This is a genomic window from Pseudoalteromonas luteoviolacea NCIMB 1942 (genome assembly GCF_001625595.1).
GTDB lineage: Bacteria > Pseudomonadota > Gammaproteobacteria > Enterobacterales > Alteromonadaceae > Pseudoalteromonas > Pseudoalteromonas luteoviolacea_A.
In genome coordinates, this window is the sequence record NZ_AUXT01000163.1 from 1 (window position 1) to 55,553 (window position 55,553).

The 55,553-nt window shown below is 44.2% G+C and carries 29 protein-coding genes and 2 tRNA genes; 26 read left to right on the plus strand and 5 right to left on the minus strand.

Annotated features, from left to right (window positions below; all coding sequences use genetic code 11):
* Positions 1–132: 132 nt before the first annotated feature.
* The 16 genes from N482_RS12565 to alr all read left to right on the plus strand — a co-directional run bounded on the left by N482_RS12565 (position 133) and on the right by alr (position 11,040).
* Positions 133–208: transfer RNA gene (locus N482_RS12565), tRNA-Gly, on the plus strand.
* Positions 209–408: 200 nt separating this feature from the next.
* Positions 409–484 (plus strand) — tRNA-Gly (locus N482_RS12570).
* 197 nt (positions 485–681) lie between these two features.
* Entirely contained in the window at positions 682–1,023 is a 342-nt protein-coding gene (gene rpsF / locus N482_RS12575) for a 30S ribosomal protein S6 (protein ID WP_023400735.1), read from the plus strand.
* Between the two features lie 37 nt (positions 1,024–1,060).
* The gene (gene priB / locus N482_RS12580) at positions 1,061–1,390 is read left to right on the plus strand and encodes a primosomal replication protein N (protein WP_063377365.1); all 330 of its coding nucleotides are present in this window, start codon (positions 1,061–1,063) and stop codon (positions 1,388–1,390) included.
* Between the two features lie 11 nt (positions 1,391–1,401).
* Complete coding sequence (gene rpsR, locus N482_RS12585) at positions 1,402–1,629, plus strand: 30S ribosomal protein S18 (RefSeq protein WP_063377366.1); 228 nt, start codon at positions 1,402–1,404, stop codon at positions 1,627–1,629.
* A 36-nt stretch (positions 1,630–1,665) separates the two neighbouring features.
* Entirely contained in the window at positions 1,666–2,118 is a 453-nt protein-coding gene (gene rplI / locus N482_RS12590) for a 50S ribosomal protein L9 (RefSeq protein ID WP_063373391.1), read from the plus strand.
* 352 nt (positions 2,119–2,470) lie between these two features.
* The gene (locus N482_RS12595; RefSeq protein ID WP_063377367.1) at positions 2,471–2,890 is read left to right on the plus strand and encodes a type IV pilin protein; all 420 of its coding nucleotides are present in this window, start codon (positions 2,471–2,473) and stop codon (positions 2,888–2,890) included.
* A complete protein-coding gene (locus N482_RS12600) occupies positions 2,877–3,338 on the plus strand; it encodes a GspH/FimT family pseudopilin (protein ID WP_063377368.1) in 462 nt (153 codons plus the stop codon). Before N482_RS12595 ends, N482_RS12600 begins: the two co-directional genes overlap by 14 nt.
* Complete coding sequence (locus N482_RS12605; protein ID WP_231100861.1) at positions 3,338–3,802, plus strand: type IV pilus modification PilV family protein; 465 nt, start codon at positions 3,338–3,340, stop codon at positions 3,800–3,802. The genes N482_RS12600 and N482_RS12605 overlap by 1 nt, the downstream gene beginning before the upstream one ends.
* Positions 3,750–4,313: a PilW family protein gene (locus N482_RS12610; RefSeq protein WP_063377370.1), complete on the plus strand. Its 564-nt coding sequence runs from the start codon at positions 3,750–3,752 to the stop codon at positions 4,311–4,313. The genes N482_RS12605 and N482_RS12610 overlap by 53 nt, the downstream gene beginning before the upstream one ends.
* Before the next feature lie 12 nt (positions 4,314–4,325).
* On the plus strand, positions 4,326–6,140 hold the full coding sequence (locus tag N482_RS12615) for a DUF7305 domain-containing protein (protein WP_063377371.1): 1,815 nt from the start codon (positions 4,326–4,328) through the stop codon (positions 6,138–6,140).
* Between the two features lie 265 nt (positions 6,141–6,405).
* The gene (locus N482_RS12620; RefSeq protein ID WP_063377372.1) at positions 6,406–6,957 is read left to right on the plus strand and encodes an RNA polymerase sigma factor; all 552 of its coding nucleotides are present in this window, start codon (positions 6,406–6,408) and stop codon (positions 6,955–6,957) included.
* On the plus strand, positions 6,950–7,456 hold the full coding sequence (locus N482_RS12625) for a hypothetical protein (RefSeq protein WP_063377388.1): 507 nt from the start codon (positions 6,950–6,952) through the stop codon (positions 7,454–7,456). The genes N482_RS12620 and N482_RS12625 overlap by 8 nt, the downstream gene beginning before the upstream one ends.
* A 25-nt stretch (positions 7,457–7,481) precedes the next feature.
* Positions 7,482–8,423, plus strand: coding sequence for a DUF4097 family beta strand repeat-containing protein (locus N482_RS12630; RefSeq protein WP_155730587.1), 942 nt, complete (start codon positions 7,482–7,484; stop codon positions 8,421–8,423).
* Positions 8,424–8,551: 128 nt separating this feature from the next.
* Positions 8,552–9,931, plus strand: a complete 1,380-nt coding sequence (dnaB, locus tag N482_RS12635) for a replicative DNA helicase (protein ID WP_063377374.1) — start codon at positions 8,552–8,554, stop codon at positions 9,929–9,931.
* A gap of 26 nt (positions 9,932–9,957) precedes the next feature.
* Complete coding sequence (alr, locus tag N482_RS12640) at positions 9,958–11,040, plus strand: alanine racemase (RefSeq protein WP_063377375.1); 1,083 nt, start codon at positions 9,958–9,960, stop codon at positions 11,038–11,040.
* An 8-nt stretch (positions 11,041–11,048) separates the two neighbouring features.
* On the opposite strand, the gene N482_RS12645 is transcribed toward alr, so the two are convergent.
* From N482_RS12645 to N482_RS12660, 4 genes are all read right to left on the minus strand, one after another.
* Positions 11,049–11,480 carry a secondary thiamine-phosphate synthase enzyme YjbQ gene (locus N482_RS12645; RefSeq protein WP_063377376.1) on the minus strand — a complete coding sequence of 144 codons (432 nt, stop codon included), beginning with the start codon at positions 11,478–11,480 and terminating at the stop codon, positions 11,049–11,051.
* The gene (locus N482_RS12650) at positions 11,477–11,944 is read right to left on the minus strand and encodes a chemotaxis protein CheX (protein ID WP_063356314.1); all 468 of its coding nucleotides are present in this window, start codon (positions 11,942–11,944) and stop codon (positions 11,477–11,479) included. Before N482_RS12650 ends, N482_RS12645 begins: the two co-directional genes overlap by 4 nt.
* Before the next feature lie 70 nt (positions 11,945–12,014).
* Positions 12,015–12,449 (minus strand): zinc uptake transcriptional repressor Zur, encoded by a 435-nt coding sequence (gene zur / locus N482_RS12655; protein ID WP_063377377.1) that lies wholly within the window; start codon positions 12,447–12,449, stop codon positions 12,015–12,017.
* A gap of 43 nt (positions 12,450–12,492) precedes the next feature.
* Positions 12,493–14,982, minus strand: coding sequence for an EAL domain-containing protein (locus tag N482_RS12660; RefSeq protein ID WP_081227934.1), 2,490 nt, complete (start codon positions 14,980–14,982; stop codon positions 12,493–12,495).
* Between the two features lie 1,016 nt (positions 14,983–15,998).
* Between N482_RS12660 and N482_RS12665 the strand changes: the two genes are divergently transcribed.
* From N482_RS12665 to N482_RS12705, 10 genes are all read left to right on the plus strand, one after another.
* Positions 15,999–25,994: a hybrid non-ribosomal peptide synthetase/type I polyketide synthase gene (locus N482_RS12665; protein WP_063377379.1), complete on the plus strand. Its 9,996-nt coding sequence runs from the start codon at positions 15,999–16,001 to the stop codon at positions 25,992–25,994.
* Positions 25,995–25,996: 2 nt separating this feature from the next.
* Positions 25,997–35,932: a non-ribosomal peptide synthetase gene (locus N482_RS12670; protein ID WP_063377380.1), complete on the plus strand. Its 9,936-nt coding sequence runs from the start codon at positions 25,997–25,999 to the stop codon at positions 35,930–35,932.
* Positions 35,929–47,991, plus strand: coding sequence for a non-ribosomal peptide synthetase (locus N482_RS12675; RefSeq protein WP_063377381.1), 12,063 nt, complete (start codon positions 35,929–35,931; stop codon positions 47,989–47,991). The genes N482_RS12670 and N482_RS12675 overlap by 4 nt, the downstream gene beginning before the upstream one ends.
* 52 nt (positions 47,992–48,043) lie before the next feature.
* Complete coding sequence (locus N482_RS12680) at positions 48,044–49,009, plus strand: TauD/TfdA family dioxygenase (RefSeq protein WP_063377382.1); 966 nt, start codon at positions 48,044–48,046, stop codon at positions 49,007–49,009.
* 80 nt (positions 49,010–49,089) lie between these two features.
* Positions 49,090–50,460 carry a serine hydrolase domain-containing protein gene (locus N482_RS12685; RefSeq protein WP_063377383.1) on the plus strand — a complete coding sequence of 457 codons (1,371 nt, stop codon included), beginning with the start codon at positions 49,090–49,092 and terminating at the stop codon, positions 50,458–50,460.
* A gap of 207 nt (positions 50,461–50,667) precedes the next feature.
* The gene (locus N482_RS12690) at positions 50,668–51,252 is read left to right on the plus strand and encodes a YcjF family protein (protein ID WP_063377384.1); all 585 of its coding nucleotides are present in this window, start codon (positions 50,668–50,670) and stop codon (positions 51,250–51,252) included.
* A 78-nt stretch (positions 51,253–51,330) separates the two neighbouring features.
* Positions 51,331–51,507: a hypothetical protein gene (locus N482_RS25250; protein WP_196763594.1), complete on the plus strand. Its 177-nt coding sequence runs from the start codon at positions 51,331–51,333 to the stop codon at positions 51,505–51,507.
* Positions 51,508–51,646: 139 nt separating this feature from the next.
* A complete protein-coding gene (locus N482_RS12695) occupies positions 51,647–53,251 on the plus strand; it encodes a cyclic peptide export ABC transporter (protein WP_231100859.1) in 1,605 nt (534 codons plus the stop codon).
* Entirely contained in the window at positions 53,248–54,432 is a 1,185-nt protein-coding gene (locus N482_RS12700; protein WP_063377386.1) for a prohibitin family protein, read from the plus strand. Before N482_RS12695 ends, N482_RS12700 begins: the two co-directional genes overlap by 4 nt.
* 167 nt (positions 54,433–54,599) lie before the next feature.
* Positions 54,600–54,800: a hypothetical protein gene (locus tag N482_RS12705; protein WP_063377387.1), complete on the plus strand. Its 201-nt coding sequence runs from the start codon at positions 54,600–54,602 to the stop codon at positions 54,798–54,800.
* Between the two features lie 462 nt (positions 54,801–55,262).
* Here the strand turns inward: N482_RS12705 and N482_RS25655 are convergent.
* Positions 55,263–55,553, minus strand: a 291-nt coding sequence (locus N482_RS25655) for a hypothetical protein (protein WP_231100860.1), incomplete at its 5' end; no start/stop codon positions are given.

Sequence of the window (55,553 nt, forward strand, 5' to 3'; positions counted from 1 at the left end):
TGCCGCTCCAAATTTTCAGTTTTATTCAACTGATAAAATGTTGAATAAACCTATGAAGCGGCACTAGCTCAGCTGCTAAAACGTTAGACGCGACCCGTCGCGCTCCAGCGGAAAATTAGAGCAAACTATGAAGCGGCACTAGCTCAGCTGGTAGAGCGCGACCTTGCCAAGGTCGAGGTCACGAGTTCGAACCTCGTGTGCCGCTCCAAATTTTCAGTTTTATTCAACTGATAAAATGTTGAATAAACCTATAAAGCGGCCCTAGCTCAGCTGCTAAAACGTTAGACGCGACCTGTCGCGCTCCAGCGGAAAAATTAGAGCAAATTATGAAGCGGCCCTAGCTCAGCTGCTAAAACGTTAGACGCGACCCGTCGCGCTCCAGCGGAAAAATTAGAGCAAAACTATGAAGCGGCACTAGCTCAGCTGGTAGAGCGCGACCTTGCCAAGGTCGAGGTCACGAGTTCGAACCTCGTGTGCCGCTCCAATCTCTCTTTTCTAATATTTCTTTATATCAATCTTTTATAACTATTTTCTCTATTAATCCTGAATTATCGTATAAAAACATTGCTTATTTTTAGCTCTATGCGTAAAATACGCGCTCTTTCGGCCATATTAGTCGTTCCTTGCCTTAACCCGGCCGGCCGAAACGGGACAAGGCTATACTAACCGTAAGGAATATCCATGCGTCATTACGAAATCGTATTCATGGTTCACCCAGACCAAAGTGAGCAAGTTCCAGGTATGATCGAGCGTTATACTGGTTCTATCACTGAAGCTGGCGGTACTATCCACCGTTTAGAAGACTGGGGCCGTCGTCAACTGGCTTACCCAATCGAAAAGCTTCACAAAGCACACTATGTTCTTTTGAACGTTGAAGCGCCAACTGAAGTAATCAACGAGCTTGAAACTTCTTTCCGCTACAACGATGCAGTGCTACGTAACCTAGTTATGCGTACTAAGAACGCTGTAACTGAAGCTTCTCCTCTTGCAAAAGAAGAGAAAAAAGAAGCAGCATCTGCTTAATCGTTATTGATTCGGATTTGACTCACCTTTAGAGGTTATGGTGCAAACTCAAACAGACCTGTATACAAATCAATTTGTTTTGTCTGGGGTTGTTTGTAAAACACCGAAATATAGTCAAAGTCCAGCTGGGATCCCGCATTGTATTTTTGTTTTAGAGCACAAATCAATGCAAATAGAAGCCGACCTAAATCGTAACAGCTATGTTCGTATTCAGGTGGTTGCCAGCGGAGACAAATTCCGAACTCAACTAGAGCATTTATACGTTGGGCAAGGGCTACAAGTGCGCGGTTTTTTAAACCGTCACGAAAGCCGAAATGGTTTGAGTCAACTTGTACTTCACGCACAACATATTGAAAGAATTAATTGAGGAAATTACTCATGGCACGTTATTTCAGACGTCGTAAGTTCTGCCGTTTTAAAGCAGAAGGCGTACAACAAATCGATTACAAAGATCTAGCTACTCTTAAAAACTATGTAACTGAAAGTGGCAAAATCGTACCTAGCCGTATCACAGGTACAAGCGCTAAGTACCAGCGTCAGCTAGCAGCATCTATCAAGCGTGCTCGCTACCTAGCCCTTCTTCCGTACACTGACTTACATAAGTAAGCCGGCTGATTAATAGTTTTTAAAAGGTGTAGAGACATGCAAGTTATTCTACTAGACAAGATCGCTAACCTAGGTAACCTAGGTGACCAGGTTTCTGTAAAATCTGGCTTCGCACGTAACTTCTTATTCCCTAAGGGTAAAGCAGTACCTGCAAACAAAGCTAACATCGAAACTTTCGAAGCTCGCCGTGCTGAGCTTGAAGCAAAAATCGCAGAAGAGCTAGCTGCTTCTCAAGCGCGTGCTGAAAAACTTGAAGCACTAGCTGAAGTTACTCTAGTTTCTAAAGCGGGTGACGAAGGTAAGCTATTCGGCTCTATCGGTACTCGTGACATCGCTGACGCGATTTCTGCAGTTGGTGTTGAAGTAGCTAAAGCTGAAGTTCGCCTACCTCTAGGTACTATCCGTGAGACTGGTGAATTTGACGTAGCTATTCAAGTTCACTCTGACGTAACGGCAACTATCAAAGTTATCGTTATCGCAGAAGCTTAATTTATTAAGCGTAAACCGCACACTCAGTGTGCGGTTTTATCCCTCCCCTGAAAAATAACAACGACACAAACTTTCAGTGTAAAAAATCGGTTTTTAGCACGGTTGCTCACGGAAGATTCACCATACAAGTTGGAAAATTAATCTAAATCACAAAACTTGGCACTGAACCGTTTTATATTTTAGATGTATATATACTCTAGTAATCACTTGTAATAGCGTACCCATTTTATATAAGTTTTATTTGTGATAATTTAGTTAACTCTTTTGTACTAGGTACTTTTTTTTGCTGTCCAATTATCATACAGTGTTATTTGTAAGTGATGACAGCGTTATCATTTAGATTAGGAGAACAATGTTTAATAATCGTTTTGTGCGTGGATTCACATTGATTGAGGTTTTGATGGTTGTAGCTTTGGTTGCCATTCTCGCAAGTATTGCAATGCCAAATTATATGGAATATCTACGTAAGGGAAACCGAGCTGATGTTCAACAGCTGATGTATCAAGAGGCGGTTGTCCTTGAGCGTATCTACTCAAGAAATGGTGGCTACCCAGATACACATACTCTGGCGCAAAAATCGAGTTATTACACATTGGGATATAACCCGCGAAAAAAACCAGACGGTGCCGCGGGAGATTACAGAAATTTAGGATTTGAGATAACTGCCACACCAATAGCTAATTCAACCCAAGCTTCAGATGTATGTGGTGTATTAACGCTCGATGAGCAGAGTACAGAATCTTCACAGGGGCAACATAATGATTGTTGGTAAGTCTAAAGAGCAGGGCGTTACATTGATTGAATTGTTAATATGCGTTGCATTGGTTGCCGTATTAGCAAGTTTGGCAATGCCTTCTGTGATCACCTACGTTAAACAAGATAGGGTAGATTCTAACGTTCATCAGCTAAACAGTGTATATCAGTATGCGCGCAGCGAAGCGGTAAAAAGAGAGCAGACGGTTAAGTTAGTAAAAGATAACTCCAATTGGCATGTTACAACGGTCATTGCTGGGCAGGAAACCATTTTACGTACGTTTACAATTGAACACCAATCTGTCCATATCGATTTGGTCGATCGTGAGGTAAGATCTACCGGCGAGTTAAACTTAATGAGCAATATATTGGTGGGTGACAATGACAGCAGTACGCGAGACTATCGATTGTGCATTTTGCGCAGTGGACAAAGCTGGGTAAGTGAGGCAGCCGAAAATTGCGCATAGTGAAGGGGTTTTCACTGATTGAGGTGATGGTGTCTATTGTGATTGCCGGCGTTGCGTTATTGGGCTTGGCGGGTGCGCAATTGAAATCACTGCAATTTGCAAATAATAGTTTTTATTATACAGTCGCATTGGTTAATGGCCAAAATGCGATTGAGCGAATGTGGAATGAGCTATGCTATTTTGAACATACTAATCAAAATCTGTTGTTGAAAGACAACCCACGAGTGGCTAATTTACAGCCCACAGATACGCGCTTCACATTAAGAATACAGCCCGATAGGTACAATGACAAAAATTTTACTCAACTAACTTCAGAACGACGAGATGTAAAATTTGAAGTGAGTTGGCAGGACAGCCGTTTGAGCAATAATAGTGCTTTAAACCAAATTACTTTAGTAGCAAGTTATGTATATGTTCCAGCCCCAGATCAAACAACAGGTAAATGTGCTCACAATATGCCGTAAAGTAGATGGCTATACTTTAATTGAGCTCCTTGTTGCAATGGCGGCTGGCCTGTTTTTGTTGTCTGGCGTAGCCATGTCTTACACCGCAATTAAAAGTACGGTGGTGGCAAGTAAAGAGCTTTCTCATGCACAGGAAGTTGTGCGCTATACCAGCCAAACCATGACGCGAAGCATAAAACAAACAAGCAAGTTACCTGAAGTGATAAACGAAAAATCAGCTTTGCGCGTTCATCAACAAGCGGGGTTGCTAGCCTGTGATGGCAGTGTCCCTGATGTGGGGTATTGGGAGACATATACTTTAACGAATGGGTATCTGACCTGTGATATTGGTAATGGACCGGTGCAACTGTTACGCGGGTTACAGGCGCTGACATTTGAGAACTCAGGGATCTTGATCAGTATCTTTGTAACTCCAGATAAATTACCAAAGCAATTTGACGGCAAGATTCAGATTGATATTGCGGCGAGTCGCTTGGTGCTTGATAAAGCTATGTGGCGAAGGCCAACCTAGGGCGGACATTCTATGACGAGTTCTGTACGACAATCAGGTTTTACCCTTGTGAAAGTCATGCTTCTAAGTACTATGGCGAGTGTCGTGGTATTTACGTCAATGAAAGATACGCTTGTGCAAGAGCGCTTAAGTGGCAACTTCCAAAAGGACCTCAACTCGCGATTGCAAGCCGAAAAAGGCGTGTTTGCCAGCGCAGATGACCTCAATGATTACGTCAATGCCAATGCGGGAGCCACTGCGGACCAGCTGCTTTTGGCGAACCCTGGGCTAAACTACGGCTCACATACTGAAGGGCAATACGCAACTCAACACTCAAAAGTTACCAATGCTGATGGCACTATAAGTATAGAGATAGCGAGTCTCGGTCAAAAGTATGGGCTGGATGCATCCAATAATATGGTGGCTATGTTCAAGTATACTGAAGCTGTTTACGAACCCACTTTTAAAAATGCGGTGACGGGCTGTAAAGGCGTTAACCTTTCAGGGAGCGGCCTAGTGGATAGTTACGACTCTAGGAACGGTACTTATGAACAGACAAAATCCAGCAATGGTGATGTAAATACTGTGATTGGTGATGCGAATGTTGTGCTGTCTGGACATTCACCGATTGAAGGGGATGTTAAAGCATCTGGTATTTTATATCTCAAAGGCTCTTCTCCGGTGATTGGTAATGTTCAATCTAATACGGGGATTGACATTTCATATGGCGGCGGATTGCGCGTGAAAGGTAATGTGTTAACACAGGGCTTTGTGATACATCGTGGTGGCGATATATCTGGGGTTGTACGTGCCAACGGTAATGTTGAAATGCTATGGGGTGCTGATATTTTGAATGAACAGAAAGAGGCACTTGATATTCAATATGGTGGAACCGGTAAATTTGAAGTGGCGACTGAGCACTCGCAAGATGGCATTTACTACTCCGCAGCAAAGTTTAATGTGAACCCGAATGTTGAAGCAGTAAGAGTCTACGATCCAAACTCGCCTGATTATGACCCAGCAAATCCAGACAAGGAGTGCGACCCACTCGCACTGCCCGCGAACATGCCAAATATTATTGATGAAAATAACAATTACTCGGATTTTAAAGTAGGGGCTCAGCAAGTGTTTGACTTTACACCACATGTAGGTGAATTTACGCAAGGTCAAGGTACGAAGCTTAACTCAACGGCTACTAATATCTATTTATTTGATATCAATAAACAAAATCATGGCAGATCCAATAATAAAGACACCGAATATGCTTTTGGTATGAAGAACGTCAATATAGGCAGTGATGGTGTTGTGAATATTGACGGGGGAATTAATGGCGGTGACGTTATCTGGCTTATCGATGGCGATTTTACCATGGGCGGGAACAGCCGATTAAATATAAAAGACAAGTCTAGCTTAACCATTTTTGTAACGGGCAAAGTCAATCTAGGTGCCAGTGCGCAAATTGTTACTGAGAAACCAGGGATCACAGAAAGTGGTTGGGGAACATTTAGTATCTTTTCTTCATATCGGGCAGACCCCAATGATCCGAGTCAACGAAATAAACCTGGTGTTAAGGTGAGTGGCACTTCGTCACTCTATGCAGTTATTTATGCGCCCATGACTTCTATTTCAATGACAGGGAGCGGGCAGTTTTTTGGTACTGTTCGTGGTGCGACAATCGAAGCGCATGGTGGCAGCGGTGTACATTTTGATGAAGCGCTTAAAGACTTAAAAATAGGCAGTGGCGGCACAGTAAAGACCCCAGCTAAGTTAGTTTTTGATAGTTGGCGTTATAAGCACCCTGAAGCGTTTAGTGACACTGACAACGATGGGGCTGGTGACACTCAGTAAAACCCGCTTTGTATCTGACGTAATTCATGTTCGAAGTCTGTCCAAACCTAGTTATCTGTTCTAATGAAAAATTAACCAACCTCCTTTAAACCTTTTTTGCAGTCCCTGCGTCTTAATAATTAAATAAAAACACTGTATAGGCGAGTAAATACTCGACCTAATATTTAAAAAAGCAACTACATTGAACTTTGATTTTATTTGGCTATTGCTTTTTTTCTGGGAGAGATGTGTCATCATCTTTGCCTTGCAGTAAAGGAATTTTATTATGTTAGTTGATGCACGAGACGCATTTGCAGACGATACACTTGATGAGCTAGTACTGCGCACTAAACAAGGGGATCAAGTTGCCTTCGCCGCGTTGTATGAACAGTGCCATCAGCGAGTATATGCGCTGTGTTTAAGGTTACTAGCTGATCAAGCACATGCTGAAGATGCTTGCCAAGAGGTATTCGTACAATTGTGGCATAAGGTTTCGCAATTTAATGGGCAATCAAAATTTACTACCTGGCTGCACAGCGTGACGTCAAATGTCGCTATTAGTTATCTACGTAAGCAAAAAAATTGGCTGACTAAAGTCGTGAGCTTTGAGAACAGTGGTATGGATGAAGCGAGCATTTCGTTATGTGGTGACTTAAATGGTTTGGATAAGCTGATCTTGAAATTGCCAGAGCGAGCACGATTAGTATTTGTACTCCATGCAGTGGAAGGGTATCGACACGAAGAAATTGCCACCATGTTAGGCATGGCTGTAGGGTCGAGTAAATCTCAGTATCACAGGGCAAAAAAGCTGTTACAGGAGTGGTATGAAAATGACTAAACCAAGTTTTGATGAGTTTTTAGCAAAAAACGTAGAGCAAAGTGACCGCCCCGAGCACATGCCTCAGCCTCAAAAAGAGCTCTGGTCCGGGATTGAGCGAGCAATTAATGCAGAGTCACCCACAAATGCCTCGCAGTCGAGTCAACAAAATCGCGTGGATGTATGGCGTCAAGCTACGGCAATTGCCGCATCAACTCTTGTAGGCATGTGTGCTGTGTATTTTAGCATGAAGCCAGCTACGCAAAGTCCAGTGATGCAAATGAGCAACTATTTCGAGCAGCAAAAGCAAACCTTGCTGGTGCAGTATGGCTCACAGCCTGCTTTGACACATGATTGGCAAGTACAACTGCAAGAGCTTGAGCAAGCAGAACAAGCGATTAAAACTGTTCTTGAGAATGACCCAGAAAATGCCGCTTTGTTACAAATGCTCGCGCAGGTTTATCAACAGCAATTAGATTTAATTAACCGGGTTCACCAACCCCGTTGGCAACAGATTTAGGAGAAGTAGGATGAAAGCAATCGTATTGAGCCCAATAGTATTAAGTTTGGCAATGCTGCCAGTTATGGTACTAGCTGGGGAAAAAATAGATAAAGAAATCGGAATTCCAAAGGATGGTAAGGTTTTCATTGAAAATCAACGTGGAAGCGTTGTAATTAAAACGTGGGATCAAGCCAAGTTTAAAGTAGAAGGTGAACTCGACGACGCTGCAAAAGGGTATAAGCTTGCTAACAGGGGGAGCAAAACAGAATTCATTGTCGAGATGCCCTCTCGAGTCAAAGGTTGGGGTCGTCAACATGAAGGCTCTGAATTAACTATATTTATGCCTAAGCAGAGTGAGCTCGTATTTGAAGGCGTTCAGGTAGATGTAGAAGCTTCTCAATTACTTGCAGGCGCGTTTATTAAAACCGTTAATGGTGATATTAAGGCAAGCCAGATAGATGGCAAAGTGAGACTAGAAACGGTGAATGGCGACATTGATGGTACCGACTTAAGCGGACGTGTGCGCTATGAAACGGTCAATGGTGACATAAAAGATGTGGGCTCAGCCGGAAAATTACGCTTCAATGCCGTAAATGGTTCAATAGAAAGTAAGACTTTAGCTCAAGAGATTCGCTTGGAGAATGTGAATGGTGAAGTTGAATTTGACATTGCTGCGCTTCAAGAACTACGACTAAACACGGTCAATGGCGAAATAGAAGTCCGCACTAAAAAATTACTATCAGGAGCGAGACTGAACCTTGAATCTGTCAGTGGTGATGTCGACTTGTACTTTCCGAGCGATATTTCGGCGCGTTTTGATATTGATGCCCATGCGGGCGGAAAAATTATCAATGAATTAAGCAAAGATGAAGTGAAAAAAGCTAAGTATGGTCCATCACGTGAACTAGAGTTTAATGTCGCGGGCGGTGATGCAGATATTGAGATTGATACTGTCAGCGGTCGAATTACTTTGAAAAAGAATTAGAATTGAGCAACAGCTCGAATAACCGAGCTGTTGCTTTTCTTTGTTTAAAGCTTGTCAGTCAAACAGCATTCAGTTTTTTTTGATTTAGGGTTACAATAACAAATCCACTCATTTGTTTTTGTCGTAATATGGCCAAACCTGATCAACAAGTCGATACACTAAAAGTTCCTCCACATTCAATCGAAGCAGAGCAGTCTGTTTTAGGTGGTTTAATGCTAGATAACCAAGCATTTGACCGTGTTGCTGAGCTGGTGGTTGCTCAAGACTTTTACACCCGCACACATAAACTGATTTTTGAGGCCATGACTAAACTCGTTGAGCTTGGTCAACCAATCGATCTGATAACAATTTCGGAGAATCTAGAAAAGAACAATCAACTAGATTCAATAGGTGGTTTTGCCTACTTAGCTGAGATAGCGAAAAATACCCCCAGTGCTGCAAACATTGATGCCTACGCAAGTATCGTGCGCGAAAGGGCGGTAGTAAGAGAAATGATCTCTGTTGCCAATGAAATCGCTGAAGCCGGTTTTAATCCTGAAGGGCGCAATAGTCACGATTTGTTAGATTTAGCTGAGAGTAAAGTGTTTAAAATTGCTGAGCAGCGCAGCAAAAGTACCGAAGGCCCACAAAATATTCACAGTATTTTGGAAAAAACCATAGATAAAATTGAAGAGCTCTATCAGTCTCCGCAAGATGGTGTGACTGGGGTAAGTTCGGGTTATTCAGACTTAGACAAAATGACTGCGGGTTTGCAGCCCTCGGATCTCATAATCGTTGCCGCTCGTCCTTCAATGGGTAAAACAACATTTGCCATGAACTTGGCAGAGCATGCGGCTATGACACAAGACAAGCCTGTACTCATTTACTCATTAGAGATGCCCTCAGAGCAGATTATGATGAGGATGTTGGCGTCTTTGGGTCGTATCAACCAGACCAAAGTAAGAACGGGCCAATTGGATGATGATGACTGGGCAAGGCTTTCTTCAACAATGGGGCTATTGATGGAGAAAGGGCAGATGTATATTGATGATGCGTCAGGCCTAACGCCAACAGATGTGCGCTCGAGAGCACGTCGTATTGCGCGAGACCACGGTGGTATTAGTATGATCATGGTCGACTACTTGCAGCTAATGCGGGTGCCAAGTCTATCGGACAACCGTACTTTAGAAATTGCTGAAATATCGCGTTCATTGAAAGCCCTAGCAAAAGAGCTGGAGTGTCCCGTTATCGCATTGTCCCAGCTTAACCGTACACTAGAGCAACGTGCTGACAAGCGACCTGTAAACTCCGACTTGAGGGAATCGGGTTCAATCGAGCAGGATGCCGATCTGATCATGTTCATTTATCGTGATGAAGTATATAACGACGATACCCCAGACAAGGGCACCGCAGAAATTATTATAGGTAAGCAGCGTAACGGTCCAATTGGTAAGGTGAGGTTAACCTTCCAAGGTCAATACTCTCGTTTTGACAATTACGCTGGGCCTGCACTGGACGACGAGTATTAAGCCCAAATAAATAAGGGTATCTAAAAATGCGTTTAGCAACAGCCGAAATCGATATTAATGCGCTGAGGCATAACTTGGCCATTGTGAAAAAAATGGCACCGAATGCAAAGGTAATGGCTGTGCTTAAAGCCAATGCTTATGGCCATGGTTTAGTCAAAATAGCCCAGTGCTTAGAGGGGGCTGACGCATTTGCGGTAGCGCGTATTGATGAAGCGTTAGCTTTACGTGCAGGGGGCTTAACTAAGCCGATTATTTTGCTTGAAGGTTTTTTCGCGCCCAGTGATTTACCTATTTTATTAGCCAACAACTTTGAAACAGTCGTTCACGACGAAAACCAACTGGCAGCGATTGAAGCTTGCCAGTTGGAAGCGCCAATATCGGTGTGGTTGAAAATTGATACTGGAATGCATCGGCTTGGTATTGAACCTCATCAATTTGAACAATTTTATGCGCGCCTAAAACAGTCGCCAAATGTGAAAGTCGATACAAAGTTAATGACGCATTTTCCCTGTGCAGATGACCTTAATAATGACTTCACTACACTGCAAATAGCTGCGTTTACGGAGCTAGTGAAAGAGCAAGATGAGGCCCTATGTCTCGCCAACTCTGCCGGCATTATTGGCTGGCCAGATGCTCATTTTGATTGGGTTAGATCTGGGCTGATGTTGTACGGTGTGTCACCTATGCTGAATTGCACAGGGGTAGATCATGCACTCAAACCTGTTATGCGTTTAAAAACACGTGTCATTGCTATAAAAGACGTAGTGTGTGGCGACCGTATTGGCTATGGTGGCCGATGGACCTGTGAGAAAGACACAACACTTGCTGTGGTAGCCATGGGTTATGGCGATGGCTATCCGCGTCATGCGAAAGAGGGAACGCCTGTGGTCATCAAAGGCCAGCGATATGGTATTGTGGGTAGTATTTCAATGGATATGATAAGCGTTGATATTGGCAGTAATTGCGACAAAATCAGAGTTGGTGACGAGGTTGAAATGTGGGGACCCAACTTGCCTGTTGAGGAAATCGCAAGCTGCGCAGACACTATTCCTTACGAGCTTCTATGTAATATCACCCCGCGGGTGAGTTATGACTACTTAACCGGCTAAGCTGCTCATCACTCAAACAGCTGCCCTTGCATCGTAGCCACAACTTGACGAGGTCCACCTTGATCTCGGTGTTCACCAAGGTAGATACCTTGCCAAGTCCCTAACTTTAAAGTGCCTTGGTAGATTGGTATCGTCACTTCACAACCCAGTGTGCTGGACTTGATATGTGCAGGCATATCATCGTCGCCTTCATAATCATGTCGATAATAATTTTGATTTTGAGGAACAAAGTGATTGAAGTGGCTTTCCATATCCATTCTCACTGTGGGGTCTGCATTCTCATTGATTGTGAGACTTGCCGAAGTGTGTTGAATAAACAAGTGGAGCAGCCCTACCTTGTAGTAGCTTAACTGAGGAAGGTGCGCAAGTAACTCGTTATCGATTAAATGAAAGCCTCGAGAACGAGGCTTTAATGTAATAACAGTTTGATGCCAACTCATAGCTTATCGAAGCTGACTTCTATATTTGCGTTACCATCATCGGATGTGAATGGCATAATAATCTTAGCGCCTTCACATTTATGTGTAATTGTGTGTCCTGGTCCAGAAACAACTAAAGGGGTTGCCATGTCAAAGTCATAACCTTTTTCACCTAATAGGTTTTTAGCACCACCTGTGACCATATTGGTGATTTCGCCGACCATGTCAGTAACTTCTTCATTAATACCATCAGGTCTTTCACCTAGCATTCTTTCCATAATAGCTAAAGCTAAGCTTTCATCAAAAGTGATGGAAAAAGATCCCTTGGTTTGTGGGCCAACCATACCGATCAGTCCTGACACGTCTCCTCTGGCGACTTCATCTTTTTTTATCTTTGGCTTACCAGGCGTTAGCTCAGTTTGTGCCATAGTAGCTAATACATTTATTAGTGAAGATAAAAAAGGGTTGATGAACTCAACATTCATATTATTGTTCCCTTGTTTTATTCATTGTTGCAGTCATTATCTAAGTGTAGTGGCTTTTTTATCAGCTGCACTACTGTTGGCACTTTTCACAAAGCCCATGAGCTTCGATAGTTTGTGCTTTAACTTTAAAGCCTTTTTCTGCTGATAAGTTATTCAATTCGTGAGAAATTGCACCAGAATGCAGTTCTTGTACGTGTCCACAGCTATCACAGATCAGCAACTGAACTGGATGGATATGGTCAAAGTGGTGACACAGCATAAACGAGTTAGTGCTTTCAATTTTGTGGATGAAGCCAAGCTCAGCCAAAAAATCTAGCGCACGATATACAGTCGCTGGCTTAGCACTGTTCTCTGTTAATTTTAATTCTTCTAACAGGTCATAAGCACCTACGCCACCTTGTTTCGTCGCGAGCAATCGAAATACTTTTTCTCTAATCGGCGTAAACCGGGCACCGCGGTTATCGCAGACCTGTTTCGCTTTACTAACAAGTAGTTCTATATTCATGTTCTAAATCCTTACACTACTTCCCAATACTAACATATTCATTTTAATAGTCTTGTATCGACAAGGATTTATTCTCAATATTCAATGGTTGGAGAGCATATTGCGTCAACCACGCTTCAAAATCAATTTTTGACATCGGTTTACCTAAAAAGTACCCCTGACCCAAGTCACAATTCATGGCTGCCAAGGTGTCTAATTGTAGCTGGGTTTCGATGCCTTCGGCGATCACTTTTATACCTAAATTATGCGACATAACAATGATAGCATTGACGAGTTGTTTCACCTGTTCGCTGGTATTCATATCGAAAATAAAGCTCTGATCAATTTTTAAAACATCAAATGGGTATTGTCTCAAGTAGTTAAGCGATGAGTAGCCAGTGCCAAAGTCATCCATAGAAACGAGAATGCCCAGTTGGTGAAATTCAAATAGCGCATCTCTAACCAGTTCATCACCGCTGAGTAATACCCCCTCGGTGATTTCCAGTTCTAGTAATTGTGTGTCTACTTTGAATTGATTGATTAAATGGCTCACCGTATTAACGAGGTTGGGGTCTTTAAACTGCCGAGGCGATAAATTGACGGCAATTCGAAATGGGTTACTGAGCGTATTTTGTAAACTGTTGATTTGCTTTATCGCTGTTTCTAACACAAATTGCCCAAGTTCAATAATGTATCCTGTTTGCTCTGCCAGGGGGATAAATTCTCCGGGAGAAATCCAGCCAAGTTCAGGGTCGTGCCAGCGTAATAAAGCTTCAGCACCTACAACATATTGACTACGCAAATCATATTGTGGCTGAAAATATACTTCAAACTTGTCGTTAGCGAGCGCCAAACGCATTTTTTCTTCCAGCATGAGGCGTCGGTCTAAATCTTGACTCATGCTTTCTGTGAAAAATGAAAACGTATTGCGGCCCAGTTGTTTGGCGCTGTACATTGCTGAGTCAGCTTTTCTCAGTAGCTCATTAGGTGTTGCCGCATCATTTGGAAACACTGCAAGGCCCAAACTCAACGAAATCGTAAAGGAGCGGTCGTCGATTTCAAATGGAGAACGAAATAAGTGTACTAATTTCGTTGCGATAGCAGTAATGTGGTGTTGATCTGCGATATCTCCCAGTAAGACGATAAACTCATCACCACCGAGTCGCGCAACTGTGTCCTGTTTGCGCAATGCGTTTTTCAATATTTTGGCCGAATGTATTAGCAGTTTGTCTCCTACTTCATGACCCATAGAGTCATTTACTTTTTTGAAGTCGTCTAAATCGATAAACCCAACGGCGATGAGTTGTTGATTTCGCTTGGCCTCATGGATCATTTGTTGCAGCCTATCCAACGCTAAAAACCGATTTGGCAACTTGGTCAAGGTGTCGTAAAACGCATGATGTAATATCACTTCTTCTTGGCGCTTCTTGTCGGTAATGTCTCGTACTGCAACGACCAGCTTGTTTGAGTCTGGGATCGCACTTAATCGTGCTTCGAAGTGCTTGCCTGCTGTCTCACCGTCGATACGGTATTCAATTTGTGTAAGCTGACCACTTTGCTCTGTCGCTGATATAGCTTTGGTAAAGTGCTTTGCTGCGTGTGTGGGCAAAACATCAATCAGTTTTTGCCCTAAAAATGGTGTTTCTGGAATATGCATTGTGCCATTGCTCCCGTAATGACACTCTAAAATCTTGCCTGCTTTATCAACAATAAAAAAGATATCTGGAAGGGCTGAAAAAATACCCTCCAGCACGCTTTGTTTTTCTATTGCACTTTGTTGTGCTTGATTCTTTTGCTCGAAGCCTTGTTGCAATGTTCTGGAAGCATTATGCAAGTTGTTGGCAAGTCGCTTCAACTCGCCGCTGCCAGCAATACTGGTGTCGTGATTGAACTTGAAATCACCCAGTTTGTCACTGAGTTCCACCAGTACCGCAATGGGTTTATGAATGAAATAGTAACTGATAGTGATAGCCAATAAAGAAATGACTAATACAGAAGCGACCACTATCCAAACATTATGGTTGTAGTGAGTGTAAAGGCTGCTTACTTTTTCCGCGAGCGAGTATTTCGTCACGATTAGAAATGGTGTTGTATTTGATTGACTGCCTTTGGGTTCAGCGTACGTGATTTTTCCGTAACTCGTATAGGTTTGCTGCTGTGAGTCAAAACTTTGAATAAGCGGTGTTTCTTTTGATAGTCCAACAACGATATTAGATAAGTGAGGGAGCAACGCCATTGCATTTTCCCCAACTTGATTCGCTGCCGAGCTATACAGAACTTTGAGTTTTTTGTCGGTGATGAGGATATATGAGAAGTGCTTATCAAACAAAGAGGCACGGATGGTTTCGTTGATGAGAATGTCCGAGTGTGCGGCTTCCAGACTGCCAATTGTGTGCATCAAAGTGTCGGACAAGTAGGCTTGCGTATCTTCTAATAGAAAGCCTTTTTTAACCTGAAAACTAAATATGATTAAGGACAGCGCGAATATTGCTGCGCAGACAGTCGAAATTAGGGTCAGCCATAATTTTAGGTTTATTGAACGCGCTTTATCCATTATTAGTCCTTCAGCACCCAGTTCGTGAATGGCGGAATTTGTGATTACCGCTCAGTCCTTAGTCCTTTAGCTCGCTACTGCGAATAGTGCGTATTTACTCCTGTTGGAAAAACAACGCCAGTCAAATGTACATCAGGAGTGGTTTACGCTGACTTTTGCTGGCCACCTTCGAGCTAAGTATAGTTTAATTCGAAGAACTTGAATGACAGAATTTCTCTTGCTGAAAGATATGGAATTACAATATTGGGTGATTGTGTCATGAGCACAAAAGGATAAGTGAGTGATGTGTTTACTCGTGCGATGTAATCGCGAAAAGACCGCTTAATGCTTAAAAATCATGAATCTTTGATATGGCTGCAGATTTCAAAAAGCCTTAATACTGCGCCTGTATAGTCATTGTTCAAGACCGTGCAATGATTATTACTCCATGGGCGTGTTCCGTTTATATAAATATATGTAATGTTGAGTAATTTACCCTTAATAGTGAATTAGGTAGTGTTCAATTAGAAAACACGAGAATTCTTAGGGATTATTCGGTTCGAAAAATTAAGCCAATGTTAATTTTAAGTAATTTTGATTTATTTTTTTGTTTTGTGTGTTAGCATCATAGACACAGTATTTTTTAAAAAAAGAATATTCAGTATTCTAGGTATTGTATTTTGTAGTCTAGCTGTCGTGCCTGCGTGAGTAGCATTTTCTTTTAATGGGCTTTCACTAAGTTGTTGTTTAACAGTTCTTTTTGTTGGCTTTGGCGCAGTTGGCTAACGACCTTTTAAGCAAAGTGTTAGTTAGTCAGCCATGTTAATTTGCGGCGATAACCTATGTAATGATGGCCTAGTGAGGCCGTGCATTTTTCGGTGTGTTCGTTGTGAATTTTGAATTGATTATATTTATTCAATTTTATGGTTATAGCTAGGATTGCGATAGAGTACCTAATTGCGTAAATCTCCAACTTAGTACGTCGACCTAGCTCATAACTGAGAGATCACTTAATCACTCTTTTTTGCGGGCATGGCATGAAAACAGACTTGGTGACTGCTTTAGTTACATTGGCAAATACGCGTAGCGACGATACCGCTTTTCATTACTTCTTCTCTGACGACCACCCTAGTAAAACCCTTTCTTATCAACAATTGGATTATCGAGCGCGACAAATAGGCGCACAGCTCAGTCTCCATTTTGACAAAGGAGATAGAGCCCTATTGTTGTACAACTCTGGTTTTGAGTTTGTTGAAGCATTTTTTGCCTGTTTGTACGCTGGTGTGGTCGCAGTGCCAGTTTATCCTCCTAAGAAAAATCAAAATATCGCCCGACTGAGGAGTATTATTTTTGATGCCGGTGCTAAAGGGGTGTTAACCAGTGAAAAAGTAAACGCCATAGCGAGGCCCTTGTTTGAAGCTGAAGCAAGTCTTAATAACTTGGCACTATTTGCAACAGACACAATTAAAAATGAGATACCGGCAAGTTGGCAGGTCGCCCAGCCAGAAGCACATGAGTTGGCTTTTTTACAATATACTTCTGGTTCCACTGGCGACCCAAAGGGCGTCATGGTGAGCCACGGCAATATTATCGACAATGAAGAGATGATGAAGGTAGCGTTTGGGCATGATGAATCAACGCCCATTGTTAGCTGGCTGCCTCACTTTCATGATATGGGGCTCATTTTCGGTATTTTGCAGCCTGTTTATATTGGTGCTCCAGCCTGTTTAATGAACCCAACATACTTTTTACAAAAGCCGCTACGTTGGCTCAAACTATTAAGTGAGTTCAAAGGCGTGACTTCCAGTGCCCCTAATTTTGCCTATGACTTATGCGTTGACTCTGTCACTGAAGCGCAATTAGCGGATTTAGATTTATCTCATTGGCAATCGGCATTAAACGGAGCTGAACCCGTAAGAGCGAGTACGCTTGAGCGGTTTTATCAAAAGTTTCGACGCTGTGGCTTTCGACGTGAAAACCTTGCACCGTGCTACGGCATGGCTGAAACCACACTGTTTGCGACTGGTGGCAATGCGCTTGAGACGCCAACCATACTTTGCCTCGATAGCAAAGTGATGCTGCAAAATCGCGCCGAGGTGAAAACGCCTCCTGCGAGTACCGAGTTTATAAATGATGAAGTTCACTATTATGCGGTTTCGAGTGGCCACAGTTGGCACAATCATATCGTTGCGGTAGTTAACCCAGATACCGAGCAACGTTGTTTAGATGGCGAAATTGGAGAAATTTGGATTAAAGGTGCGAGTGTTGCACAGGGGTATTGGAATAAACCTGAGCTGAGTAAAGACATTTTTGATGCGCATATTTGTGATGGTCAAGATGGGCCTTATTTACGTACGGGCGATCTCGGATTTTTGTATCAACAGGAGCTTTTTGTTACTGGGCGTTCAAAAGACGTGCTGATACTTCGTGGTAAAAACTACTACCCGCAAGATATCGAATTGTCCGTCAGTGAAGCGGATGAAGCGCTTGATGCGAATGGAGGCGCGGCATTTTCAATTACTGTTGATGATGAAGAGCGCTTGGTCATAGTGCAGCAAGTTAAGCGCACTGCCGTGCGAAAACTCAATGCTGATGCAATCTTCGCTAATATCACGGCTGCGGTGGTTGCACAGCATGGTATTACACCACACGATATTTTATTAATTAAACCCGGGCGTGTATGTAAGACCTCGAGTGGCAAAATTCAACGCCAAGAAAATAGGCGGCAATATTTAGAAACGCAATTTGAGCCATTGGCTGAATATCGGCCGGCCAGTGGTATCGATACGCAAACTTCAGCTGTGGCGAGTTCACAGCATGAATTGCAGTCTCAGGTGATAGAAGCAAGTCATATACTGCAACAAATTATCGCATTAGAAGTGGGGGTTGAAGCAAGTACACTTGATTTGGACGCATCTTTCCTATCATTGGGTGTTGACTCCATGAAGGCTGTACGCATTTCGGGTGAGCTGATGGAATTACACGGTATTGAGCTCGAGTCCACCGTGTTGTATGAATATCCAAGCATCACTCAGTTGGCTGAGTATTTGTGCCAATTTGATGAAGTGCGTCAGGCCTTGAATAAATTAGAACGACCTCAAAGCAGTGCGCAAACACAGCGCAATGCGCGCGAAGAAAATCAGGCTAAAACCGACACTTTATCTCAAGGGGCTACGACCTCAAGAGAAGAAGATATCGCAGTGATTGGTATGGCATGCCGTTACCCTGAAGCGGAAAATACAGAGGCGCTATGGCAGTTATTACGGTCTGGCGGTGATGCGATATCTTTGCCGAGCGATGCTCGCAAGTCATTAGGCAGAGATATCAATGGTGATAGATTTGGTGGATACTTAGCGGACATTGATAAATTTGATCATACGCTTTTTGGGGTTGCACCGAGCGAGGCAAGCCACATAGATCCGCAGCAGAGGTTACTGCTGGAAAATAGCTACCATGCAATCCAATCGGCGGGTTATACACTTGCGATGTTGGCAGGGCAGCGTGTCGGAGTCTATGTCGGGATCTCTCAGAGCGATTACTTTTCACTTTGCCAAGAAACTGAAAAAAATCATGCTTATCTAGGTACAGGCACTGCGCTCAGTATCGCAGCAAATCGGCTCTCTTATTTTTATAACTTTACGGGCCCAAGTTTGGCCATTGATACGGCTTGCTCGTCGTCACTGGTTGCATTGCATCACGCGATGCAAGCGATACGAGCAGAACAAATACCAATGGCTATGGTCAGTGGCGTGAATCTGATCTTAAGTGACGATGTTAGCACAGCTTGTAACAATGCGCAGATGCTTGCGCGAGACGGCCGTTGTAAAACCTTTTCGGCTGATGCTAATGGTTATGTCAGAAGCGAAGGCGTGGGATGTGTGTTATTAAAACCATTGTCCCAAGCTTTGCAAGATAATGACGTTATTTACGGGGTGTTGAAAGGCAGCGCTGTAAATCAGGATGGCCGTAGTAATGGAATTACTGCACCAAATGGCCGAGCTCAACAAGATGTCATTCGCGCAGCATTGGACAGTGCAGGCGTATCACCACATCAAGTGCAATACGTAGAAGCTCATGGTACCGGCACTGAGCTTGGGGATCCTATTGAAGTATCGGCTCTACAGCAGGTGTATGGGGATAAGCGTGAAGGAGAAGCTCTGAAGGTTGGCTCGGTAAAAGCGAACATTGGTCACCTTGAGTCAGCAGCAGGACTCGCAGGGCTCATTAAAACGTTACTGTGCTTTGCACATCAGCAAATACCACCCCAGTGCTATGTTGAGAAACTCAATCCACATATTGCATGGGATAAATTTTCGATTAACGTTCCTGATACACTGGAGGCTTGGCCAACACCAGCCAATAACACTGCATTAGCGGGAGTCAGCTCATTTGGCTTTGGCGGGACAAATGCCCATGTAATATGTGCATCGGCACCTAGCAAAGCAAACCAGTCTCCTGAGCTTCACCAAGACCCTCCTTTTTATGTTTTGCCACTTAGTGCAAAGTCACCTTACTCATTGGCACAGTTAGCGAGACGTTATGGAGAGCGATTAGCATCAGCAAATTCGCAAGAGTTTAACACGCTGGTTTATCAATGCGTTGAAAGCCCCTCGCTCAAGGGCGTAAAGCAAACATTTTATGGAACATGTAAAGAAGATCTTATCCAGCATTTGTATTCATTACATGACCCAGCCAAGCTAGATCAGCAAGCGCCAAATAATCAAGAAAAAACAGCCGATAAAGTGGTCTTTTTGTTCACCGGTCAAGGCGCCCAATATCCCGATATGGGGCGAGCGCTGTACGAAACACAGCCAGTGTTTAAAGCCGCAGTCGATGAATGTGATGCGTTGCTGAGCACACACTTTGAAGAGCGTTTACTCAAAGTGTTGTATCAAGACTCCGAAGGGGGGTTGGTTAATCAAGCATGTTGGGCGCAGCTTTGCGTGTTTGCCGTAGAATACGCACTGGCTAAGCTATGGATAAATTTTGGCCTCGAGCCAGAGGTGTTGGTCAGTCACAGTGTGGGTGAGTATGCTGCCGCATGCATTGCTGGCGTTATGTCATTGCCCGATTGTCTTGAACTGCTGGCCGCACGTGCTGAATTGATGCAGCAATTACCTGCAAATGGAAAAATGGTTGCAGCGCGATGCTCAAGTAAACAAGCTCAAGAGCTTGTTACTCCATATAGTAATGAAGCTGCGGTCTCTGCATATCACGGAGAGGCTGGTGTCGTTTTCTCTGGCAGTGATAATGCGATGGCCGATATATGCCAAAAACTTGAACAAAAAGACATTCGTTTTAAGGCGCTTAACACGGCTCGAGCATTCCATTCACCACTCATGGAACCCGTACTGTCGCAATTTGCTCAAGTTGCACAGAATACAGCATTTTCAGCGCCAAAATATACGTTTATTTCCTCCCAAACTGGCGTGGCAGAAAGCGCAGCATTAACTCAGCCCAGTTATTGGGTTGAACAAATTGTGCAACCAGTGAAGTTTGATACTTGTATTGATGAACTTGGTAAATTGACGCGCTTTATTGCGCTGGAGGTAGGGCCAAAACCTGTACTCAGCACCCTCATTCAGGAGAACTTGCCACGTGCGAATGCAGAGTACTTAAGTGTATTTAATTCGATCGGTAATGATTGCGAAAGGTTGGCAGCTGACGTAGCCAGTATTAGTGAAGCAGGGTGTAAACTGCAATGGTCACAAATCTACCCAGCGTTACAAAACACGCAATTGCCTAAAGTACCTCTACCACCGTATCCATTCGAACCGACTCGGCACTGGATCACCGTGTCGAAGGTGGCACAACTTGCGCCGGCGCCTGCCCTCGCCAACGAGCTAGTAGATGATACGCAAAGAAATGCAGCGATTCGAGACTTTGTACTGAATACGTTAGCCAGTGAACTGGCAATGCCCGCAGCGCAGATAGATACGAGTTTGCCTTTACTCGAAATGGGGGTTGACTCGCTTATGATAATGCGCGCTGTTCGCACCTATGAAAAGCAGTTTAACCTCGAGTTTAGTGTGCGACAATTTTATGAGGAGCTGAGTTGTGTTGACTTGCTCGTTGAGCACGTGATTTTGCATAGTGATTACCTTAAAAATAGATCCACTGCGCCATCACCAGAAGACGCAAAGGATACTAACGAAACCGCCATTATAGAGCCGCATGCTCCGGTGGGTGATAAACACACACTGATCGCGTCAATCTGCCAAGCCCAGTTGCACGCTGCAGCGTCAATTACTCATGAAATTGCCAAGCAAAGCTTAGAAGCGGTCACTGCACAACAGCTGCGTTGGTTAAACGGCGAGGCTGCAAGCCTCGGTGAGGGAAGTCTTCCTCAGCAGCCAAAACCGTTAGCGGATACACCAGCTGTTGCTAACCAGTCCGCTCAAACTGTTCTCCCCGGATTTGGGCAAAAGCAACTCAAACCAGTCGCAAGCTCTCCACAGATTCGAGCGCATGCCGTTAGCCTAGGTAAAGCATATTGCCAAAAAACAGCGAGTTCTAAGCAGTTGGTGGCGGCACACCGCACTCACCTTGCCGATTGCCGAGCTTCAGCTGGATTTCGTTTGTCGAGCAAAGAGATGCTCTACCCTATTTTTGCTAAACGCTGTGAAGGCGCACGGATCTGGGATATTGATGACAATGAGTACATAGATATCACCATGGATTTTGGCGTCAACTTGTTTGGCCACAAGCCTGCATTTGTAAATGCCGCTTTGACTGAGCAATTGGACAATGGCATGCAATTGGGGTTAGCGAGTCCGGTTGCGTGTGAAGTGGCTGAGCTGGTGTCTGAATTGACAGGGTTGGCGCGCGTTACTTTTTGCAACTCAGGTACAGAAGCAGTGATGACTGCTGTGCGCCTGGCAAGAAACAAGACTAAACGAGACCGTATTGTACAGTTTTCTGGTGCTTATCATGGCCACTATGACGGTACATTGGCCACACCAACGCCAGATGGCTCTGGTGTTGAAGCTATGTGCTCGGGTATTCAATCAGGGGCAATCAACCGAAACTTGGTGCTAGAGTATGGTGAGCAGTCTGCTTTAAATCAGATCCGCGAGCATGCAGATACCATTGCCGCTGTATTGGTAGAGCCTGTACAAAGCCGTCACCCAGCGCTGCAACCGTTTGAATTTTTGAAACAGTTGCGGGCATTGACGAAAGAGTTGGGTATTGCACTGATCTTTGATGAGATGATCACAGGGTTTCGTGCTCATCCTGGCGGAGTACAAGCGTTGCTAGGGATCCAAGCTGATATGGCCACGTATGGGAAAATTGTGGGTGGCGGCTTACCTATTGGAGTGGTTGCGGGCAGTGCTGAGTATTTAGATGGCATTGATGGCGGTGAATGGCAATATGGCGATAACTCATACCCTCAAGCTGACACAACATTCTTTGCGGGTACGTTCTGTAAGCACCCGCTGAGTATGGTCAGTGCGGCGGCCGTGTTAAGAGAAATCAAGCGCAATGGGCCACAATTACAGGAACAGCTTTCACAAAAAACCAGTTATCTGCAAAACACTTTGAATGTTTTTTTTGAACGCAATGGCATTCCAATGTGGATTGAAGCATTCTCGTCGCTGTTTCGATTTACCTTCGCACAAAATCTGGATGTTTTCTTTTATGAATTACTTAATCGAGGGATATTCATTTGGGAAGGGCGCAATTGCTTTATAAGCGCCGCTCATAGCCAGAAAGACATCGAAACTATTATCGAGGTGGTGCAAGTCAGTGCGCTAGCGCTTAAAGAAGCAGGGTACTTTTCACAATCGCAGACCAAAGAATGTGGCACCACTTCTGTTAGCGCCTCATTCTCGCTTACACAAGCTCAACAGCAATTACTAGCGCTGGCATTGCGCTCGAAGCAAGGGGCTCTAGCTTATCATTTACAAGCCAGTCTTCAGCTCAGTGGTCAGGTGCAATTGGATAAGCTTCGTCACGCCATTGACGAAGTAGTCGGCGAGTTTTTGATATTGAGTATGGGGGTCGATATTGATGAGCTAAAACATATACAGCGCAAAGCACCAAAGTTAAAGGTGCAAACGTTGGATATTACATCAACATACGATTCGGCAGCCCTTCAAAGGGAGCTTGCAAAGTGGCGTTATCTGCCTTTTGATCTTGAACAAGACGCCTTATGTCGCTTTGTATTGTTATGCACAGATGAAGCACATTACCTGAGCATAGTGGCCCATCATATTGTATGCGATGGTATATCACTGCAACTCATTATTGAGCGTATTGCTGCGCATTATAATGAGGATGCTAAAAACTTTGGGCACTCACCAAGATATTCAGACTATGTAGCAGCGCTTGGGCTGTATCGCGAGTCTGAGCAATACCGTAAAGATGAGCACTACTGGCTTGAAAATTTAGCGCAATGTGAATCCCTCATCCTACCAACACAGCAGTCGCCTTCTCAGCAGCAAAGCTATGAGGTGCAGCAATTGAAGTTACCTATACCCACCGCGATTATAGAAAACGTCACTGTACTGGCGAAAACACAAGGGTGTGGGTTATTTGCAACCTTATTGGCGGGGTATGTGGTGTGGTTGCATAAGCTGAGTCAACAATCTGTGATTGCGGTCAATGTGCCAGTCTCTGCACGTCAGCTATTAGCTAAGCAATTTGATGCCGAGTTGTTAGATCAACAGTTGGTTGGCTATTGTACGAATATGATTTCGGTAGTTGTTTCTTTATCGGTGCAAAGTACGTTTGCCGATGTGGTGAAGCAAGTTCAATCGCAAATGTTAAACGGGCTAGATCATGCAAATTACCCATATTCAGCATTGACTGAGCGAGATGTAATTTTACCCAGCACGGTGTTCAACTTAGATCGAATGGCTCAACTTCCCCAGTTTGCAGAGACAACGGTACACATGGTGAATAATGAGGTGCGCTTCGGCCACTTTGATTTGAATTGTAATATCTTAAATGTGAACGATAGCTGGTTACTTGAGTTGGACTTTAATTGTCAAAAATATGATGTCGCCATGATGCAATCATATGGACAAGCATGGGTGGGCTTATTGGCTGCAATGACGTCGCAAATGTCTTTGTCAGATAAGGCTTGTGCCATGCTCAGCGACGCTGAGCAGAAGATATTAGTGTCAGAGCAAATCGCCAAGGTACAAAAGGGCCAACAAGCGACCTTGTTGCTAGATGGTTTTACAGAGCAAGTAGCCAAGACGCCCAATCGAGTCGCTGTGCGAGATGCTAAAGATCAACTGACTTATGAAGCTCTACACAAGCGCTCAAATCAATTGGCGCATTATTTAATTCAACAGGGCATTGATAGGCTGTGTTTAGTTGCTGTAGCAATGACACGCAGTTGCGAGTTGCTGGTGACATTACTCGCGGTATTAAAAACGGGCGCCGCTTATTTACCACTGGATTTAACATTTCCTCAAGCGCGAGTCAGAGACATTCTTACGGACTCGCAAACTAATCTTGTCTTGTGCGATGAGCAATGCAGCGACATACAAGGCATGCTTGAAAGCTGTTGCCACTGCGTCAACCTCGATCAGGAATCTGAGTCTATTTTGTCATGTAACACAATTGCACCAAGCCGCAGTATTGAGCCTCAGCAGAGGGCGTATGTTATTTATACTTCAGGATCGAGTGGCCGGCCAAAAGGCGTTGAAATTTGTCATGATGCATTGGCAAATTTTCTCTCTTCGATGGGGAAAGTGCCTGGTATGCAAGCCGCGGACCGCTTACTTGCGGTGACTACTGTTGCATTTGATATTGCTGCTTTGGAATTGTATTTACCACTTATGTGCGGTGCATTTGTATATCTAGCCGATGAGGTCGTGTGTAGTGATCCTCTGGCAATCGCTGAATTACTAGAGGGTGAGCAGGTAAGCGTGATGCAAGCAACGCCAACCTTATGGAAAGTACTGCTTAAGGCATCGCCTAATTGTATTGCGGGTTTAAAAGTATTAAGTGGTGGCGAACCTTTGGAACAAAGTCTCGCAAGTGCTGTACTGCATAGCGGTGGGCAGTTATTTAACATGTATGGTCCAACCGAAACCACTATTTGGTCAAGCGTCGAACACATCTCGGATGCAAGTGACATTTGTATTGGTGATGGCATAGATAATACAGCGTTATTTGTTATGCCTGAACATGCGCAAAGTGACAGTTTGCCATTGCCTATCGGCGTATGGGGAGAGCTATGGATAGGGGGAGCTGGATTAGCCAAAGGCTATCTAAACCGCTCAGACTTGACCCAGCGTAGTTTCATAAAATTCGACTTATTAGGCACGCCAATAAGGCTTTACAAAAGCGGTGATAGAGCGCGCCGCTTACCAGATGGGCGTTTTGAGCTACAAGGGCGCTTAGATAATCAAGTCAAATTGCATGGGCACCGTATAGAGCTGGCTGAGGTTGAGCATCAGATACGAAAACTGCTCGATAATGATGATGTACGTGTATTGGTCAAGCGTGACAGTGCGGGTACGGAGTGTCTATGCGCATATTGTTTAGCACATGGTGAGCTCAAGGTGCAGTGGAGTTATAGTGCAATTCGTCAACATTTGTTGATGAAGCTGCCAAGCTATATGGTACCTGAATATGTTAGTTGGCTACCCAAATGGCCGTTGACCCCCAACGGCAAACTCGACCTTAAAGCATTGGCGTTACCGCAAGTGGAAGCTACCTCAAGTGAGATATTCCATGCACCAAGCACGCCTATTGAAAATCAACTACACACGTTTTTTATCGAGTTGCTCCCAGTGCAGACACTGAGTACAGAAATTAGCTTTTTTAACTGTGGTGGAAATTCGGTACTGGCTATGCAGTTGGTATCCAGAGTGAATAGATATTTCTCTGTAAGGTGCACTGTGGCGGATGTATTTGAGCATCCGAGTATTCAAGCTTTAGCCAGACGAATAAGTGAGTATGGTGATACTAAGGTGTCTGGCAAAGCGCAAGTGGAAATTGTTAGTGACATAGTTAGTGGTCGTGATATCAGCGCCGCTTTTGATGATCAATCCATGACAGAGATGGACTTGTAAGAATGGAAAATTCAGCGATAGAAACTTTGTTGGCCGAGTTAGACGGCCAAGGGATATTTGTGTATTTAAAAGACGGGCGCCTTAAGCTCAGGAGTCGCAATAGCGATATTCCCGCAGAAAAGTTAGCGCTGATACGTGCCCACAAATCGGAGTTAATCGCCTACATGCAAAGGCACCACCAAAAGATAGGTAGATTATCACGGGCGCAGCAACGTATTTGGTTTTTAGATAAGTATGAAAATCAGCTCAGTGCGTATAATATGGCCGGCCTATTGAAGCTGTCTCAGCCGTTTTCCAAAGCTCAGGTGGCGCTGGCAATTAATACGGTGTTGCAACAATGCGACGTACTTCGTAGTCAATTTCGCCTAGATGGGGAAGCCGTTAAACAGGTAGTTGACCAAGAGGCTGTATTACATGTCAGCGAGATTTTGGCCACAGCAGACGTTGACAACGATGCAGCAGCAGCGCTAATTCAAGACCAACTTCAACATCGCTTTGATCTCGCATCGGATCTATTAGTGCAGGCAAGTTTGATAACACATCAAGGCCGCGGGGAGTGGTTATATCTGTGCATGCATCATATTGTCGCGGACGGTTGGTCAATCAAACTATTTACGCAAGCTCTGTTGGATGAATTAGCTGGTGTTCAGCACCAAGCTCCAGCATTGCAGTATTTGGATTTTGTCCATTGGGAAAGTCAATATCAACAAACGTCTGAGTACCAATCACAGCTTGCATATTGGCAATCCTCTCTGGCTGATTTTACGGTGTTTGAATTGCCAACTCGCGCGCCACGCAGCGTTTACAAGCATTATCAAGGTACTCAACTCAGGTTATTAATGAGCGATGATGAGTCTTCGCAGTATAGCCACTACTGCCAAACACTCGGGATCACCCCTTTTGCAGGCTATCTTGGCATTTTTTACGGTTTACTTTATCGCTATAGCCAAAACGAAGATATTACGGTGGGTGTACCTGTATTGAATCGTGAACATCACGATTTTGAGTCTGTAGTTGGATGTTTTATCAATACGTTACCTATGCGGCTCAAAGTCTCGGGTGAGTTATCGCTGAACGAGCTACTTAAGCAAACGCAGGCCCTGTCTGTTGAGAGTTTGGCTAATCAAGCAGTTGCAGTTGAAGATATTATTGATGTCATTGATCTGGCTAAGTCCACCTCACATTCGGCACTATTTCAAATCTTATTCAATTACAACGGGGTAGTTAAACAACCTCTTTCTAGCGGCACCTTGACTGGCACTTTACAAGAGCTGGATAATTGCACTGCAAAATATGATTTAACGTTGAATATCAATGATGTTGAACATGGTGCTGAGCTGTGTTTTGACTATGCAAGTGCTTTGTTTGACAAGCAGTTTGTCGCGCAATTTGCCAATGATTATAAGTCTATCATCAATGAAGTCTTAAATAACAAAGGGGGTGTGCCGCTAGGTCACATCAAGCTATTTTCAACGCACATGATAGACAGCATATCGGCGTTTTCCCGCGTCGAGGTTGATACTCCAATAACGGTGATTGAAGCCATTTATCAAGGTGCGCAAACACACCCCAATAACACAGCGCTAATTCAGGCAAGTAAAGATGCATCACTCGCTGCTACAGCTTTGAGTTATAGCGCGTTATGCTCACAAGTGGATGTGCTGGCTTCCCGTTTACGGAGCGTAATTGGGGTAAGAAAAGCCCCGCTAACTTTGTTAGTAAACAAAGAGGTGGATAGTGTTATTTGGATGCTAAGCGCTATGCGAGCTGGCATCACTTATTTACCAATAGATATCGCAACGCCGGTTGTGCGTATTTTAGAGGTAATGAGCCAAGCAAGCAGCGATTGGCTGTTGGCACCAGACTCTCATTTGGAAGGACTTCTAGAATTAGAATCGCATAGCATAAAAGTCCTCTGTCCCAGTGCGCTTGGCAATCTGCAAGCTGATATCACTTATACTGCGTTCCCGAGTGCAAGTGATATCGCCTATATCATGTTTACTTCAGGCAGTACTGGCAGGCCAAAGGGAGCCGAGCTAAGCCATGAAGCGCTTGTGCGTTATGTAGATGGCGTGTCTATGCATGTAGAGTTTGGCAGCGACACTTGTGCAGGCGTAGTCACAGGGCTTGCAACTGATCTCGGGTTAACAGGTATATTCCCTGTACTCGTTGCTGGCGGCAGCGTCGTTTTAAGCAATACGCAAGAGCCGGCTATTCTGGTGGACTCATTAGTAAAACAAGGCGTTAATTTTGTGAAGCTAACACCTTCTTTTACCAAAGAGTTGTTGCCTTGGTTTATGTCCGTTGATGGGTTGAAGATAGCTCAGTGGGTTTTAGGGGGAGAGTCCTTGAGCACCCAGTTGGTGACCGACTTATATTCGTTGCCAAGTACAGAGCGTATATTCAATCACTATGGTCCAACAGAAACGTGTATTGGTGTCTGCGCCTTCGAAGTACCAAAAGGGTTTAACGAGCACAGTGTGCCTATAGGTCAGCCGTTTTCACATGTCTCATTTGCAATATTAGATGAAAAGATGCAACCGGTGCCATGCGGCACACCTGGTGAGCTTTTTATTGGTGGCTCTAGCGTGGCTCTAGGGTACGTGAATGATGCAGCACAAACTGCTAAGAGCTTTGTACATTTAGCTGGGAATAATGGTCAGTCGCGGTGCTATTATCGTACTGGCGACCGTGTAAAGTGTAATTTTGAGAATCAAATTGAATTTTTGAATCGCTTGGACAAGCAACTTAAAATCAATGGATTTAGAGTCGATTTGGCTGATATTGAAGCCAAACTGTCGTCACTGCCAGAGGTGAACTCTGCCGCCGTGATCACTCGTGAGATATCAGGTACAGAGACTCTACTGGGATATTTTATTGCCAGTGATAAGGGTCTAGATTCGGCCCAGTATCAGCAACATATCCGCCACCAGCTAAAACAGTTATTGCCTGCGCATTTAATTCCAACTTGTCTCATCAGATTGAACAGTCTGCCAAAATTGGCAAATGGCAAGATAGATCGTGTACATTTACAACAACTTACATTGTCTGTGAATGATGAAAGCCAGGCGCCACAAACGCCATTGCAACGACAATTAATCGCTCTATTTGAATCCGTTACAGGGTGCACAGGCATTGGTATTACACACAGCTTTTTCAGTGTCGGGGGTCATTCATTGTTGGCCATGCGCTTATTGAATGAGATAGCAGAAACGTTTTCAGTAACGCTGAGTTTAAAAGAGATTTTCGCAAGCCCCAGTGTTGCCGAATTAGCTGAATGTATCAAAGAGTATGAAGTGGATACTGCACAGATCGAACTGCGCAATGTGGCTGAAACGTCGCAATATCCACTGTCGTTTGCACAGCAACGCATATGGTTCGTAGATCATATACAGGGTCACAGCCAACAATATAACCTACAAGGTGTTTACACATTGAAAGGCCCTTTGGACTTTGGATGTTTAGAGCAAGCATTTTTACAGGTTATTAAGACTCAGCAGATACTGACTTTTAACTATCATCAAGACGCTGGTGGGAATGTATATCAGACCCATAACCCAGCGCTCACATTTGAGTTAGGTTTTGAAGATTTAAGCGCAATGCCTTCGCTGGCTCAGTCGCATCGAGTAGCCGAAACGGTAGTGCTTGATGCTGAGCAGTCATTTAATTTGTCCACTGAGCTGTTACTGCGGGCAAAAGTTCAAAAACTGGCTGAGCAAGAACATGTACTTCTCATTACGATGCACCACATAGTGTCAGATGGATGGTCCATTGGTTTATTGGCACAAGCTATAGGTAAAGCCTATAGTGGCTTACCGTCAGGGTCGGCTCATGCTCCTAATGTTTTGCGATATTCATACATGGACTACATTGATTGGCAAATGCGTGTTGCGCAGTCGGAAAAATGGCAAGCCAGCTTGGCATTTTGGCAAAAAGAGTTGCATGCGCTGCCGCTTGAGCATGCATTACCGACCGATAGAGATAGGCCTAATAAGGTAATTCAAGGGGGCGGTTTGTTTTGTATCGAGCTGCCAAAAGCCTTGCGACAATCACTCAACGCATTTTGCCAAGAATCTGGTTACACCCTATTTCAGGTCTTAAAAACGGTGTTTAGTCTTTGGTTAAGCCGTGCACAACAGCGACGGGAAGTCGTCATTGCAACACCGATATCAGGGCGTTCAATGCAAGCGTTTGAGCCTCTGATTGGTAACTTTATCAATACGTTAATATTGAGAGATAAGTACACTGATGATATCGACTTTTTGACCGCACTGAAGCAGACGCAAGAGCAATTGGCAACAGTGCAACAACACCAAGATATTCCCTTTGATACATTAGTCGATGAGTTGCAGGTAGCACGTAGTCTGGCATTGCACCCTTTGTCTCAAATTGTGTTTAGGGTTAATAATGAAGTTAATGAAGTGCTGCACCTCGATGGTCTTGAGGTGGCACTACATACGCAAACCAAACGCAATGCAAAATTGGATCTAGAGGTCTCGATCATTGATGATGTGGAGCATTGTGTGGTTGAGTGGCTGTACGATACTGCACTTTGGGATGAGCAAAGTATAGTGGCGTTTAGTGAGCAATATCAGCTGGTGTTACGGCAATGTTTGGCTGATCCTGAGGTGGCGCTATCGCAGCTGCAGTTGTGGTCTTTACAGGCTCAGCAATTGTTTATTACCAAGTCTCAATCGATAGAATTTGTACATTCAGAACCACGACCTTGGGCAAATCAAGTTTCAGATACTGCAACTCGCAACCCCGATAGCGATGCACTGTATTTTGGTGATGTAAAATTCACTTATAAAGCATTAGAACAGATCTCTAATCAGCTCGCGCACTGTTTATTGGAAATAGCTTTCCCTGCGCAAAGTCGCATAGCCCTGCTTTTAGAGTCTGGGCCACTTATTCCAATTGCGATGCTAGGGATCGCCAAAGCGGGTCATGTTTATGTGCCGCTGCATGGAGATACACCAACAAAAGCTTTGGCGCATATTATTGAAGATGCTGAGGTGATGCTGACATTGGCTATGAGTGAAGAAGCCGAAAAGTTGATTGAAGCAGGCACTGACTTTTTATTATTGGATGATGCACTTGAAGTAGACTCTTTGCTCAGTGCTTATCCATCTCACTTACCCAATGCCGATGAATTAGCAGCCTGCGCACTTCCTGAAGCAGAAAGACTCAGTTATATCATTTATACCTCAGGCTCTACGGGCACGCCAAAAGGGGTGCCCATTTCGCAGGGTAATCTACGAGGGTATTTGCAACATGCACTACGTCAATATTTAGGAGCGCAACCACAAATAGCAGGTGCGGTAATGAGCACGCCAGTGGCATTTGACGCAACAATTACGGCGATTATGCCCGCTTTAATGTCAGGTACTCCACTTACCATTGTGCATCAAGGTGCCGAATTGATCCCCGAGATCATTCAGCTGTTGTGGCAAGACGCAGCTCGCCTATTTAAGTTAACCCCTGCACATTTACGCGCTGTTTTGGCGCTCTCTAGCGAGGCCTCTGAGTGCCTGACGCCACACACTGTAGTTGTCGGCGGGGAAGCGCTTGAAAGTGAATTGATTGCCGCGCTGAGAGTGAAGTTACCTCATTGTCGTTGGATAAACGAGTACGGGCCCACCGAGACCACTGTTGGCGTCAGTGTCTTTGAAATTACAAATGAGATGTCCACTGATCAACTTCGGACCACAAAAGATGTGCCCATTGGCCTGCCAATTGAGGGCGTTAATATGTTGGTTGTTGATGAATTTGATCAGCCTGTCGTGCGTAATATGCCCGGTGAGTTGATGATTGCGGGTAAAACAGTCAGTTCTGGTTATATCAATCAGCCTGAGTTGACAGCGCAAAAATTTAGTTTGCGAGCGGTTGCTCAAATGCAAGCGCAAAATTGTTATCGCTCAGGGGATGTCGTGAAGTGGCATGTGGATAATAACGGTTGGCCGGAGTACCTGCGTTATCTGGGAAGATCGGATGAACAAGTTAAGTTGCGTGGCTACCGAATAGATTTAGACGCTATTTTGCATTGTATCAGGACAATTCCAGAGGTGGACGACTGCGCGCTCACCATTGACGATAAACAGCAGGCCATTGTCGCGCATATCGTTTTTAAAGCTGGATACCAACTTGGTGAGCGAGACGTACGTCAACAGCTTAATCACGAGTTGCCACCTTACATGTTGCCCGCGGTGTATCACCCTGTTGATGTTATTCCACTGACGCGCAACGGAAAAGTAGATAAACAAGCACTGATTGACGCGCAGCGTGACAATTTAATACGCAGTGCCAATAAGCCTTGTGCGCATCCAGAGACGCTGACCGAAATGGAGCAGTATTTACTGGATTTATATAGTGAAGTGTTACTAACTGGGCAAATTGGACTCGATGACAGCTTTTTTGAGTTAGGTGGACACTCATTGTTGGCAATTCGTCTAATCAGCCAAATTCGGAAAGAAAAACAAATCGATATTACATTGCCACAGTTATTTAAAACACCAACTATTAGTGCTTTAGCCTCTGTTTTACCACAGTTTGAAAAGCTTACAAAAGATCAAGAAATCACAGTAGCTTCAAGGTCTAACACACTGCCTCTGTCATTTGCTCAACAAAGATTGTGGTTGATTGATCAATTGCAAACAGGCAGTGCGCAATACCATATGCCTGCAAGCTTTATGTTCACAGGAGAATTTGACCTATCTGCCTTTAGTGCGGCGTTAGCCAGTGTGATCGATAGACATGAAGTATTGCGGTCGATAATCCTCCCGGGTACCAGTGGAGAAGCCCCAGAGCAATTACCGCGCAAGCAAGTCGAGACGCCGCTAGTATATAAAGACCTTTCTATGCTGCCACCAAATGAGCAAGCTCAAAGGGAAAATCTGTTGGTAACGCAAGTTTGTGATAAGCCATTTGATTTGAGTCAAGACGTGATGTTGCGTGTCACAGTGATTAAGCGGGAGGAGCAAAAGTACTGGGTGCATTTTAATATGCACCATATTGCCAGTGATGGTTGGTCAATGGCGATTTTAGTACGCGAGTTAATTGCTTTTTACCGCCATCATAGTGACGAACAAAACTTCCCGCTACCTAGCCATCTAGCTAAGCCGCTAGCGATACAGTACGCCGACTTTGCCCACTGGCAGCGCCAAAAAGCCTTTACACAGACCCAAACAGCTGCACTCGAATACTGGAAACAGACTCTTGATGACAGCCCTGTACTGCACCAATTACCGCTAGATTATGCGCGCCCTAAAGTGCAGTTATTGACTGGTCTACGTCACAACGTGGCATTGGATGCCACCACGACAGCCGCTATTCGAGCGCACTGTCAGGCACAAGGAGTGACATTGTTTATGTGGTTACATAGCGCCTTTACGTTATTAGTCATGCGATTAAGTGGGGTTAATGATGTGGCGATTGGCTCACCTGTTGCGGGCAGAGAGCAGCAGACTTTAAATGATTTAATTGGATTTTTTGTTAACACTTTAGTGATTCGCGGCAAAGTAGATACGGCACTGACCTTCAATGCATGGTTAGCACAACAAAAGGACATTATTTTAGGCGCATTTAAGCATCAAGCATTGCCATTTGAGCAGCTGGTCGAGGCACTAATGCCCCAGCGGAGCTTGAGCCATCAGCCAATCTTTCAAATATTATTTGCGCTGCAAAACAATGAAACAGCAGATTTTGCTCTGCCTCATCTACATATTGAAATGGAGCCTGCTGAAGCACCAAGCATGAAGTTTGACCTTGAAGTAAATGCCATTGAGAGAGGAGATGGTATTGAACTAGAGTGGAATTTCAGTAGCGCGCTTTTCAGTGCTCAAACAATCGCTGGTTTTGCGCAAGCTTTTACCAAGTTGATCGAGTCGGCACTGCAAACCCCTGACTTGCTAGTGAGCCAATTACCGATTCTCAGCGAAGCTCAGCAACACGTAATGGCTCGTGTCGGGGCGATGGCAAATACGCATGAATATGCACCATTATGCCTCCATGATAGGTTTGAAAACATCGCTTACCTACAAAAAAATAAACAAGCAGTGAACGATAGCAAAGGAGGAAGCCTCAGCTATGGTGAACTTTGGCAACGCTCAGGTGAACTGGCAAGTCACCTGTTACAACAAGGTGTGCAGGCTGGTCAGCGAATAGCGGTATGCCTCTCACCTTCTGTGGATATGGCGGTTTCTTTGTTAGCGATTTTGCGAGCAGGATGCGCTTATGTGCCGATAGACCCTAAATTACCCTCTCAGCGTATCCAGTTTATTTTGCAAGATAGCCTTGCGGCAGGGCTTATCACTCGAAATGAGTTAAAGCAAACATTAGCCAATCTCTCTGACTCTATTGAACAAACACCGCTTACTTTATTTTGTATCGATGAAGTGGACTCGTGGCAAAATAGCAAAGGGGAATTACCAACATCGAAAGTTAGCGATGTGGCTTACATGATTTATACCTCGGGCACGACTGGTCAGCCAAAAGGGGTGCAAATCACACATCACAATTTATATCACTACTTGTCCTACGTAGTCAGAGATTATACCAACTGCGACTTAGTGAGCAGTGTAGTGAGCACGCCTCTAGCATTTGATGCGACTGTTACCTCGCTATGGGGTGGGCTGTTAGCTGGTATGGGCGTTGAATTTTTAGATGATAACGAGCACATGTTACCGCAACTTGCGAAACACTTGTTCGCGGATAATGCCAAGCTATTTAAAGTGACACCAGCCCATTTGCAAGGCGCTTACGAAATTGCGAATCAGATGTCCTTGCAACGCACATTTAATGTCAAGCATCAAGTGGTTATAGGAGGAGAGGCGCTGGCTTGCGAAGTCTTAAATAATCTCAGCAAGTTTTTACCCAAAGCTCAGTGGGTCAATGAGTACGGACCTACCGAGACCACCGTTGGGACCTGCGTTTACCATTGTAATCACGATATATTGAGCATGTTAAATGACGCTCGTATTCGACAAGTCCCCATTGGCTTACCAATGCCCTACAGCCAGTGTGTAGTGCTAGATGCTGAACAGCAGCTGGTGCCACAGGGGGTAAGCGGAGAGTTGTATATTTGTGGAGAGGGCGTCACGCTAGGTTATATGACTTACTTGCCGCAACACCAAGAAAAATTTGTATATTTGACCTTGGGAGAGCAAAAAGAACGCTTGCGATATTATCGCACTGGCGACAAAGCACGGTGGTTTGTCGATCCCGTTTCGAAAAAACTTCAGTTAAGCTTTGAAGGACGAACGGATGAGCAAATTAAACTGCGGGGCTATCGCATTGAACTTCACGAAATTGAGCATTACTTAAAGCAGTTCAATGAGGTGGCTGATGCCTGTGTATTGCTCAATGAAAAGCAGGACAACCTTGAAGGGTTTATTGTGAGCAACAATCTTGAGCCCGTGGACACCTGCGCGAAGCTGCTCAGTGAAGCAGAACTAGCGTCAATACAAGCGCAACTCGTGACGCAATTACCCACTTACATGTTACCTCATCGAATAATTCAAGTGGCAAGTATACCGCTGACAGTCAATGGTAAAGTGGATACACAGGAGTTACGGAGTGTGGCGTACAACATGCGTGCACAGCGTGAGGTAGTGGCACCGCAAACGGAACTAGAACACACATTACTCACCATTTTTATGCAAGTCCTTGATGTACCTCAATGTGGCGTGACAGACAGTTTCTTTGTGATGGGCGGGCACTCTTTATTGGCTGTTCAGTGCGTTGGCCTGATCCAAGAGCAGCTGGGTATCACGATGCCAATGCGGATATTGTTTGAGCGGCCTAGTGTTGCAGCGCTGGCAAAGTGGATGCGTATTCACGCTTCTCTTGAATCTGTGGCAGAAGAAGAGAGTTCTTCCGACTCTCCGAGTGATTCTTCGAACGATTCTTCGAACGATTCCTCAGAGGAGATGTTTCTGTGAACAGCATTGAACTGCAAGAAATCGAGTCGCTGATAGCCGAAGCACTGGATGCGGGGGTCACTCTATACGCAAAAGAGGGACGTTTAGCATTTCGACAAAAAATGGAGTTTCCAGAGTCATTAAAGCAGCGTGTCGTGGCGAAAAAGCCTCAACTGCTCCGCTACTTTCAGCAGCAAGGGAAAGAGGATAGCAGTTCAACCTTGACTGATATTCCTAAAGCGACAGCGACAAAATATTTACCGCTTAGCTATGCACAAGAAGGACTGTGGTTCATTGAACAATTACAGGGTAGTCGCCAGTATTACATGCCAGCTGAGTTTCACTTACGCGGCCTGATCGATGTCAGTGCATTTAGACAAGCTGTGCGTTTGGTGATAGAGCGCCATGAGAGTTTACGCAGTACATTTCATGCAGACAGCGGTTCTCAAGGCCGTCCGTATATAAAAGTGCAGTCCGAGTTTGAGACACCGTTTGAGTTTTTTGATGTTCGTCACTTGAGTGATGAGAAAAGTGCAGATATTCATGCATGTTTAAATGATTTTCAGGCGTTAGCATTTGATTTGTCCAAAGACGTTTTAATCCGAGTCTTATTGGTTTCAGATAATGATGAGCATTGGCTAGCTTTTAACATGCACCATATTGTTTCAGATGGTGCCTCTATGGCGAATTTGGTCAAGGAAGTAGCCCACTTTTATCGTGCGTTAGTTCGCGAAGAAGCAGTGCCTTTACCGCCGTTAGCTTGTCAGTTTAGTGATTATTCACAGTGGCAAAAAACGCATTTCAATGATGCCTATTTCGAACGGCATATAGATTATTTTAAACGTATTTTAGAAGATAAATCACCCTTACAATCTTTACCTACAGACAAGCCCAGATCAGCACTCCAAAATGAACAGGGTGCACGTTTTACACAAATATTATCGGCGTCGCTTAGCAAAGAGCTAGTATCACTTTCAGCGTCACAACAAAACTCTTTGTTTATGTGGTTTATGAGTGCATTTATGTTGTTTATTGGCCGCATTAATCAGCAGTCTTCAGTGCTTATCGGTACGCCTGTTTTGGGGCGAGATCACCCACAGCTTGAGCAGCTGATAGGTTTGTTCGTCAATACACTGATTATCGAAGCCAAGATAGAACCGCAACAGGGATTTTCTCAGTGGCAAAACGCCCAACAAGCCCGCATTCTTGAGGCGCTAGAATATCGCAGTTTGCCATTTGATAGAGTGGTTGAACTGGCGTCGGGTAGCCGCGATTTAAGTCATCACCCCGTTGTCCAAATTTTGTTTTCCCTGACTCAAGGGCAAGATACAAAGCTGTGTTTACCGGGCTTAGATGTTGTGGAGTCATCATCGAAAGATGCTGACTCCATCGCGGTAAAATGTGACTTAGAGTTACATGTTCAACATCAAGGTAACGAACTAGTATTGAACTGGAAATATGACCGCAATTTATATGAGCGACAGACCATTGCACATTGGGCTAATAGTTTTGAAGTAATGTTAAGCGGCATTGTGGCTGCACCCCATACACCTGTTGGCCAGCTACCATTGCTCAACGAAGCACAAAAGCAAGCGATGTTAGCGCAGCCTCACTATCAACAAGCACATTGGCCCCAGCATGCGAGTATTGTGTCACTGTTCGAGCAGCAGGTTGATAAATGCGCAACGAGAATTGCGCTGACAGATACGGAGTCAACATTAAGTTATGTGCAGCTCAGTCAACGGGTTGATAAATTAGCTGGTGGGTTACAAGCACAAGGCTTAATGCCTGAACAACTGGTGCCAGTGAGCTTATCCCGTGGCGTAGACATGGTTGTGACCTTATTGGCAATTCTTAAAGCGGGAGGCGCTTATGTGCCTATTGATCCCAGTTACCCGGTTGAGCGGATAGAATATATTATCAGTGATGTTGGCAGTGATTTATTGGTGTGTGATAGGCATACACAGGACTTGTTTGCACACTTTAAAGTGAAATGCTTGAGCGTGGAAAGTTTGCTCTCGACGTCATCGCATCAGCCTTTCCACTCAGTACCAATCCGCCCGCAGCAACTTGCCTACATGATTTATACGTCGGGCACCACAGGTAAACCGAAAGGGGTACAAATCGAACATCGCCATGTTGTGCGTTTATTGCACCCCGAGCCCAGCTTGTTTGACTTCAATGAGCAAGATGTATGGACCATGTTTCACTCATTTTGTTTCGACTTCTCGGTTTGGGAAATGTACGGAGCTTTACTGTTTGGCGGCAAGCTCGTGATGGTTAAACAAGGCATATATAAAGACACCACCGCGTTTGCGAAATTATTATTGTCTGAAAAAGTAACGGTTTTAAATCAAACCCCTAGCGCCTTCTACGTACTGCAATCTTGTATGCAATCTTTGCAGTCTCAATCCGCTATTTCCCCGGTGGTGCGCTATGTCATCTTTGGCGGTGAGGCGCTGCAACCTAGTAAAATTAGGCCGTGGTACTCAATGCTGCCAAATTGTCAGCTGATCAATATGTATGGTATTACAGAGACCACCGTCCATGTGACATTCAAGCGTTTGAGTCAAGACGATTTAGCATTGGGGATGAGTAATATTGGTCAGCCTATTCCAACAACGACTTGTTATGTTTTGGACAGTAACCAACAGTTACTCCCTCAAGGTGCTATTGGGGAGTTATTTGTAGGCGGTGATGGCGTTGGGCGAGGTTACTGGCAGCGTCCTGAGCTAAATAACACTCGCTTTTTTGAGGTAAGTTTATCAGCTCGGCATCGTGAACGCGTATATCGCTCAGGTGATTTAGTTAGGGTACTACCCAATGGTGAAATGACTTACGTAGGGCGTATCGACGATCAAGTTAAAGTGCGCGGCTATCGCATTGAATTAGGCGAAATTGAAAATCAGCTGAGGCGACATGACTGGATACAAGAAGCGGTCGTACTTTTAAACACCACTGCGCACCAAGGTGCGACGATCGAGGCCTTTGTCACTAAACAAGATAGCGCACAATTTCAAGATATGACTCAAGAGTTAAAGCGCTTTCTTAAAACGACTTTACCTGATTTTATGCTTCCTCGTAGCGTAACCTGTGTGACGAATATTCCGCTAACTGGCAACGGTAAAGTGGATAAAAAGCAATTGCTTAAACTCATAGGGAATGATGCGCTAACAACCATCTACGAAGCGCCAAAGAGCGACCTTGAGTGTCTTGTCGCAAACGCATTTAAACAGGTTTTAAAGTGCCAACAGGTGGGCCGGCAAGATGACTTTTTTAGTTTAGGTGGCCATTCCTTGTTAGCTGTAGAGCTGATGAACTTTTTACAGTCGCATGAACAAGTATCTGTTTCATTACAGGATATCTTCCAGTTTCCAAGTGTCGCGTCGCTTGCAGAGTGGGTTGAACAAGCTAAATCACAAACAGATGCTGTAGAAGAAGTCGTCATTCCTAAATCTTCAGACGCTCAAAAAGCGCAATTGTCATATGCTCAGCAGCGGCTTTGGACCTTGGATGCCATTAAAGCGCCGTTGCAAGACACTGCGCTTTATCATGTGCCACTATTATTCGAAATTGAAGGGCAGCTCGATTGTCATGCATTAGAACAGGCTTGGCTTCAGGTCGTTAATCGCCACGAGGTTTTACGCACGATTTATAAAGAGTCGGCACAAAAAAAGGTGATGCAGCAAGTTCTGCCCATACAGCAGATGCCCATAAATGTGCTCGATATGAGTGGCGCAAGCACAGCAGAAGTTGAGTTGGCTTGGCTTAAAATGCAAAGGGATGACAGCCAAAAGGTTTTTGAACTAGACCAAGACCTTATGGTACGGGTGTATTTGTTAAAAGCCTCACCACTTCATTTTAAGTTGTTGATTAATATTCATCATATCGCCTGTGATGCCCACTCTTTACGGTTGATTGTTAAGGATTTTTCGCAAGTGTATTCAGACATACTTGCAGGTAACCCAAGTCAAGCCGTTAGCACGAACTCAACAAGCAAAATAAGTTATATCGATTATGCGAATTGGCAAAGGGCCTACTTGCAGGGGCAAGCATATGAAAGGTTGTGTGCATTTTGGCAAACCCATTTAGCCGATGCGCCCGTTGTACATCAATTGCCTCTTGACAGTGCGCGTAAAAAGCAAGCTGAACAGTTGGGAGGACAATATATTCATCTATTGGATGAGCAGCGGGCCGCACGGATAACTGCCCAATGTCAAGGCTTGGGGGTCAGCTCCTTTATTTGGTTACACTCTTTGTTCTCGCTATGTGTTGCGCGTTTTAGCCATTGCCAAGACGTAGTGGTAGGTTCGCCATTTTCAGGGCGAACTGCACATCAATTAGATAATGTGGTTGGTTTTTTTGTTAACACGCTGCCAATACGTATGCGTTTTGATGAGCAGATGACGTGGCAAGAATTAATCGCTCAACAAAAAGCAGTTATTTTAGCGGTCCACCAAAACCAAGGTATGCCGTTTGAAAGAATTGTTGATGTGCTTCATCAGCCGCGTGATTTGAGTCACCATCAAGTTTTTCAGATAAGCTTTGCCTTTGATCCAAAAGACGACAGCATGCTGGAATTGGCCGAGTTGAAGGTTACGCCCACTGTGAAAGACCAGATAAGCGCAAAGTTTGAGTTAGACCTAACCTGTAGTGAGACCGAATCGGGGTTAAAACTCAATTGGGTATACAACAAATCATTGTTTGAACATGCCACCATTGAGTGTTTGGCAAAGGCATTTGATGCATTAGTGCAAAGCGCTTTGGCGACACCAAATCAAAAAGTGTCCATGCTGCTAATGACGAATAAAAACCATTGGCAAACGGCCGTGATACAAGGTTCTAAACAAGAACTTGAATCTGGGAGTGTTGTTACCCAAATCCTTAGGCATAGCTCAGATACGGCAATTTGGCAGCGCACTGCTTTGATTGACGCTGATGGTCGCAAAATGAGTTATCAAGCGCTAGATAGTGCTTCACAAGATTTGGCGCAACGGTTAGTTGCGGCAGGGGTGAGAACTGAAGATAAAGTACTGCTTTGCTTACCTTCTGGCATTGACTGGGTTGTTGCCATGTTTGCGGTGATGCGGATTGGGGGATGTTATGTTCCATTAGACCCGCATTACCCAGAAGCTAGGATACGTCACATAGCTGAAGATAGTGAATGTAAGTGTGCAATTACTTATGGTGCGTTTTCAAGTACCTTAATGCAGTGCATTACGTCATCACAACAGCTTATTTTATTGGATAATGGCTTGGCGACATCACACCCAGTGACCCCAAATTTGCCTGTTTCAGAGATTAAAAAGTCACACCCTGCCTATGTAATTTACACATCAGGAACCACGGGGAAACCAAAAGGTGTCGTGGTGCCACATCAAGGTTTGAGTAACCTATGCCAATGGCATCAACGTGTATTCAAAGTCGACAGTGACAGTGTTGCGACACAGACCGCCAGTGTGGCATTTGATGCCGCAACCTGGGAAGTGTGGCCTTATTTATGTGCAGGCGCCACACTGACCTTTGTATCACAAGCCACATACAGTGATGCTCAAGTACTAACCCAATGCATGAATGAGTTTGCTGTTACGCATTGCTTTTTAGCAACGCCCATTGCTATGGCGGTGATGTCTGGCAATGCTTTTTGCCCTCGTGATTTAGCGTATCTGTTGGTGGGTGGGGATAAACTCAGCAGCATCGATGTTAGTCGCTTTGACTTTAAGCTCGTCAATAACTACGGCCCTACAGAAGCTGCCGTGGTTGCAACTTCAGGTGTCGTGCACAGTGCATTTGAAACTATTCCTGATATTGGTGGGCCTATTGATAATACTCAGTTATTCATTCTGGATAAGTACGGCCAGTTACAACCTCGAGGGGCAATAGGAGAGCTCTATATTTCGGGGGCAGGGCTGGCATTGGGCTACCTCAATCGCAAGCAACTGACCGAAGAACGTTTTATAAACTGGCGAGCGCCCGATGGTGAAGTGATAAGGGCATTTCGAAGTGGTGACATGGTTCGATTACGCAAAGATGGCAGCTTAGCGTATCTTGGACGCAATGATGAGCAAGTGAAATTACGCGGGTATCGGATTGAACTTGACGAAATAGCGGCGCAATTGCAGCTCGTTTCGGAAGTAGAAAAGTGTACCGTATTGATGTGTCTGAATGCGAATAACAACAAGCAACTAGTGGCATTTATAGTGCCATCACGCGGCACGCCAGAGCAGTTTTGTGCTCGCACGGTAGAAGAGCAGCTATGCAAAGTGTTACCAAACTATATGCTACCAAGCCACTATATTGCACTTGCTGCTTTTCCTTTGACTGCGCATGGCAAAATAAATAAGCGCGCACTACAGGCGCACTTTGAAAGTTATTGCGCTCAGCAAACCACAGATTTATCGCTGGTGAAGCGTACTCACCCAACTGTGTTACAAGACCAATTATTGTCGTTGTACCGAGATGTACTAAACAGAGCTGAATTCACTACGCAAAGCGACTTTTTTACCTTTGGTGGTGATTCTATTCTCAGTATTCAGCTTGTTAGCCGTGCGCGTAGCTTGGGCGTTGAGCTTAACGTTTCTGATATATTCACTTATACCAATGTGGCAAAACTCAGCGAACACTTAGCTATGACACAGCAAACTGTTGCACCAGGCATTCAACAAGCGCAGTGTAACGGTTTTTTGGAACCTCTGCCTGCTCAACAATGGTTTTTTGAGCAAACATTCTCAGCCCCAGAACACTGGAACCAAGCAGTTATGGTATCAGTAGACAAAACGCTCAGTGATACTGATATACATCAGTCTGTAGCTTGTTTGATGCGTCTTCACGACAGCTTACGGTTGGTCGTTGATGGCAAGCCGCAATCGAGCTCACTGCGGTTTGAGCCAATAATAGAGCCACAGCAAGTCGTAGAGACATTGGATATTAGCAAAGTTACGAATTGGCATACCGAGTTACAAATGCAGTGTAATTTAGTGCAGCATTCATTGTGCTTTGATGGCAGCCCGCTGCTGCGAGTTGTGTATATCGACACCCCTACAAGCGAGCAGTCTAATCGCTTGATGCTTGTTGCTCATCACTTGCTAATTGATGGCGTATCTTGGCGAGTATTGTTAGAAGATCTAGCTCAATGTTTGCAAGCGAGTATAGATAGCCAAGCGATGCCAGAGCGCTCATCGCAAGCGAATCTGCAGCAAATAGCTGCTCACTTCAAGAGTTATGCGCAGCAACTTGACAGCATGGAGACTTGGCTGAATTGTGTTAAAGCTGCAAGCCAGCAGCACTTTTTTGCGCAATCGACCGCGAACGCCTGCAATGAAATCGCACAATTACAGCTAAGTTTGTCTCAGACCCAAACACAGTCACTACTAACGCATGCCAATCGCCCTTATAACACCGACATTCAGACACTTTTGTTGGCAGCACTGCAATTTGCTGTGATACAGCAGTATCAAGTGCAATCACAAGTGGTAATGATGGAAGGGCATGGTCGAGAGTTGTTACGAGATGCGTGTAAAGGCAGCGAAACCATAGGTTGGATGACTGCGATTTATCCGCTGCACTTGTTTGTGAACTCCAATGGCTTAGAAGATGTCATCTGCGCGACCAAAGAAGCGCTGAATTCTTGCCAATCAAAAGCCAGTGAATATGGCATTCTGCGCTATATGCACCCAGATAAAATGTGCCGAGATGCGTTGCAAATAGATACGAGGCAGCTTATATTTTTCAACTACTTAGGTCAGCTTGATACAGTGATCAATCAGCATGGGTTGCTCGGTGATGCAACGGAAAGCTGTGGCACTCTTATCAGTGAAAATAATCATAGCTATTATGCTATGCAACTGACCGCAGCGGTTAATGGTAACTGCCTGACTATAAACATGGACTACGATAAAGCCAAGTTGAATGTGTCAGAAGCTGAAGCTTTTAAAAGTCAGCTAATGCAGGCATTAGAGACGATAGTGGCCCACTGTGAGGGGGTACCAAGTCGCTGCTATACTGCTAGTGATTTTCCACTGTTATCCGCTTGTTCCCAACGTCAGCTTAATCAGTTAATCGAAAAGTACAGTGATGTTGGCGTCGCTGATATCTATCCACTGAGTCATTTACAGCAGGGAATGTGGTTTCAAAGTCAATTAAGTACATCGGCAATCCGCCCTTATCTTGAACAGAGCCGAATGATTTTCAAAGGCGATTTTGATTGTGAGGCATTTGTCTACGCTTGGCAGCGAGCAATTGATCAGCATAGTATCTTGCGTAGTGCGTTCAACACCCTAGATGGTCAACCGGTTCAGATAGTGTTAGAAAGCGGCGTATTACCTGTACGCATTGATGACAACCTCAACATTCCTTTCAGTGAACAAAAGAATCACCTCGATACTATGGCAGAGCAAGAATATCAGCAGGGTATTACATTGACGAGTGCGCCTTGTATGCGATTACGCTTATTGCCCATGGGCAAAAAGAGTTGTGGGTTTGTATGGACTTACCATCATATGATCATGGACGGTTGGTCAGTGCCCGTACTTTTCAGTGAGATCTTGCGTTTCTATCAAGCTCGTATAGAAGGTACAAATGCGCCAACTATGCTTGATAACTACGCGGACTTTATTACGTGTTTGGATACAGAGACGCCTCAAAGCGCGATACAGTTTTGGCAATCTTATTTACACATTGCTGATGAGCCAACCCTGCTCAGTGAACATTTGAATACTGATGCAGTGGCAGATGATTGTGAGTATAAAGAGCAAACATTACAGTTGCCACTAGCACTTTGCAGTCAAATTAGCCGCTGTAGCGCAAAGTTCGGGCTTACGGCTAACCATGTGATCCAGAGTGTATTTGCATACTGGCTGAGTGTATGTTGCCAAAGCCAATACGCTTTGTTTGGGCAAACCATTGCAGGCCGTCCGACCGAGTTAAAGAATATGGAAAGCCGTGTGGGGGCTTATATTAATACCCAAGCGGTATTGGTGCCCATTGATGTGAACATGGCTGTGCAAGATTACCTGTTGGCATGCAAAGAAAATTTCGCAGCGTTAACTGGATTCACCCAAAGCGCGCTGAGTGAGGTGCAGAGCTGTAGCAAGATAGATAACAGCCGAGAATTATTTGATGTTTTGTATGTATTTGAAAACTTTCCTCAATCGCCTTTAGGTGTGCAGGCACAAATGCCCTTTGAAGTGGAGTATCGAAGCGAAAGAGATCAAACACATTACCCGCTGACATTGGCTGTCTCAGGCCGGGAGCAGTTATCTCTTACCGCATGTTACCAGAGTCATTTACTCAGTGATGCAAGTGCAACGCACTTTTTAGCGATGTTAGCGCTATTAATTGAGGAGGTCTGCAAGGCGCCGCAGCAAAAGTTAAGCCAGCTCCCTCATATATTACCAAATGAGCGAGGCGCGGATAAGTCTCTGTTAATTCCCGCAGCCAATATAGAGGTACCGGGTGATCAAACAGGGGACTCTATGCCAAAGCATTGTTCCATCGCTAAGGTATTTGAAAAGGTAGCAGCGCGATATGAACACGATGATGCGGTCGTATTTTACGACTGCGCAGCTAAGACTCCGACACAGCGCTTAAGTTACGGAGCGCTCAATAAAAAAGCCAATCAACTGGCTATGTGGCTGAAAGCGCAATTCGCCCATTTATCGACTCAGCCAATAGTGGGAATTTGCGTTGCGCCTGGTGCAGACCTAATCATTAGCATTTTAGCAGTGTTGAAAGCAGGCGGTGCCTACCTGCCCATCACATCCACATTACCAGAAGCAAGAAAGCGTTTGATTGCAGATAACGCAAATGCTGTGCTAATCCTTTCGGACAAACCCATATGGCAGAATGAGCAAGCCGGCTGTGAAACCTATTTGCTTAATGAAATAGAGATTACCCAACAGAGCTCGCCTGCCAATATGGCTGCGGCATCTTCACCTTCTGATCTCTGCTATGTGATTTACACTTCAGGGACTACAGGAGTGCCCAAAGGGGTGATGGTTGAACAAAAAAGTGTTCTGAGCTACGTAAATTTTTTGTCTCGACAATACAAAATCTCCAACCGAGATAATTACCTGCAATTTGCCAGCTTTAGCTTCGATGTATTCGCCGAAGAAATATTTTGTAGCTTATTAAATGGCGCTACGTTGGTTATGAGTGAACAATCGAGGCTGTTAGATGTACAGATGCTGAGTGCGCTAAGTTATCAGGCGGATTTGACTCTATTGAGTCTACCAACTGCTTATTGGCACCAATTGAGTGCTACGTCGCTGACATTGAACCCTCAATTACGTGTTATCACCGTGGGCGGAGAGCAAATGCAAATAGCGGCTCTGCGTGCTTGGCAAGATCAACAAGGCGAGCGAATTCGATTGATCAATGCTTATGGCCCCACAGAGACAACAATATCAACGACATTACAGGATGTAACAGCCTTTAAAGGTGATGAAATCGCCATTGGTCGAGCGGTTGCAGGTATCAAACTGCATATACTAGATACTCACCTCAAGCCGGTGCCAGACTATGTGGCTGGAGAGTTGTATGTCAGCGGTACTGCCCTTGCTCGTGGCTATCTTGGCGATTCTGAGAAAACGGCGCAGGCTTTTATAACAGATCCAGGTACTGGCCTGAGACTCTACAAAACGGGTGACAGAGTAAGGGTCAATAGCCAACACGAGCTTGTTTATATAGGTCGTAAAGACAATCAAGTGAAAGTACGTGGTTATCGTATTGAGCTTGCAGAGGTCGAGCGTCAGTTATTGGCTTTAGAAGGTGTTTGTCAATGTGCTGTGGTGGTTCGAAAAGATACCAGCAACCATACTCAGCTGGTGGCCTTTGTGGAATTGTTAGACCAACACGCTTCGACAAACGAACTACTTGAACAGCTTAAAGTGCAGCTACCCAGCTATATGGTTCCACATCTCCTCGTCTCTGTTGAGCATTTACCTCATACAACAAATGGCAAACTGGACCGAAAAGCACTAACACAGCAAGCTTTGCAACAGAGTGCAGATCAAGCTGCCTACTTAGCGCCAAAAAGTGTGCTGCAAAAGAGTTTGGCAAGGCAGTTTGAAGCGCTGCTTAAGGTCGAGCAGGTTGGCCTTGATGATGACTTCTTTTTACTTGGTGGACACTCTTTATTAGTGATGCGTTTGGTCGCTGAGATTGAAGTGCATCTAAATATCTCGGTACCTTTGGTGATAGTGATACAAAACCCAAGTGTAGGGGCGCTGGCCAGCTATATAGAGGAACAAAGATCTGCTCAGCGACAAAATGAACCTCAATTACGTACTTTGATGTGCCTCCAAGATGGAGAGAGTGGTTTCACGCCTGTGGTGCTTATAGCAGGGGCTGGTGGGATGTTGATGGCGTTTCAGCGCTTAGTGGAAGAGCTAGATTCACGGATCCCTGTTTACGGTCTACAGCCGGATGAAATAGCCGGGGAGCCCGCCATTATTGGTTCGGTAGGAAGCACCGCTGCCCACTATTTACAGGCAATACAGGCAGTGCAACCGGCTCATTTGATTGGCCATTCATTTGGTAGTTTTATCGGCTATGAAATGGTGCAGCAAGCGACATGGGGTGAAGTACGTTCATTGACGGTAATCGACACACCATTGCCGACTCAACCGATGTACAGCGTCGACGAAGCTCAGATAAGTAAGTTTATGTTGGACAATCTTTGCGAATTTTTCCATTTAACACCGCGACAAAATGAGATTGCCCACTATATTCAAATGGCTGAATCGACAAAGTTAACGATCTTAGCCGAGTGGTTAGAGCAAGCAGGTATATATTTTTCTAAAGCACAACTCGAACGCTTTTATCAGGCATATAGAGCGCAGTTGCTAGCGAAAGTATTCGTGAATGCGCCATTGTCAGAATTACCCGTTACTGTGATAAAAGCTTCGAAGACAACGGTGTTTGAAGGGCGAGAAATTGAATTAGATATGGGATGGCGGCGTGTGGTTAAGGACATCAAGGCATTGGAAATAGATGGTGATCACCTTTCAATTTTACAAAACCAAGAGGCGTTAAATCACCTCGTGGTAGAGATAGAAAGTAACTACATACTGCACAAATAAATGTAAATATTATGTTGTGATTTTATCTTACCTAGTTAAGGATGGGAATAGAATGGATCAGTTACTAGCGCTCGATAGTGAGGCCAGCGTGGCCACAAGAGATAGGTTTATTCATGACCTATCGGCTCACAAGCAAAGTGGATTAGCTTGGGTAAAGAGCCATATACAAGAGATCAATGCATGGGTAGACAAGGATGGCGTGGCATTACTTCGTGGTTTGAATATAGTCAGCACAAACCAGTTTAGCAGCATTTTAGAAGCTATTTTTGGTGAGCAGTTAAGCCAGTATGTATACCGCTCTTCACCACGCACTGCACTGAGAAATAATGTTTATACCACAACGGAGTACCACGCCGCTCAGGTGATCTTGCAGCACAATGAAAATGCGTATTCGAATTGCTGGCCGATGAGAATGGGGTTTTTCTGTGTCGTTCCAGCAAAAACTGGTGGCAACACCCCACTTGCTGACAGCCGAGAAGTTTATAAGCAATTACCGATTGCTCTGTGTGACAAGTTCGAAAAGCTCGGTGTGATGTATGTCAGAAATTACGGAGACATAGACTTACCTTGGCAAGAAGTGTTTCAGACCCAAAGTCAGGAAGAAGTGGAAGCTTACTGCTGGAAGAACGACATTATTTTTGAGTGGAAGTCTGACAATCACTTACAAACCAAGCAAATTCGACCTGCGGTGGCAATTCATCCACAAACAAAAGAAAAGGTTTGGTTTAATCAAGCGCATTTATTTCATTGTTCCAGTATCGATAATCAGATGCCGGAGTCGATGCGTGAGAGCATTGGGCTAGACAGGTTACCTCGCAATGCATATTTCGGTGATGGTAGTGAGATAAGTGCAGAAGATATTGCAACGATCAATGAGGTCTATAAGTCACTGACCTTTGCCTATCAATGGCAGCGCAATGACATTATGCTGCTCGACAACATGTTGTATACCCATGGCAGAGAGGCATATACCGGGACTCGTAAGGTCTTGGTTGGTATGGCCAAAGCGGCATATTAATGCTTTGGTATAGAAGCTAGATGAGTTTTGTTAGTAGTAGAGAAGTTGGCAAATTAACTTAACAACTCTAAGGAAAAAAAATGAACGGGCTTTATCAACAGCAACTTAGGGTCGTATGCCTGTGTTGTATGAGTTTGCTTTTAACTTCGTGTTTTAAAAATAGCGTGGCAAAAGATAATACCATCACAGCAGAGCAGGTTGAGAAGTTTAAGGTCACAGTGGCTGATTACTGCGACAAGATGGTGTTTTTTGGCAGTGTATATGTGACCTCGGGTGAAAGCGTGGTGTATGAGGCCAACTGTGGACCACAAAACATTCAATACAATGTTCCTAATACTACTGACTCTAAATATCGAATTGGTTCCAATACCAAGGAGTTTGCTGCTGCAATTTTACTGCGTTTGCTCGTTGGTAAGGATCTGAAAACAGAGACTATTGGAGACTATTTACCTTGGTACCCCAAAAATCAGTGTGCTGATGTCTCGCTACATAATTTGTTGAGCATGTCTTCTGGTATTGATAACTACAGTGATAACCCAGATGTTTATTTGGACTGGGGGTGGCGGCCTTATTTATACGATGATACGTTGGATTTAAATGGCCCAGAAGGGTTTGGCAACCGTTTCTGTACATGTACCGAACAAGACAATAAACCAAGCTTTACGCCTGGTTCTAAGTTCACTTATAGCAACTGTAACTACTATCTTATTGGTAATATCATCGAGCAAATCGCGGCCGGCAAGCAAGGCCAGATAGATCCCAGTTTTTACTTTAGAAATATCGTCAAAGAGCAAATTATTGATCCGCTTAGTATGACAGACAGTGGTGCATATAATGCCATTGGTATTTATGAAAACATGACCACTGGGTATGTATTTGATGAAAACCAATATCTACCACTGACAACGGGCCGACCGCCGGAAACCGGCGGTCCTGCGCCTTATGAGCATATCTTCAAAAACCCATATAGCAATCCGCTAGTACTCTACTCAGCGGGTGATATGTATTCCACGGTCAAAGACATGCACAAGTGGGATCAAGGATTGTATGGCGACACCATTTTAAATGCGGAGCAAAAAGAAATGGCGTTTGCACCCTATCAAAATACGCAAAGTAGTGATGAATGTGAGTACTTCGGTTATGGCTGGTTCGTTACCTTTATCGACCCTAATCAATACGGCAAGGTGGCAGATTGTCCTGAGGACCCGACGAGCACTAATCTAAACAAATATGAGAAATTTCTACAGTATTCAGGTAGCTACCCTTATTCATGGGTAACGAGCTTTTCTCGTTTGTTAGAGCGAGATCAAACAGTGATGGCGTTTAGTAATTATCACAAAACAGGTTATGAGTCTGACTGTATTGCAGAAGAGATCCGTAACATTATTTTCTATAACGATCGCCACCGTACTGAGCAATGCCAAGAAGTTTTGGATGGTGCAATCAACTAATTAAATAGCAATTTTAAGCGGGCTGCCTGTGGTAGGGCATAACTGATGTTGAGTGCTTTTGTCGGCCTATGTTTAACACGAATTCCTGCTTTTTCTTTTGAAATTGCAGCGATAATGGCAAGTTAGTGGCAATTAAAGTTGTACTTAAAATTGCACTGATTTGGTGGGTTCAACAACTGTTTAAATCTACATCATAGAGGATGAATTATGACAGCGACAAAAACAGCAAAGGACGACAAGGCAACTGAAGCAACTGCGTCAGCATCTGCAAACGCATCTGCAACAGAACAGTCTAGCACTGCAGTGCAGGCAGAAGACCGAGCTGCCGTGGCGCAAATCATTGTTGATAAGTACTCTAAGTGGTCATTTGGCTCTGGATTAATACCTATTCCAGCAGTCGATTTAGTGGCTTTAACGGGTATTCAAATGAAGATGATTGGTGAAATTTCCAAGGTATATGGCCAATCATATAGTGACAATAAACTGCGTGGTACGGTCAGTGCTGTGATCGGGGGATCATTCCCGCAAACGCTTGGTGGAGCTGGCTTAAGCAGCTTCTTAAAAGCGGTACCGGTGATTGGAACTTTGAGTGCGATCGCATTTATGCCAGTGGTTTCTGCTGCGTCTACTCATGCGGTGGGCAGCACCTTTATACGTCATTTCGAAAATGGTGGCACGCTAATCGATCTTAATCTTGCGAGTATTAAGGGAGATATTGCGGACATTGCTGCTAAGTATCGTAAAGATAAAGGTGATACCAGCGCACAGCCGAGTGGAGCCACTGCACCATAGTAGTGGCTAATCTTAGATAAACCAACGGATTACCTGTTGGTTTATCTATGCAAAATAAGGACTTTTGAGGAGCATATTATGATTATCGCTTTGTATTTGGTGCTATGTATCTTGTCGGGGTATTGGGGGCGAAACACGTTTGCTGGCCCTGTTGGTTTTTTTCTTATTGGATTGTTTTGCACTCCGATTGTGAGTTTATTGATTTTATTACTTGCTCAAATGCGCCAGCCTCAACAGGAAAGTGAGGACGATTAAACACGCTAAAAACTGGATGCGCTAAACGTGCAAGGTTGCCAGATGCGACGTTGCTCATAACAACAATGATAAGAAAACGACAATGGTATTATACGATCTGATCAGTCGGAATATAAAAATTAAAAAAAGGACTTTCGTAATGCTGGGCTGTATTTCGGGCCTTGCGAACGCGTTGGTACTTGCTTTGATTAATAATGTCTCTGAAAATATTTCGGACATTCATAAAGAAAACCACATTCTTTATTATTTGGTGTTGTTTATTTTGACCATCTCTATTTATGGTTTAACACAACAGCGCTTAATGACAAAAGCGGCCAAAATGGTTGAAAAAGCCATTGATAGGTTACGTGTACAAATATTCGAGTGTGTACGTCATACCGAGCTATCAACCTTAGAGAAAATAGGCAAAGAGCGTATTTTCAATACACTCAGTAAAGAGCTGCAAACCATTTCGCAATCTGCACAGTTATTTGTCATTATCGGTCAATCTATTAGCTTGGTGTTTTTTACCTCTTTGTACATTGCTTGGCACTCGTTTGTGGCATTTTTGGTGATCTCCATTTTAATTTTAATGGGGGCGAGTATTCACCGCTTAAGAGCGAATGAAATTCAGCGCAATATGCAATTGTCCTTTGAGAGCGAAAATAAGCTTATTCAGCGCCTATCTGACTTACTTGATGGCTTCAAAGAGGTCAAACTGAGCGTACCAAGAGCGGATGATTTAGAGTATGAGTTTGTGATGGACTCAACCCGCGCAAAGCGCGCTAAAACCACAACTCAGACTTTGTTTGCAACCGACTTTGTACTGTCGCAAATCACTTTTTTTGCAGCAACAGGTGCGATGGTGTTTATTGTGCCAAGCCTCTCTCATGTTTATACCGACGTGGTAATAAAGGTCACCACAGCTTCGCTTTTCTTGATTGGTCCAATTACCAGTATTGTTGGCGGGATCCCTATTTACACTACTGCTACTGAAGCAGCGCAAAATGTTTTGACATTGGAAGACGATTTACGCCGAGAGTCAACGTCGCAACATAACCTCGAGCATGATCATGTTTCACATGTACATAGCTTTGACGAATTGCGATTCGAAGGCGCGTATTATCAACATGCACACAAAGGGGGCGATCGACCTTTCTTTGTTGGTCCTGTGGATCTCAGTATTAAACGTGGACAGGTGACCTTTATCACGGGTGGCAATGGCAGTGGGAAAACGACGTTTATTCGCATGCTAACAGGCCTTTATGAACTGCAAGCGGGGCAAATTGTGCTTGATGGGCAGCCTGTTACCGAGAGCTTAAGAGATGGCTACCGCAGTTTATTCACCGCTGTTTTCTCTGACTTCCATTTATTTAAACAGCTTTACGGGATCCATCACAACAGTCAAGAAGAGATTGATGATTGGCTTGTGTTTTTAGAAATGAACACCAAAGTGAGCGTTAAGGATGGTGAGTTTAGCAGCATAGACCTATCTACTGGGCAACGCAAACGCTTGGCGCTATTGAGCACCATATTAGAAAATCGACCAATATACATTTTCGATGAATGGGCGGCGGACCAAGACCCAATTTTTAGACGTAAATTCTATGAAAAAGTACTACCTAAGTTGAAAGAGCGTGGTAATACCGTAATTGCCATCACCCACGATGACGCCTACTTCCACCTCGCAGATGTGCACTTAAAAATGGTCGAAGGACAGTTAATGGAACACCATGAAGTTGAGGGTAAAGGAGTAACATCATGAACGTCATACTCCCTTCAGATATTACACTGACGATAATTATTAGCGCTATATTGGCGATTATTCTATCTAATTTATTGATGCGCTTACTTAAGCGCTATCAACCGAAGTTGAGGCGGCGGATACTATCTTGGCGTTTTCGTGCGGGTCTTACATTATTGATTAGTATTTTTATCGTAATCGCGCTCATCCCCATTATATTCATTAAGGTGGACTCGGGTGAAGTAGGAGTATTGTGGAAGCGTTTTGCAGGTGGTACCTATTTAAAAGAGCCACTGCACGAGGGGACGGTGCTCGTTTTCCCTTGGGATACGTTAACGATTTACTCAAGTCGCTATCAAACGGCACATACTAATGTGTATGCCATTACCAAAGAAGGACTGAGAATAACGCTTGATATTACAGTGCGTTACCGCCCAGAAGTGGAATTTATTCCATACCTCCATAAATTGGTTGGACCCAATTATGTGGATGAAATAATTCTGCCAGAAGTGAGTTCAGGAGTGCGTATGATAGTGTCTCAATATGATGCCGAGCAGGTTTATGGCAATCAGCGTAAAGAGGTGCAAGAAGAACTGCTGGGGCAGGTGCTCAATGAGTTAGAACTCAAAGAAAAGTCCATGTTGCGCCAAGAAGCCAAAACCATGTCGGGCCATCATTTGGTAAACCTAGATGATGTACTGATAAAGCGTGTTGACTTACCAGATAAAGTTCACAGCGCGATCATTTCCAAAGTGAACCAAAACTACATATTGGAAGAGTACAAAATGCGTGTTGAAGTTGCGAAAAAAGAAGCCATGCGCAAAGAAGAAGAGGCCAAAGGGATCGCATTATTTCAAGAAATGGTCAGTGACGGTATTTCTGAAGCTTACCTAAAGTGGCGAGGTATTGAAGCAACCATAGAGCTTGCCAAGTCCAATAATGCCAAGGTTGTGGTAATTGGTAGCGGTAAAGATGGTCTGCCGCTCATACTAAATACTGAAAGTAGCCTCACGCATGAAAATTCTCGCTTTGAAGAGACTCACAAACCTGGAGAGCTTAAGTCTGAACCGGATGAAAAAGACAAGTACCTGAACAGCGTGGACAAGTTTGGCCACAAGATAAAACCAGATCTACGCCAGCCAGATAAAACACTCTCAAACAGGTCTGAGCAAACAGGTGAGCCCATGGAGTATTTAAAGTAAGCAGTACACTTCGTGATTTAAGTGCCCACAAATAAAGTCATACAAGGCGGTAGGCATGAGTGTCGATTGGTCAGTATCCTTGTATGACTTTATCCAATCTTTTGCGTAATATGAAAGATGTAGAATTAATACAATAGAGACTAAAAAGGCATCGCAAAGGGGGTTCTATGAAAGTTCTATTTACGCTATCCACATCGCTATTTCAAAAACTATATGTAGATTCAAAAGAGGTAAAAGCAAGTACCTTAGCTAAAGCGAAAACGCTGAGTTATACAACTTTGTGTAAAGTTCAGGGCGGTTCTGGAACGCACAAAGGGAAAAAACCTGCTGACGGACTTCCGAACCATAACGGGTGCATCGAGCCGTAAGTAAATTGTTTAAATGAGAGAGTAAAATAGAGAATTATAGGGGTCAAATCGACATCATTTCGATTGCTTTGGCCCTGCTTGCCTTAACAGGCGATAAAAATTTAAAGCTCTTAGATACTGAAAATTTAGCTATTTGCTGCTGAGAGACTTAGATAAAAAGGATTTTAAAGTATGAGAATCATTGGGGAAAAATGGTGACCCACCTGATTTGAAAAGTATATAAATCAATATTTTAAGTTTATTAGGGCTTTTCATAACCAGTGTTTTAGCGGCTTTGAGCCGCGCTGTTCCACCTTATTTAACTTTAAAACAGTGGATCAAAGGTGAAACATGCCTGAATTAACTAGATCATTCACAGACCAATTAGTGAGTAACTTACCAGTTAAAAAGAACATTCAGATCTACACGGATAGTCATCACACACTTAAACTTTCAAATGCGACCATCGGGTAGAAAGAGCTATTATTTCAGAGCCAAGTGTAATGGCAAAGACATTAAACGCAAATAGATCGCGAGCGACACGTTGAAATACCAGGCGAGCATATGCTCAAAATGTTTGAATACCTTGATGAACATGTAAACCCCGATTTTGTATTTTTCATGAAACTTCAATCGACGGGGCATTTTATGCGTGGTCAAGTAATGAGATTGAAGTTTAGTGATTTTGATAAGATCGGTAAGTACGCCATCTTTACCATTAAGTTTTTTGCCTGATTGAAGAGCTTTAACAGCATCATCAAAGTTGAATTGAGT

Coding starts and splice junctions, on each gene's coding strand:
- N482_RS12695 (WP_231100859.1), top strand. CDS start 51,647: ATGCTGGGCTGTATTTCGGGCCTTGCGAACGCGTTGGTACTTGCTTTG.
- N482_RS12665 (WP_063377379.1), top strand. CDS start 15,999: ATGAAAACAGACTTGGTGACTGCTTTAGTTACATTGGCAAATACGCGT.
- N482_RS12595 (WP_063377367.1), top strand. CDS start 2,471: ATGTTTAATAATCGTTTTGTGCGTGGATTCACATTGATTGAGGTTTTG.
- N482_RS12700 (WP_063377386.1), top strand. CDS start 53,248: ATGAACGTCATACTCCCTTCAGATATTACACTGACGATAATTATTAGC.
- N482_RS25250 (WP_196763594.1), top strand. CDS start 51,331: ATGATTATCGCTTTGTATTTGGTGCTATGTATCTTGTCGGGGTATTGG.
- alr (WP_063377375.1), top strand. CDS start 9,958: ATGCGTTTAGCAACAGCCGAAATCGATATTAATGCGCTGAGGCATAAC.
- rpsR (WP_063377366.1), top strand. CDS start 1,402: ATGGCACGTTATTTCAGACGTCGTAAGTTCTGCCGTTTTAAAGCAGAA.
- dnaB (WP_063377374.1), top strand. CDS start 8,552: ATGGCCAAACCTGATCAACAAGTCGATACACTAAAAGTTCCTCCACAT.
- N482_RS12620 (WP_063377372.1), top strand. CDS start 6,406: ATGTTAGTTGATGCACGAGACGCATTTGCAGACGATACACTTGATGAG.
- N482_RS12660 (WP_081227934.1), bottom strand. CDS start 14,982: ATGGATAAAGCGCGTTCAATAAACCTAAAATTATGGCTGACCCTAATT.
- rpsF (WP_023400735.1), top strand. CDS start 682: ATGCGTCATTACGAAATCGTATTCATGGTTCACCCAGACCAAAGTGAG.
- zur (WP_063377377.1), bottom strand. CDS start 12,449: ATGAATATAGAACTACTTGTTAGTAAAGCGAAACAGGTCTGCGATAAC.
- N482_RS12685 (WP_063377383.1), top strand. CDS start 49,090: ATGAACGGGCTTTATCAACAGCAACTTAGGGTCGTATGCCTGTGTTGT.
- N482_RS12610 (WP_063377370.1), top strand. CDS start 3,750: ATGTTCCAGCCCCAGATCAAACAACAGGTAAATGTGCTCACAATATGC.
- N482_RS12615 (WP_063377371.1), top strand. CDS start 4,326: ATGACGAGTTCTGTACGACAATCAGGTTTTACCCTTGTGAAAGTCATG.
- N482_RS12705 (WP_063377387.1), top strand. CDS start 54,600: ATGAAAGTTCTATTTACGCTATCCACATCGCTATTTCAAAAACTATAT.
- rplI (WP_063373391.1), top strand. CDS start 1,666: ATGCAAGTTATTCTACTAGACAAGATCGCTAACCTAGGTAACCTAGGT.
- N482_RS12680 (WP_063377382.1), top strand. CDS start 48,044: ATGGATCAGTTACTAGCGCTCGATAGTGAGGCCAGCGTGGCCACAAGA.
- N482_RS12645 (WP_063377376.1), bottom strand. CDS start 11,480: ATGAGTTGGCATCAAACTGTTATTACATTAAAGCCTCGTTCTCGAGGC.
- priB (WP_063377365.1), top strand. CDS start 1,061: ATGGTGCAAACTCAAACAGACCTGTATACAAATCAATTTGTTTTGTCT.
- N482_RS12650 (WP_063356314.1), bottom strand. CDS start 11,944: ATGAATGTTGAGTTCATCAACCCTTTTTTATCTTCACTAATAAATGTA.
- N482_RS12600 (WP_063377368.1), top strand. CDS start 2,877: ATGATTGTTGGTAAGTCTAAAGAGCAGGGCGTTACATTGATTGAATTG.
- N482_RS12690 (WP_063377384.1), top strand. CDS start 50,668: ATGACAGCGACAAAAACAGCAAAGGACGACAAGGCAACTGAAGCAACT.
- N482_RS12670 (WP_063377380.1), top strand. CDS start 25,997: ATGGAAAATTCAGCGATAGAAACTTTGTTGGCCGAGTTAGACGGCCAA.
- N482_RS12625 (WP_063377388.1), top strand. CDS start 6,950: ATGACTAAACCAAGTTTTGATGAGTTTTTAGCAAAAAACGTAGAGCAA.